This window comes from Mesorhizobium sp. M1004 (assembly GCF_040318795.1).
In the GTDB taxonomy this organism is placed as follows: Bacteria; Pseudomonadota; Alphaproteobacteria; order Rhizobiales; family Rhizobiaceae; genus Mesorhizobium.
In genome coordinates this window covers 506057-563727 of sequence record NZ_JAMYNB010000001.1, presented here as the reverse complement: position 1 = coordinate 563727, position 57671 = coordinate 506057, and the positions used below count along the sequence as shown (strand labels likewise).

Annotated in this window: 43 protein-coding genes (2 of these 43 running past the window's edge); 15 read left to right on the top strand and 28 right to left on the bottom strand. The window is 62.5% G+C overall.

Going from position 1 to position 57671, the window contains the following annotated elements; genetic code table 11:
* Both NKH54_RS02700 and asnB (NKH54_RS02695) read left to right on the top strand, forming a co-directional pair.
* Window positions 1–1224, top strand: partial view of a glycoside hydrolase family 5 protein gene (locus NKH54_RS02700; RefSeq protein WP_353027680.1) — the 3' portion only. It extends 18 nt beyond the left edge of the window; only the last 1224 of its 1242 coding nucleotides appear in the window; the start codon falls outside the window, past its left edge; the stop codon is at window positions 1222–1224.
* A gap of 223 nt (window positions 1225–1447) precedes the next feature.
* Window positions 1448–3337 carry an asparagine synthase (glutamine-hydrolyzing) gene (gene asnB, locus NKH54_RS02695; protein WP_353027679.1) on the top strand — a complete coding sequence of 630 codons (1890 nt, stop codon included), beginning with the start codon at window positions 1448–1450 and terminating at the stop codon, window positions 3335–3337.
* Between the two features lie 18 nt (window positions 3338–3355).
* Here asnB (NKH54_RS02695) and NKH54_RS02690 read toward each other — a convergent pair whose 3' ends face one another.
* The gene (locus NKH54_RS02690) at window positions 3356–4474 is read right to left on the bottom strand and encodes a glycosyltransferase family 4 protein (RefSeq protein WP_023833543.1); all 1119 of its coding nucleotides are present in this window, start codon (window positions 4472–4474) and stop codon (window positions 3356–3358) included.
* Between the two features lie 167 nt (window positions 4475–4641).
* Here NKH54_RS02690 and NKH54_RS02685 point away from each other — a divergent pair, with 167 nt between their 5' ends.
* A complete protein-coding gene (locus tag NKH54_RS02685; protein ID WP_353027678.1) occupies window positions 4642–6081 on the top strand; it encodes a lipopolysaccharide biosynthesis protein in 1440 nt (479 codons plus the stop codon).
* Between the two features lie 40 nt (window positions 6082–6121).
* Here NKH54_RS02685 and NKH54_RS02680 read toward each other — a convergent pair whose 3' ends face one another.
* From NKH54_RS02680 to wecB, 3 genes are read right to left on the bottom strand one after another with little or no spacing between them, the layout of a single operon-like run.
* Window positions 6122–6925 carry a WecB/TagA/CpsF family glycosyltransferase gene (locus NKH54_RS02680; protein ID WP_353027677.1) on the bottom strand — a complete coding sequence of 268 codons (804 nt, stop codon included), beginning with the start codon at window positions 6923–6925 and terminating at the stop codon, window positions 6122–6124.
* On the bottom strand, window positions 6922–8259 hold the full coding sequence (wecC, locus tag NKH54_RS02675) for a UDP-N-acetyl-D-mannosamine dehydrogenase (RefSeq protein WP_023686301.1): 1338 nt from the start codon (window positions 8257–8259) through the stop codon (window positions 6922–6924). Before wecC ends, NKH54_RS02680 begins: the two co-directional genes overlap by 4 nt.
* The gene (gene wecB / locus NKH54_RS02670; RefSeq protein WP_353027676.1) at window positions 8252–9406 is read right to left on the bottom strand and encodes a non-hydrolyzing UDP-N-acetylglucosamine 2-epimerase; all 1155 of its coding nucleotides are present in this window, start codon (window positions 9404–9406) and stop codon (window positions 8252–8254) included. Before wecB ends, wecC begins: the two co-directional genes overlap by 8 nt.
* 609 nt (window positions 9407–10015) lie before the next feature.
* On the opposite strand from wecB, the gene NKH54_RS02665 reads away from it, so the two are divergent.
* Window positions 10016–11056: a glucosamine inositolphosphorylceramide transferase family protein gene (locus NKH54_RS02665; protein WP_023686303.1), complete on the top strand. Its 1041-nt coding sequence runs from the start codon at window positions 10016–10018 to the stop codon at window positions 11054–11056.
* Window positions 11057–11097: 41 nt separating this feature from the next.
* Here NKH54_RS02665 and NKH54_RS02660 read toward each other — a convergent pair whose 3' ends face one another.
* Window positions 11098–12201, bottom strand: a complete 1104-nt coding sequence (locus NKH54_RS02660) for an acyltransferase family protein (RefSeq protein ID WP_353027675.1) — start codon at window positions 12199–12201, stop codon at window positions 11098–11100.
* A 378-nt stretch (window positions 12202–12579) separates the two neighbouring features.
* Between NKH54_RS02660 and NKH54_RS02655 the strand changes: the two genes are divergently transcribed.
* The 5 genes from NKH54_RS02655 (at window position 12580) to NKH54_RS02635 (ending at window position 18794) form a co-directional block, all read left to right on the top strand.
* A complete protein-coding gene (locus NKH54_RS02655) occupies window positions 12580–13842 on the top strand; it encodes a VpsF family polysaccharide biosynthesis protein (protein ID WP_023710997.1) in 1263 nt (420 codons plus the stop codon).
* Window positions 13843–14062: 220 nt separating this feature from the next.
* Complete coding sequence (locus tag NKH54_RS02650) at window positions 14063–15676, top strand: GumC family protein (protein WP_027049857.1); 1614 nt, start codon at window positions 14063–14065, stop codon at window positions 15674–15676.
* Window positions 15654–16784 carry a glycosyltransferase gene (locus tag NKH54_RS02645; protein WP_023686306.1) on the top strand — a complete coding sequence of 377 codons (1131 nt, stop codon included), beginning with the start codon at window positions 15654–15656 and terminating at the stop codon, window positions 16782–16784. The genes NKH54_RS02650 and NKH54_RS02645 overlap by 23 nt, the downstream gene beginning before the upstream one ends.
* Window positions 16785–16953: 169 nt before the next feature.
* On the top strand, window positions 16954–17682 hold the full coding sequence (locus tag NKH54_RS02640) for a N5-glutamine methyltransferase family protein (protein ID WP_023710994.1): 729 nt from the start codon (window positions 16954–16956) through the stop codon (window positions 17680–17682).
* A complete protein-coding gene (locus NKH54_RS02635; protein ID WP_023696870.1) occupies window positions 17679–18794 on the top strand; it encodes a hypothetical protein in 1116 nt (371 codons plus the stop codon). Before NKH54_RS02640 ends, NKH54_RS02635 begins: the two co-directional genes overlap by 4 nt.
* Before the next feature lie 134 nt (window positions 18795–18928).
* Here the strand turns inward: NKH54_RS02635 and nadE are convergent, their stop codons facing one another.
* From nadE to asnB (NKH54_RS02615), 4 genes are read right to left on the bottom strand one after another with little or no spacing between them, the layout of a single operon-like run.
* Complete coding sequence (nadE, locus tag NKH54_RS02630) at window positions 18929–19933, bottom strand: NAD(+) synthase (RefSeq protein WP_023710993.1); 1005 nt, start codon at window positions 19931–19933, stop codon at window positions 18929–18931.
* Window positions 19930–21477: a class I adenylate-forming enzyme family protein gene (locus NKH54_RS02625; protein ID WP_023686310.1), complete on the bottom strand. Its 1548-nt coding sequence runs from the start codon at window positions 21475–21477 to the stop codon at window positions 19930–19932. Before NKH54_RS02625 ends, nadE begins: the two co-directional genes overlap by 4 nt.
* A gap of 23 nt (window positions 21478–21500) precedes the next feature.
* Complete coding sequence (locus NKH54_RS02620; RefSeq protein WP_023686311.1) at window positions 21501–21761, bottom strand: acyl carrier protein; 261 nt, start codon at window positions 21759–21761, stop codon at window positions 21501–21503.
* A 25-nt stretch (window positions 21762–21786) separates the two neighbouring features.
* A complete protein-coding gene (gene asnB, locus NKH54_RS02615; protein WP_023710991.1) occupies window positions 21787–23724 on the bottom strand; it encodes an asparagine synthase (glutamine-hydrolyzing) in 1938 nt (645 codons plus the stop codon).
* A gap of 298 nt (window positions 23725–24022) precedes the next feature.
* On the opposite strand from asnB (NKH54_RS02615), the gene NKH54_RS02610 reads away from it, so the two are divergent.
* Window positions 24023–24892 carry a hypothetical protein gene (locus NKH54_RS02610; RefSeq protein ID WP_023671785.1) on the top strand — a complete coding sequence of 290 codons (870 nt, stop codon included), beginning with the start codon at window positions 24023–24025 and terminating at the stop codon, window positions 24890–24892.
* A gap of 207 nt (window positions 24893–25099) precedes the next feature.
* Here NKH54_RS02610 and amaB read toward each other — a convergent pair whose 3' ends face one another.
* From amaB to NKH54_RS02570, 8 genes are all read right to left on the bottom strand, one after another.
* Window positions 25100–26614 carry an L-piperidine-6-carboxylate dehydrogenase gene (gene amaB / locus NKH54_RS02605; protein WP_353027674.1) on the bottom strand — a complete coding sequence of 505 codons (1515 nt, stop codon included), beginning with the start codon at window positions 26612–26614 and terminating at the stop codon, window positions 25100–25102.
* 175 nt (window positions 26615–26789) lie between these two features.
* Complete coding sequence (locus NKH54_RS02600; protein ID WP_023707663.1) at window positions 26790–28064, bottom strand: RNA polymerase sigma factor; 1275 nt, start codon at window positions 28062–28064, stop codon at window positions 26790–26792.
* The gene (locus tag NKH54_RS02595; RefSeq protein WP_023725131.1) at window positions 28061–28435 is read right to left on the bottom strand and encodes a YciI family protein; all 375 of its coding nucleotides are present in this window, start codon (window positions 28433–28435) and stop codon (window positions 28061–28063) included. The genes NKH54_RS02600 and NKH54_RS02595 overlap by 4 nt, the downstream gene beginning before the upstream one ends.
* A gap of 81 nt (window positions 28436–28516) precedes the next feature.
* The gene (locus NKH54_RS02590; protein ID WP_353027673.1) at window positions 28517–29617 is read right to left on the bottom strand and encodes a DNA topoisomerase IB; all 1101 of its coding nucleotides are present in this window, start codon (window positions 29615–29617) and stop codon (window positions 28517–28519) included.
* Window positions 29618–29675: 58 nt separating this feature from the next.
* On the bottom strand, window positions 29676–30560 hold the full coding sequence (locus tag NKH54_RS02585; RefSeq protein WP_023683456.1) for a transglutaminase family protein: 885 nt from the start codon (window positions 30558–30560) through the stop codon (window positions 29676–29678).
* 1 nt (window position 30561) lies between these two features.
* Window positions 30562–32973 (bottom strand): circularly permuted type 2 ATP-grasp protein, encoded by a 2412-nt coding sequence (locus NKH54_RS02580; RefSeq protein WP_353027672.1) that lies wholly within the window; start codon window positions 32971–32973, stop codon window positions 30562–30564.
* Window positions 32974–32979: 6 nt separating this feature from the next.
* Window positions 32980–36339 (bottom strand): transglutaminase family protein, encoded by a 3360-nt coding sequence (locus NKH54_RS02575; RefSeq protein WP_353027671.1) that lies wholly within the window; start codon window positions 36337–36339, stop codon window positions 32980–32982.
* Between the two features lie 250 nt (window positions 36340–36589).
* Window positions 36590–37786, bottom strand: a complete 1197-nt coding sequence (locus NKH54_RS02570; RefSeq protein WP_353027670.1) for an acyl-CoA dehydrogenase — start codon at window positions 37784–37786, stop codon at window positions 36590–36592.
* 106 nt (window positions 37787–37892) lie between these two features.
* Between NKH54_RS02570 and NKH54_RS02565 the strand changes: the two genes are divergently transcribed.
* Window positions 37893–38804: a LysR family transcriptional regulator gene (locus tag NKH54_RS02565; protein ID WP_353027669.1), complete on the top strand. Its 912-nt coding sequence runs from the start codon at window positions 37893–37895 to the stop codon at window positions 38802–38804.
* An 11-nt stretch (window positions 38805–38815) separates the two neighbouring features.
* Here NKH54_RS02565 and NKH54_RS02560 read toward each other — a convergent pair whose 3' ends face one another.
* From NKH54_RS02560 to NKH54_RS02520, 9 genes are all read right to left on the bottom strand, one after another.
* Window positions 38816–38998 carry a hypothetical protein gene (locus NKH54_RS02560; RefSeq protein WP_353027668.1) on the bottom strand — a complete coding sequence of 61 codons (183 nt, stop codon included), beginning with the start codon at window positions 38996–38998 and terminating at the stop codon, window positions 38816–38818.
* Between the two features lie 65 nt (window positions 38999–39063).
* The gene (locus tag NKH54_RS02555) at window positions 39064–41385 is read right to left on the bottom strand and encodes a Tex family protein (RefSeq protein ID WP_353027667.1); all 2322 of its coding nucleotides are present in this window, start codon (window positions 41383–41385) and stop codon (window positions 39064–39066) included.
* 114 nt (window positions 41386–41499) lie between these two features.
* Entirely contained in the window at window positions 41500–42681 is a 1182-nt protein-coding gene (locus tag NKH54_RS02550) for a serine hydrolase domain-containing protein (RefSeq protein WP_353027666.1), read from the bottom strand.
* A 32-nt stretch (window positions 42682–42713) separates the two neighbouring features.
* A complete protein-coding gene (locus NKH54_RS02545; protein ID WP_353027665.1) occupies window positions 42714–43910 on the bottom strand; it encodes a serine hydrolase domain-containing protein in 1197 nt (398 codons plus the stop codon).
* Window positions 43911–43971: 61 nt separating this feature from the next.
* Complete coding sequence (locus NKH54_RS02540) at window positions 43972–45006, bottom strand: ABC transporter substrate-binding protein (protein WP_023671767.1); 1035 nt, start codon at window positions 45004–45006, stop codon at window positions 43972–43974.
* A 23-nt stretch (window positions 45007–45029) separates the two neighbouring features.
* The gene (locus NKH54_RS02535) at window positions 45030–45830 is read right to left on the bottom strand and encodes an ABC transporter permease (protein ID WP_023671766.1); all 801 of its coding nucleotides are present in this window, start codon (window positions 45828–45830) and stop codon (window positions 45030–45032) included.
* Window positions 45823–46743: an ABC transporter permease gene (locus tag NKH54_RS02530; protein WP_353027664.1), complete on the bottom strand. Its 921-nt coding sequence runs from the start codon at window positions 46741–46743 to the stop codon at window positions 45823–45825. The genes NKH54_RS02535 and NKH54_RS02530 overlap by 8 nt, the downstream gene beginning before the upstream one ends.
* 2 nt (window positions 46744–46745) lie before the next feature.
* Window positions 46746–47846, bottom strand: coding sequence for an ABC transporter ATP-binding protein (locus NKH54_RS02525; RefSeq protein WP_023683467.1), 1101 nt, complete (start codon window positions 47844–47846; stop codon window positions 46746–46748).
* A gap of 155 nt (window positions 47847–48001) precedes the next feature.
* The gene (locus NKH54_RS02520) at window positions 48002–49681 is read right to left on the bottom strand and encodes an amidohydrolase (RefSeq protein ID WP_352594701.1); all 1680 of its coding nucleotides are present in this window, start codon (window positions 49679–49681) and stop codon (window positions 48002–48004) included.
* Window positions 49682–49958: 277 nt separating this feature from the next.
* On the opposite strand from NKH54_RS02520, the gene NKH54_RS02515 reads away from it, so the two are divergent.
* On the top strand, window positions 49959–50612 hold the full coding sequence (locus NKH54_RS02515; protein WP_353027663.1) for a TetR/AcrR family transcriptional regulator: 654 nt from the start codon (window positions 49959–49961) through the stop codon (window positions 50610–50612).
* A gap of 24 nt (window positions 50613–50636) precedes the next feature.
* Window positions 50637–51668 (top strand): histone deacetylase family protein, encoded by a 1032-nt coding sequence (locus NKH54_RS02510; RefSeq protein WP_353027662.1) that lies wholly within the window; start codon window positions 50637–50639, stop codon window positions 51666–51668.
* An 87-nt stretch (window positions 51669–51755) separates the two neighbouring features.
* On the opposite strand, the gene NKH54_RS02505 is transcribed toward NKH54_RS02510, so the two are convergent.
* Window positions 51756–52949 carry a TMEM43 family protein gene (locus NKH54_RS02505; protein ID WP_353027661.1) on the bottom strand — a complete coding sequence of 398 codons (1194 nt, stop codon included), beginning with the start codon at window positions 52947–52949 and terminating at the stop codon, window positions 51756–51758.
* Between the two features lie 64 nt (window positions 52950–53013).
* Entirely contained in the window at window positions 53014–55917 is a 2904-nt protein-coding gene (locus tag NKH54_RS02500) for a M16 family metallopeptidase (protein ID WP_198026363.1), read from the bottom strand.
* Window positions 55918–56427: 510 nt separating this feature from the next.
* Here NKH54_RS02500 and NKH54_RS02495 point away from each other — a divergent pair.
* Together NKH54_RS02495 and NKH54_RS02490 are read left to right on the top strand one after the other, a co-directional pair.
* On the top strand, window positions 56428–57138 hold the full coding sequence (locus NKH54_RS02495) for a helix-turn-helix transcriptional regulator (RefSeq protein WP_023831533.1): 711 nt from the start codon (window positions 56428–56430) through the stop codon (window positions 57136–57138).
* Window positions 57135–57671, top strand: the 5' portion of a protein-coding gene (locus NKH54_RS02490) for a helix-turn-helix transcriptional regulator (RefSeq protein WP_023683474.1). The gene runs 234 nt beyond the window's last position; the window shows 537 of its 771 coding nt (coding positions 1–537); the start codon lies at window positions 57135–57137; its stop codon lies beyond the right edge, outside the window. Before NKH54_RS02495 ends, NKH54_RS02490 begins: the two co-directional genes overlap by 4 nt.

The following is a 57671-nucleotide window of genomic DNA, read 5'->3' as shown; positions in this document are numbered from 1 at the left end:
GTCATAGCGTGCGCGCTTGGCATGGCTTTGTCAGCCGAGGCGGCGCCGATCCCGCTTGAGCGCGGCGTTGGCGTCCATGAATGGCTCAACTGGTCGCCGGTGGAGAAAGATGGTTCCTACAAATGGCCGCCCTATCGCAGCGAGAAGGAATGGCTTGCGGGCGGCAGGCCGCTCACCGATTGGCCGGACGGCGACCAGTTTGATCGCATTCGATCCATGGGCTTCGACTTTGTCCGGCTGAGTGTCGACCCTGGCCCTCTGCTTGCCAGCGAGGGCGCCAAACGACAACAGGCGCTGGACATGCTTGCCGCTGCGGTGCAGCGGGTCGTTTCAAGCGGGCTCAAGGTGGTTTTCGATCTGCATGGCGTCAGCCAGGTTCCGGCTTACAGCATGGAAATGATCTATGGCGGGGCCGACAGCGAGGGTGTTGCCCGCTATCGCAAAATGGTAGTGGCGGTGGCTGCCATGCTGATCAAAATTGGCGCCGACAAGGTCGCCCTCGAGCCCTATAACGAGCCCGCCTACTACCCTTGCGATTCAAGCGGCAGCGATGACTGGCAGCGGATCATGGCAGGCACGGTTCGCGATATTCGCGCCGTCAGCAGCGAACTCACCATCGTCGCGACCGGCGCCTGCGGCGGGAGCATCGCCGGACTGGTCAACCTGGACCCCAACTTCGACGACCCCAACGTCTATTACAGCTTCCACATGTATGATCCGCACAGCTTCACGCACCAGCGGGCCGATGACAAGAACGCTTTCTCCTCCGGCCTTCCCTGGCCTGCCGACGCCAGCACGCCCGAAGTGGTCGCCGAAACCCTCAAGGCGCAGATGGACGCCGCCGGCTTGAGCCAGATCGAAGAGGTGATGAACATGGCCTCGGCGCGTGAAACGATCGCCCGATACTTTGAGCAGAATTGGGGGCAGAGCCAGCTCGAAGCGGGTTTCCGTCAGGCGGTCGACTGGGCTGAAGCCCATGGCATAGCGAGCAGACGCCTGTTCGTGGGCGAATTCGGCGTTATCCTGATGTCTGCGGATGGCCGCATGGGAGCTTTCGATGCTGATCGCCTGCGCTATCTTATGGCAGTGCGCAGAGAGGCGGAACGTTTCGCGATGCCGTGGTCGGCCTGGGAATTCTCCAATCCTTACGGAATGAGTGTTATCCAACCCAAGGGGCCTGCGATCCCGGACCGGGAGTTGTTGCGGGCACTAGGCCTGCCATAACTCGTCATCGGGTCAGGATCGGTTCGAGCGGTCTGCCTGGTTGCTGGCGATCAATCGCGTGGAAACCCAAGGACTGTCGTCTCCAGTTGCAGCCGAGAGGGCCTGATCGAACCAAATCAGGCTCAGTTTTAAAATCACTCCACCGAGCAGCTATTTAATATATTCGCTGTAGATTGGTGTCCTCAATCATACGCAAACAAGGGAAAGAGGGCCAAGGGAAAGAATGTGCGGAATTGCCGGCTGGATTGGGCGCAGGGTCGAGAAGCCACAAGATCGGGCCGTCGGGATGTCGAATGCCTTGCAGCATCGTGGTCCCGATGCCGAAGGCATCGAACTCTTGGACCTGAATACAGGCGAGGACCAGTTGGCATTGGTGCATCGCCGCCTGGCGATTATTGACTTAAACGCCGATTCAAATCAGCCGATGCAGACCGAGGACGGACGGCTCCGGATTGTTTTCAACGGCGAAATATACAACTACATCGAGCTGCGTGAGGAGTTGATCGGTCTCGGCCACCGTTTTCGCACACGCTCCGACACGGAAGTGCTGCTCAGGGCTTATGACCAGTGGCGCCTGACCATGTTCGACCGATTGAGCGGGATGTTCGCTTTTGCGCTGTGGGACGCTCAACGGCGCGAATTGATCCTCGCTCGCGACCCCTTTGGAAAAAAACCCCTTTACCTCATGCAAGGCAGAAATTTGCTGTCGTTTGCCTCGGAGATCAGCGCGTTGTTGTCTGCGCAGCCAGATGGCCAGCAGCTCGATCTGGATGGAGTGCGCGAGTATCTGACCTGGCGTTACGTGCCTGGACCGCGGACGCTTTTCAAACAGATCCGTAAGCTCAACCCGGGAAGCTACGCTGTGTGGTCGCAAGGGGAAGTAACGGAAACGCGGTATTATGCGCCCCCGGATCAGACCGATCTGACAGCGGATATCGATCCAGGAACCGCCAAGCGACGATTTCTGGAATTGCTCGACCGTTCTGTCGAGATCAGGATGCGCAGTGATGCGCCGTTTGGCGCCTTTCTATCCGGGGGGCTCGACTCGTCGGCAATCGTTGCCCTGATGACCAGGCACAGCGACAACCCGATTCGTACGTTTTCGGTCGGTTTCAGCGAACAGGCTTACAGCGAGCTTCCATTCGCCCGGCGCGTCGCCGATCATTTCAAGACCGATCATTGCGAAATCGTCATCCAGGCGGATGACCTGATGAATCATCTGCCTAAGATGGTCCGCCATCGGGGGGCACCTGTTTCACAAAGTACGGACATTCCAATTTACCTGATGTCGGTTCGAGCCTCGCGGGACGTCAAGATGGTGCTTACGGGCGAAGGGGCGGACGAGATTCTCGGCGGCTACCCCAAACATCGCGCAGAGTCTCTGGCGGGTGTCTACCGGTCACTTGTTCCAGCGTCGCTTCACAACAATCTCCTCGCCCCTTTGATGCGCGCATTGCCCGGCGCATCGGCCAAGTTCGACATATTTGCCCGAAGCGCGGGTGAACGGGACTTTGCAACCCGGATGATCTCCTGGTTTGGAGCCATGACGGCGCGGGAACGCGATTCGCTCCTCGGTGGGTTGGCCACTTGCGGCCATGACCGCAACGATTTCCCGTTCTCTTCGAGTGTGACGGAATCCCATCTGCGCCGTGTGTTGTTTTTTGATCAGACATCGTGGTTGCCCGACAACCTCTTGGAACGGGGCGACCGGATGATGATGGCCGGTTCAATCGAGGGGCGAATGCCATTCCTTGATCGCGATCTGGTTTCTTTCGTCAGCCAGCTGCCCGATCGTTACAGGCTCGGTCTCCTGGGCAGCAAACAGATCCTGCGCGACTGCATGGCCGGCATGGTTCCCGACGAGGCCCTCAACCGGCCAAAGATCGGCTTCAAGGTGCCCGTCGCCGAATGGTTCCGCGGGTCGATGAGCGATTATGTACGAGACCATCTGTGTTCGTCCCATTCGGTTATCCGTAGCTATTTGAGCGCCAAGAAGCTGGACCAGATTGTCACGGAGCACGCCGAGCGCGCCGCGGACCACGAAAAACTGATATGGGCGCTTTTGAACCTGGAGATATTCCACCGCGAATTCGCGCTTGGCCCGCCGCAGTGACGACAATGAAGGACAGCGTCAGCGCTTGACCGATCGCGCCTCGGACGCGACCGATCTCCAGACATCGCAGATCGCGTCGACAAACGGTGCAAGCTCAAGCCTTTCCCGGTGCACCGCCATGGCGGCGGCGCCAAGCCGCGCGCGCAGCGCCGTATCCTCGACCAGCCGAGTTAACGCCTCGGTCAACGCCGCCACATCGCCGGGCGGCACCAACAGACCGGATTGTTCGTGGGTGATGATGTCCTCGACCGCGCCAACCGGGGTGGCCACGACAGCCAGGCCGGCCGCCATGCCTTCGATCACCGACATTGGCAGATTTTCGGCGAACGAGGGGAGCACCAGAATATCGGCCGAAGCGATCAGTGATGCGACCTCGTCAGGTCCCACCCAGCCCGGAAAAGCAATACGGTCGGCAATCCCTAGAGCGACCGACCTCGCTCGTGCCGGCTCGACCTCACCATCGCCGGCGATCGTGGCACGCCAACCCCTGAGATGTTTCATCCGCTCCAGCGCCTCGCCCAACTGCGGCACGCCCTTTCGCTCGCCGATGCGGCCGAGGAACAGGATGTGCACGTGATCGCCTCCGCCGACATGCGCCAGGGAAGGAACTGCCGTGGCGTTGGGAACGATGACAATATTGCCGCCGTTCGCCGGTGCCCGGCTGGCGACGAAATCGCGCCAAAGCCCGCCCAGGACAATCACCCGGCCGGCATGCTCGAACAGAGCCCTGATACGGCGGCTCATGAAACTATGATCATCTTTCCAGAATGTCTGATACTGCGCCCCATGCAGATGAAGGACATATGGTATCGACAACAGCCTGGCGCAGGCGGCGATCATCATCTTGCGATAGGTGCTGCCGGAGACCGATATATTGATGTGAATGACGTCGGCGCGTCTGTCGAGGCGGGCCCCAAGCATCCGCGCGCAAAAACCAAGCATGTAGAAGATCGAAAGCCCGACATGTCCCGGGCCACGGCTGGAAAGAAAGCGCAGATCGATGTCGGCGATCTCTTGCCGTTCGAACTCCTGCTTCAGCGCCCCCATGATCCGGTCGATGCCGCCTTGTCCCGAAACGCCCGAGGGCGTTGCGACCAGGACATGTATTTTTCTATTGTGGGCGAGACGCTGCAACATGACACCATTTGGATTGCGGATGCCGGGTGACCGTAAAGCAAAGGTTCCAAAAAAGGTTTACGACAAATCTTTTGGTTCAAACTGTATCCGTTCACCCTTTGCCGTCATCATGCTGGAATACCCGTCGGTCAACGGTTAATCGACGGCAAATTTTCCGGGACAACCCTTTGCTGCTCCGTTCCACACTCATCTATGGCCCAGCTATTCTGCTGACGCGGGTTTCCGCTCTGCTCCTGCTGGTCGTCATGACGCGGTTGATCGACCAGACCGAGTATGGCCTGCTGACCCTGGTGGTCACCGTGGGCGAAATGACGGATGTTGCCGTTACCAACTGGCTGCGCATTGCCTTGCTGCGGCTTGGTGGAAAAGGCGACGTCAGCCGTGGCAGCCTGATGCTTGCCGGACAGGTATTGCTTGCCACCACGGTGCTGGCCCTGATCATATCCGTGATCGCCTCGGCGGTGATCGTGCCGGAGCGCTGGATCGAATTTGCAATCGCCGTCTGCAGCTATCTGATTGCCGGCTCCATCAGCCGGTTCGCGTTGACGGTGCTGCAAATGCAGCAGCGTCATTCCCTCTATTCGATGCTTGAATATCTGCGCGGCCTGCTGCAACTGGCCTTGCCGATCGCCGCCATCCTTATCTTCCAACGCTCGTTTCTGACGGTATCGCTCGGCTCGAGCCTCGCCGTGCTGATTGCCGGCATCGTGGCGTGCGTGGTGGCATCCGGGCGCGTTATTGGCGGCCCGCCGCGCTTCACCCACAAGGAGTTTTTTGCCCTCGGCGTGCCCCTCGTCATCATGGCGCTGGTCGGTTTCGGTCTCAACAGCGCTGAACGCGTCTTCCTCAAGTTCTACTACGATGCCGGCGCGGTGGCTGTCTTCGCAGCCGCCTACGCATTGGCTCGGCAGCCGATCGATATGGTCGCCAACGCAATCAACATGGGCGCATTTCCAGAAGTGGTCAGCCGCTTCGACGACGAGGGATCCGAGGCGTCCGGGCGGTTGTTGTCGCAACTCATGGCCTTGATGATACGCCTTTGCCTGCCGGTCGCAGCAATGCTTATCGCGCTCAGCGGCGACATCACGCGACTCCTGCTGCCCGCGGAATATCATGGTCGCTTCGGCCTGCTGTTCCCGATCATCGCCTTCAGCGTCCTTTGTGCCAATCTCACAAGCTTCGTTTATGGCGTCGTGGTGCACGCACATAAGCGGCCGTGGTTGCTGATCATCGCCAATTCCTTCGGCTCGGTGGCAACGATTTCACTGTCTTTTCTGTTGATCCCCACCATGGCGGAGGTTGGCGCGGCGTTGGCGTTGGCGGGCGGATCGCTGGCAGGTCTTGCAGCCTGCATCGTCATCGCCGAGAGGCTCACGCCGGTGCCGGTTCCCTGGCGCGACATCGCTGTCTCGGTCATCATTTCTATCTGCACCGGACTGGCCGCCAGCCTTGCCAGCACTGGGCTGGGCAATATGCCGGCGATCTTTCCGCTCGCGGCGGGCGGTGTCGCCGGCGCTGCGGCTTTCCTGGGACTGACCTGGTTGTTTCACCCCGCGGCCGTGACGCAGTTCATCGGCAAGCTAAGGGCACGGCTCCGGATCGCATAAATCCCGCGCTATGAGGCATGCTTGTCTGAAAGTCGCGAGCCTACGGATTGACGTTTCGGCGTCCCCGGCGAGACCAGAACTCACGCCACAGCAGCAGTGCATAGGCGGTGTTGGTATCGTAGTAGCGGCGCCACAATCGTCGCGGCTCCTGCGCCACGCGAAACAGCCACTCCAGGCCCGCCGCCTGAACCAGTCTCGGTGCCCGGGCGACCTTTCCACCATAGACGTCGAAGCTGCCGCCCACGCCCATGACGAAACTCGGAGCGAGTACGTCGCGATAGCGCTTGAGAAAGCGCTCCTTGCTCGGCGTCGGCATCGCCACAAACAGACAGTCGGCACCTGAAGCGTTGATGGCCTCGACGATCGCGGCCTCTTCCTCCGCCTTGAAATACCCATTGCGCCGGCCGGCAATGGCCAGTCTCGGATGATCTCTGGCAAGTCGGCTTTCAACTGCGTCGAGAATGTGCTGTTCAGCGCCCAGAAGGTAGGGGCGATAGCCACGCTTGGCGCACAGCGCAAGCAGGTTGATCATGACGTCGACGCCGGTCACACGCTCCGGCAACTCGACGCCGCAGAGCCGCGCGCCCCAAAGCACGCCTTTGCCGTCGACATTGACCATATCCGCCCCGACGACATCCTCGCGCAGTTCGGCATTCTTGCGCATGTTCACAAGCTTGGCGACGTTCACGACAACATGATGAAGCGGTCGCCGCGTCGCCATCGCCTCGTCTGCGATGGCCAGCGTCTCGGCCATGGTCAGCGCATGGATGGTCGCACCGAGAAACTCGCGGCGGCGCGATGCCAATAGAGAGTGTTGCGCCCATGCCGGGTCATGCGAGTTCATGCCGCTTCTCCGGTGCGAGCGAGAGACTGCGAGCGTTCCATTTCGGATTTCTTGCCTTCGATGCGGGCGTCGGGCTTGCGCGCCTTGCGCCAGGTCCACAGGCCCCGTGTGTCGACGAGCTTCTTGTCCTTGAGCGCTTCGGGATCGATCAGATTGAATTGTCGATGGTCGACCAGCAGGACGACGATATCGGATTGGTCAATAGCGGAAAGTGCATCGGTGAACATGACGCCGCTGCCCTCGAGCTCGTGTGGCAACTGACGCGCATTGGGCTCGGCAGCGACGATCTTGATATTGGGAATCTTGGACAGAAGCTTAACAACCTCGACAGCCGGGCTCTCGCGCATATCGTCGATGTTGGGTTTGAAGCTGAGGCCAAGACAGGCGATCGTCTGCTTGCGGGTCGGGTCGAGCAATGCCTCGATGTCCCTGACCACCGACAAGGGTCGCTCGGAATTGATGCGCCGTGCCGAACTGATCAGCCGCGTATTGTTCGGTGCGGCGTCGATGATAAAATACGGATCGATCGCAATGCAGTGGCCGCCCACGCCCGGGCTCGGCTGCAGGATGTTCACGCGAGGATGCCGGTTGGCGAGATCGATTACCTCCCAGACGTTGAGCGACAGATCCTGGCACACCGCCGCAAGCTCATTGGCGAAGGCGATATTGACATCGCGGAACGCATTTTCAGTCAGCTTAACCAGTTCCGCGCTTTCGGCCTGGGTTATGAACAGGTCGCCGGCGACGAAGCTTGAATAGAGTGCCGCTGTCCGCTCCGAAGACTTTCGGGACAGTCCGCCGATCGAGCGATCATTGTTGATCAGCTCGGTCAGCACCTTTCCCGGCAGCACGCGCTCGGGAGAGTAGGCGACCAGGACGTCAGCTTCCTCGCCATGCGCAACGGGAAATTTGAGATCGGGTCGCAGTTCCGCGAGCAGCGCTGTCATGACACGCGTCGTACCGACCGGCGATGTTGATTCCAGCACCACCAGGTCGTCCCGTTTTAGCACCGGAGCGATGCTTCGCGCTGCCGCAAGCACGTAGCTGACATCCGGCTTGCGGTCCGGGGTGATCGGAGTTGGAACGGCGATAATATAGGCATCGGCCGGCTGAGGCGTGCTGAATGCCTTGAGCTTGCCATTGGCGACAACTTTCTGGATCAAACCATCCAGGTCCGGTTCGATGATGTGGATTTCGCCGCGGTTGACCTTCGCGACCACCGCCTCGTTGATATCGACACCGATGACATCGAGTCCGCGGCTGGCAAAAATGGCACAGGTCGGCAGGCCGATATAGCCCATGCCGATAACGGAAACGGTTTTGATTTCAGCCATGATTCAGCAATTCCTCAACGATCCGGCTCGCAGCTTGGCCATTGCCGTATGGATTGTGCCTCTCCGCCATGCCGCGATAGACGCTCTCATCATCGAGCAGGCTATTGGCATTGGCCAGAATTTTTTCGATATCGGTGCCGACCAGCCGGGCAGTACCAGCGGCGATCCCTTCGGGTCGCTCCGTGTTTTCCCGCATCACCAGCACCGGCTTGCCGAGTGAAGGCGCCTCTTCCTGCACGCCGCCGCTGTCGGTCAACACCAGGTAGCTCTGTTTCTGCAGGTACAGGAACGGCAAATAGTCCTGCGGGTCGATCAGGTGGATGTTCGGCACCGTCCCGATTTCGGCCTCGACCACGGAGCGCACATTCGGGTTGGGATGGACCGGGTAGATGATCTGCACATCCCTGCGCGCCGACAATGCCTTCAGCGCGGTGCAGATTCTCTGGATGCCGCCATCGAAATTCTCACGGCGATGACCGGTGACGAGTATCATTTTCTTGGTCGGATCGATGAAGGGGAAACGAGCGGCGAGCTTGGCGTTCATCAGCTTGTCGGCATCGATCTCGCTGGAGAAATGCAGCAGCGTGTCGATCACGGTATTGCCGGTTACGAAGATGGTGTTCGCAGCCTTTCCTTCGGCGATGAGATTGTCGCGCGCCTCGGTGGTCGGCGCAAAATGCCAGGTGGCGATGTTGCCGGCAATCTTGCGGTTCAGTTCCTCCGGAAAGGGAGAGTTGATGTTGCGGCTGCGCAATCCCGCCTCGATATGGGCAACCGGAATCCGCTTGTAGAAGGCAGCTAGAGCCGCGGTCATCGCGGTGGTTGTGTCGCCCTGGACGACGACGATGTCCGGCTTCGCCTTCTCAAGCACCCCCGCCATTCCGAGGAGCACGCGCGAGGTCACGTCGAACAACGTCTGACCTGGCTGCATGATGTTGAGATCGTAGTGCACCGGCAGGCCCGTCAGTTCAATGACCTGATTGACCATCTCGCGATGCTGGCCCGTCACACATATTTCCGTGGTGAAGCCTGGATGGGCGAGCGCGGCCCGCGCCACCGGAAAACATTTGAGCGCCTCCGGCCTCGTGCCGAACACGATCAGCAGTTTTCGCCTTGAGGGCAAGTTCGGATGTGAAACGGCGTTCATGGTTGACCCTGGTCACCGAAAGCGTGGGCGCCCGGCTGACATGTGCTTTCAGCCTAACAATAGCGCCCTGAACCGCCTTCGTATTCAAAAAAATTAACGTATGATTAACGCTAGAGTCCGCAGCCCCCCTTGGGCAACCCTTGCCAGGAACTGTGGGGAAAGATACCAGAGCAAAGCCATTTTTTGCTTTAACGAGAATAACTTGGGTTGACTAATATTTTAATCATCAGCCACGCCGTCGCATCCCGGCGCTGGGAAAATGAGCTTTTCATGCGGTTGGGTGCGGCAGGTTATGGGGTCTCGAGTTGCCACGCGCCGGCGCCGGCGCCAACCGCTCGGGGGCTGGACACTGTCTTGGCGATCGAGAGCCGGCGTTTCGGTCCCTCGCTGGCGGGCCAGTCCGAGCCGTTGCCGCCCATCGATCGCGGCCCTCCGGACCTCGTCATAGATCTCACTGCCAGCGCAACGGGGCAAGACGCGCCAGTCCTGAGGCTCGAATTTTGCGGTCGCAACAGCTTTCCAGCCGGCGTTGCCGCAATGTTGGCGAGCGGACAATTGCCTGAACTTGGCGCTCGCCTCGATGGCGTTGTCGTGGCCCAGGCTAGACCGATGCTGGCAGACAGGCTCTGGCTATCTCGAAGCTGCAACGACCTGCTCGCCGGCGCCATGTCGCTGATCATGCAAACCGTCGCCCGCTTCTTTGCGGGCAAGCTTGTGCCGGTAAGCGACAACCCGGTGCCGATCCTGAAGAACGACAGTTTTGTTCGACACTATGTGCCCTTTTTTGGCAGGGCTTTGATCGATCGCGCCGTGCAAAAAATCAGGCGGGGACGACGCCCCTTCTATTGGCAGGTTGCCTATCGGGTGATCGACGGACCAGGCATCGCCGAAACCGGGCAACTCGACGGCAAACCGTTCACAGTCCTGCCGGACGATGGCCAACGCTTCTATGCCGACCCGTTCGTCTTCGAGGCCGACCGCCGCCATCATCTGTTTGTCGAGGAATTCCCCTACGCGACGAGTCGCGGCGTGATTTCCGTCGCCGAGCTCGGTGACGATGGCACTTTCGGTGTTCCAAGGGTTGTATTGGAGGAAGCGCACCACCTGTCGTATCCGCAGGTGTTCGCACACGATGGCGAGATTTTCATGATCCCCGAAAGTGGTTCGGCTCGCGAACTTGTGCTCTATCGCGCCGCGCAGTTTCCCGACCGCTGGGTCCGCGACACCGTGCTGATGGCGGACAGGGATTTCAACGACGCGACGCTGCTCGAATCCGACGGTCGCTTCTGGCTGGTTGGAACGGAGCGGTTCGGCTACGGCAGCGCGTCGGACACGATGGCGGTCTATTGCGCACCCTCGCTGCGCGGGCCATGGGTCGCCCATCCGCTCAATCCCATTGCCGTCGATCATTCGGCCACCCGGCCGGGCGGCGCCTTTATCCGCCACGACGATGCCCTGGTGCTGCCGGTGCAGAACGGATCGAGGGCCTATGGCGGTGGTCTGGGGCTGATGCGGCTTGAGCGACTCGACGCGTCCGATGTCCGTTTTGCCTCGCCCCGGCCGATCGGCGCGGGTCCGGCATGGGCACGCACGGGCATTCATACGCTTAACCGCGCCGGCAATGTCGAGGTCGTGGACAGCGCGGGCTGACTGAAGCGCTGAAAGCCGTGAGCGTCCCGTTGCGTGCCTGCTTATTTGTTCTCCGTGGCAATATGAGGAAGCGGTGTGTTTCTCGTCTTCCTTCTGCCGTTCAGGGTCTGAAGAATCGGCTTCTCGATCGTCTCGTAAATCACCAGACTGACGAGGCAGGCTGCCACGATGCTGACCACCGACACCAACAATACCGTTGTCGGATGCTCGTATCCGACGGTGCGGCTGGCCAGGTACGCCACAGCGCCGATCACGAAGATATGCGACAGATAAAGCGCGTAGGAAGCGTCGCCCAACTGCTCGAGAAGGCTCCAGTGCTTGAGTTTCGGCTCCAGAATGAGGCTGAGATGAAGCAGGCCCGCCGCCCACATTGCTTGTCCCGCGAAGCTGATCTGACCCAAGAGCGGCGTACCGTCATCGACGAATGAAAGCACCACGCCTGCAGCGGTCATTACGCCGAATATCCAGGCATGGCGTATGTCGGAAGTGAAATCACCGTCCAAATAGCGCCGCCCTATCCACATGCCGATTACGAATGCCACCGGAGAAGGGTTGAGATAGAACTGGATAACAGGGTTGGTGGGAGCCAACCACAGCCCGGCTATCCACATCGCAATGAAAAAGACCGTCAGCACAAATACGCGCGAGGTCACGGACAGGAATGCGAACACCGCAAAAGCGATATAGAAAAATACCTCGTAATTGAGCGTCCAGCCGAGTGAGAGGATTGGACTGGCGCTATCCCGTCCAGGCGCTTCGTGAACAATGAAGAGGAGCGACTGGAGATAGTGGGGCCATGTAAAGACGGTCTTCTGGAAGAGACTTGGCGCGAGCGCCGCCAGAACCGCGGCGAGGCTGGTGAAAAGCCAGTAAAGGGGGATGATCCGGATTGCTCGGCGTTTCAGGAAGGTGGCAGCGGAAAACGGACCATCTCCCGTAATATGGACCATTATGAAACCGCTGATGACAAAGAACAGAACGACGCCCAGGCGGCCCGCCGTCACAATAATCAGATTGTCCACGCCAATCTGGTAGGAAAAGGCGTGTGCGAACAGAACCAGCAAGGCGGCGCAGGCGCGAAGATACTGAATCGAATAGAATTTCTTCACCTTGATCTCCTGCGCTTTGCCGGCGCCTGATGCCATTGTGCCGTCCACAGGCAGCGCGTCGGGCGCCGTGCAAAGCATCGCCATCAATACGACCGGCCAATTAAGTGTGGGTTACCGAGTTCACGAAATAGCGTAAATCCGGCTGCCGATGCATGTCGCGCAAGTGCATTGCGTGCATTCGTTCCCACGCGGCGCACTTTGGTGAGATTTCAATGAGCGGTGTCCGGCTTTTCGGCAAAGCTGACATGTGGCGGCCCATGCCCGGCATCGCCACTGTTAAGATCGGGTTATCCATATTCCTTTACGTTCGTGCAGGAAAATGTACCCGGGGTGCGTTCGTCCCCTGCCATCTCAATCGCAAGCCGCAACGCTGGTCAGATAATCGTGAGTGTCACCCCCACAGAGCAACAGTTCGTGACCGCGCAGGCCAGCCGCCAAGACGCCCTCACACTCCTGTTCTTTCTCCTCGCGGCCTTCGCTTTCCTGCTCCGCTCGACCATCTCTCCGCAGTTGATGAATATGGTGATGTCCTATTCGACGGAGGGGGGGTCGTTTCCCGAAAAGCTGCATATCGGGACCTATGCGATCTTTCTGCTGCTTGTCGTCATCGCCACGACCCGGCCAATTCGGCTCGAAGGCGATGAAGTCAGGCTGTTCAAGGCGACATTGTTATATTCGGTGCTGCTGTTGTGGCTGGTGCCTTATCTCTTCGTGATAGGCCGTGCCGGCTCGGCCGGCTTCATAATCGATTCCTATCTGGTCTCTTGTGCCGCGGCGATGATCATGCTTGCCCTGGGTGACCATGTGCGCAGGGCGCTTGGCAATGTCATCGTCGGCATGATCGTCCTCAGCGCCATCATCGGAACGATCGAGGCCGTCACCCAGCATCGATTCCTGCCCTATCCCCTCGTTGAGCTGGACTTTCGGCCGATCGGACTGTCGGCCCATCCGCTGGCGCTGGGCGCGCTTTGCACCACCGCCATAGGTTTCGTTGCATTGACGCGGTGGCGTATCTGGGTGTGCGCGCTTTGCATCTTCATTCTCTTCATCGGCACGGCCGCTTCGGGCGCGCGCACCGCCCTGCTGCTCGCTTGCGGCGAGATCCTGTTCCTGCTCGTGTTCCTGCCTTGGCCGGACTTGTCACCCAGACATCAACGCCAGGCCAAACTCCTGGTGCTGATGCTGACGCTGGCCGGTGGCGCCATACTGATTGCGATACTCTTTTCGGCGGGGCTGCTGAACCGCTTCAGCAACACGCTCTTTGATCAAAATTACGACGCGCGCGTCAAGATCTACGATGTATTCAAGTTTGTTGAATGGAGGGACATCCTGCTTGGCATGAATCCCAACGAGTTGTTGAAGATCGTCAACGAAAAGCTCAACCTCCCCTTCATCGAAAGCACGCCGGTCGTTCTTACGCTTTTGTTCGGCCTGCCGATCGCCCTGCTCTTCGCGTTTGCTTTCTTCCGGTTCCTTTTCAAGCTCCTGCGCAATACGCCTCGGGCCGCCCATATCGCAGCGGCCGCGTCCATTCTCGCGGCATTGTCAAACAATGCTCTCTCTTCGAAGGCGCCGGATATCATGCTGCTCGTCATCTTGTTGCTCGCTTATCGAAAGCCGGATGGGCGCCAAACCGGCGCGCCCCTTCAAGGCCAACCAGCATCAACAGCGACATGACGCCAAAGCCCGCTCCTTGTGGATGCCCTCGCAACGACCTCTTGCATCTTCCATTTGAAACGCCTGCGCGCTTTGCCAGGCTACGACGGGCGTGGCAGAATACCGACCAAGGGTGGATAGATCGCTGTTCCAGAACGCGCCTGACACGCCTGGAAAATGAAATGTTAACGATGTTTCCGTAAAGCAGGCTGTGCGTATTGAATATTAAAGGGTTAGCATGATGTCCGCCGCTTCCGGTCCTCCTCCAGCCGCGGCCGCCGCCGGCATTAGCCCCTATGAACGGATCGAAAATGCGCGGCGCGCCAGCAGGCCAAAGCCGCAACAAACCGCGCCGATCATGGCACATGCGGCGGCACCCGCTGTAACGTCGGCCCCTGTAACGTCGGCCCCTGTAACGTCGGCCCCTGTGTCGCCTGCACCCGTGGCGCCGCCTGTAGCCGAGCCCGTCACGACGGTGACGCTCAACAAGATCGGAACCTTTCTCGAACTCGATTTCGGGCGTCTGTTTGTCTGGCTGCGCGCCGGCCTTGCTCTGGTATGCCTGCTGGCAATCGCCGGCGGGATCATCGGCGGTGCCTACGCTCTGCTGAGCAAGCAGCGCTACACCGTGACCACGGACATCCTCATCAATCCCGCCAATCTTCAGGTTGTTCCGAACGATCTTTACCCGCAATCGGCCCAGGTCGATGGACAGCTGCTCAGCGCGCGCAGCAAAGAGCGCATCTTGACCTCGGGCAGCGTGCTTTCACGTGTTGTAGACGATCTTGACCTGGCCAGTGACCCGGAGTTCTTCGACGCGGACCGAAGCCGCACAGGGACGGACGGCGCCAAACCCGACCCAAAGCTTACCGCCCTGAAGAACCTGGCGGAACGGGTTAGCAGCATCGCGGATGAAAAGTCGTTTGTCACGACCTTGATGGTATCGGCGGAAACCCCCGCTAAGGCGATCCTGATTTCGCAGGATATCGTCAAGACTTTCCAGGAAGAGCTGGCCAGCGCCGAGGCTTCCGGCGCCAGCCGTGCCGCGGCCGCGCTGGACGGGCGGCTGGGCCAGCTCAAGAGCGATGTGCAGGCGGCCGAAGAGAAGGTCGAGGCCTATAGGCGCAGCCACAATCTGGCCACCAGCAATGGGCAGCTTGTTTCCTCGCAAACCATGACCCAGCTCAACGGCCAGATCGTGGAGACGCAATCGCGCGTCATCGCCGCGCAGGCAAGTTACGACGCCCTGCTTGCCGCCGGCGCAAACGGCACCAATTCCGGTCCCGCCACGTCGGAGGCGCTTGTGGCGCTGCGCGCAACGGCCAACGGCCTGCGCCAGCAGATCGATTCGCAGTCGATGACCTTTGGCCCCCGTCATCCGTCGATCGTCAGGCTTAAGACGGAGTACAACACGGTCAGCGCGCAACTCAGCGCCGAATACGCGCGCACCCTGCGCTTGGCGAAGGTCAATCTCGATGCCGCCAAAACCTCGTCGGCCTCCCTCAATGCCAAGATGAATGACTTGAAGGGCAACGTGTTCTCGGATAGCGATTCCGAGGTCGCCTTGCGTGAGCTTGAACGTGACGCCGCGTCGAAGACGGCTATCTATGAGAGCTTCCTGTCGCGGGCACGCCAGATAACCGAGCGCGAACAGATCGACAGCACCAATGTGCAGGTGATTTCCACCGCAGTGCCGCCAAAGGGCCGTTCATGGCCCCCGCGCACCGTCCTGATGATCGGCCTGGGGGCCATTGGCGGCATGATCCTCGGCATGTTGCTCGCCATTACCCTGGGTATCGTGCGCGACATGCGGCTTCCGCCGAACCGCCCGGATGTCATTGCCAGCCGCGCCTGAAATGGCGAAGCGGATTGTCTTTCACATTGCCAGCCTCAGGGGCGGCGGCGCCGAGCGTGTGTTCGTCCTGATAGCCAACGAGCTGGCATCGCGCGGCCACAACGTCACGCTTTTTACCTGGAACGCGCAGGGGCCCAATGCCGCCCTGCTTTCGCCTGCCGTGCATCTGGTCGATTTCGGCCTCCCCATTCGCGGCGAGGGTTATGGCAAGTGGGCGACATTGAAAGGCATCGTGCGAAGCGCGGGCCTGCTTGGCCGCCTTTCTCCCGACGCGATCTACAGCGCCCCGGAATTCGCCAATCTGGTCGTGGCGCTGGCGCTTTCCCTCGCGCGAAGCAGGGCGCGGTTCTTCCCGAGTTTCCACGCCGCCGCCTCATTGCCTTCCGGCAGCCTTGGCGCGAAAATGGCGGTCTGGCTTTCGGCCCTGGTTGCGGCCCGCGCCACCAGGGCCATCGCGGTTTCTGAGGGTGTCGGCGGCGATCTTGTGGCCCGAGGCTTCCCGAAATCCAAGGTCGTGGTCATCAACAACCCGCTGCCGCCGGCTGCGGCATCCCAGCAACGCTCCTACGCCTGGCAGGCAGAGCTCGCGGCGATGGGCGACGGCCCCGTCATCATCACCGCCGGACGCCTGGTGCCGGTTAAGGATCATTGGACGTTGCTGCGGGCCTTCGCTGTGCTGCGCGCCGGCCGCCGGGCCCGGCTTGTCATCTTCGGCGAGGGTCCGCTGGCCGACGAGCTGCGCGCCTATGCCGAAGAATCCGGTATCGGCGCAGACGTTCTGTTTGCGGGCTATGTCAATGATCCGGCGGCCTGCTACGCAGTAGCTGACTTGTTCGTCCTATCATCGACCAGCGAGGGCTTCGGCAATGTTCTGGTCGAGGCCATGGCAGCGGGGATTCCGGTGGTCTCCACGGACGCGCCGCACGGCCCGCGCGAAATACTTGATGACGGCCGCTTCGGCGCCCTGGTGCCGGTCGGCGATGCCGCGGCTCTGGCAGTGGCGATGGCCAGAATGCTCGACCAGCCGACAACCGCCGCGATCCTGAAAAGCAGGGCGGCGGATTTCGAAATTGAAAAGATCGGAGACCGGTACGAGGCGTTGCTCTGAATTAGCGCATGGATCGGCTTGCGGCGGCACAGGAATTCGCCATTGATGGGACAGGACGCCGCCAACATAGGCCGGTTACTCCCAATCCAATCATGATCTTTAACATCAATTTACCCGGAGTTGGTAACAACAGGGAACCCGCGTTTTATCCTCAGGATAGGGATTTTCCTTGCCGCAGCATCACAGCCTTCCTGCCGGCCGTGCAAACGATCTCAATTGGCCGCGATTGCACCGCTTCATGCGGGTTGAGCTGGAACTCGCGCCTGACGTCCTGGTGCCGCGAGCCGAAACGGAACTGCTTGGCCGGACGGCCGCGGCCATTCTTGGCGAACAGGCGCACGAAACGATCCTGATCGACATGTGCTGCGGCAGCGGCAATCTTGCCGTGGGCATCGTCAGCGGATGTCCTCGGGCTCGGGCATGGGCGGCGGACCTGACCGACAGCACGGTTTCGCTTGCCCGCCGCAATGTTGTGCGCCTCGCCCGGCAGGACAGGATCAAGGTCCGGCAAGGCGACCTATTTGCCGCGATCGAGGGTGACGGCCTCCGCGGCGCTGCCGACATGGTTGTGTGCAACCCGCCCTATATTTCCTCATCCCGTCTCGATAGCGAAAGCGCGCATCTGTTGGAGAACGAACCTCGGGAAGCTTTCGACGGCGGCCCTTACGGTATTTCGATCCTCCAAAGGCTGGTCCGGGATGCCGCAGCTTTCCTCAAGCCAGGCGGATGGCTGCTATTTGAGTTCGGCGAAGGTCAAGATCGGCAGATAGCAACCCTTTTATCGAGAACGAAATCCTACGAAACCCCAACCTTTGCCGTGACGGCCGACGGCCAGCCCCGTGTCGCCATGGCGCGCAAACATGGTGGCCGGGTTCCGGGAACCGGGAGCCCGGCGTGAGCGTCGTCCGCGCCCTCGATCAGGCCGACCTTGCGGCCGTCGCGGGCATGTTTCAACGCATGCTGCGCAAGAAGCGGGGGCCAGCGCCGGCCTCCCTCGTCGATTACATGAGGCGGTTTTATCTGGACGCACCCGACTGGGGCAGCGGGCTCCGTTCGCTTGTCCATGTCAATGACGCCGGCCAGGTTTCCGGGTTCGTCGGCGTTCATGCGCTGCCAATGAAATTCAACGGCCGGCAGCTCTACGCTGCCATCTGCAGCTCGCTGATGGTCGAGGATCACGAGACCGATCCGATGGCCGGTGCCCGCCTGTTGAAGGCCTTCCTCGATGGTCCGCAGGACATCTCCTTCAGCGAAACCGCCAATGATACGTCCGTGAAACTGTGGACGCGGCTTCGCGGCGTTGTGCTGCCGCAATACAGCCTTGACTGGGTTCGCGTGATGCGGCCGGCGACCTTCATGCTCAGCCTTTTTGCCAATCACATGAAGCTTGCCTGGATGTTCAACCCGCTCGCCCGGATCGTCGACCGGCTCTACCTTCGCAAAATGAAGGGCAGTCAACGACGCTGGACCGGCGTCGTCGCCAACGCATCGAGCCGGGGGGCATTTCGGACCTCCGAGATCGACAGCGGCAGCTTTGCGGGGCTGCTGGAGCCGCTTTGCGCCCAATTTCCGCTACGTCCGCAGTGGGCGGAAGGTCAGCTCAACCATATTCTGGGCGATGCGGCGCAAAAGCCGGATTTCGGAGAGCTTGTCTACGTGTCGGTGGCATCGCCGAACGGCGCCAATGTCGGCGCTTTCGCCTATTACGCGCGACCGGACGGGATCGGCCGCGTGCTGCAGGTCCTCGCTCTTCCCGGCCAGGCCGGGCCGGTGATCGATTGCCTGGTCGAGCATGCCGCCCGGCGCGGTGTCTCCGGCTTGCGCGGCCGCGTCCAGCCCGCGCTTCTGGACGCCATGCTTGTAAGACGCATAGCCTTCATACCGGTCGCCTCGACCGTCGTGCATTCACGCGATCCCGAGCTTCTCGATGCCATGAAGAACGCGCAGGTCTTTCTGAACGGGCTTGCGGGCGAGCAGTGGAGCCAGTTGATCGGCGGCCGCTTCACCTGAAGCGTTCCGCCTACAGCAATTCCAGGAAAGGGTGCGCGGCTTTCCGTCCGGAATTGCGTAAAGACAAGAGCTTAGTATTTCTTTCATGCATGTCGTATCGCAAGACCGGATCACTTTTGCTCGATATGCATAGGTCAGGAGCCGACTTCGTCCACGCCGTCAACGAGCTGCGGGCGCAGGTGCAGATAGCGCGTTGCCTTTCGCTTGGCGGCGATGTCGGCCCAGACGCGTTCGATCTGTGAGGCGGTCAATCCCGCCGCTTGCCCTACCACCTCGGCGGACACGCCGTTGTTGAGGCCGTAGAGACACAGATCCATCCGATCGTAAGGCAGGGAGAAGTAGAATTCTTCCTGCGTCTGCGCCAGCGAGTAGGTGTCGGTGGTCGGCGGCCGGTTGCGGACCTCTTCCGGAATGCCGAGATAGGCGGCTAGCGCATAGACCTGCGTCTTGTAGAGATGCGCGATCGGCTTGACGTCGGCGGCGCCGTCGCCGTTCTTGACGAAGAACCCCTGATCGTATTCCAGCCGGTTCGGTGTGCCGAGCACGGCGAAGTTCAGCCGGTCGGCATGATAATATTCGATCTGCTTGCGGGTGCGCTGCTTCATGTTGGTGGCGGCAACGATGCCGAGATAGACCGCCACCGGCATCCGCAGTTTCGTCTGCTTGCCTTGCGGGTCCTGCACCACCAGCGAGGAGATGTTGTAGCCCTCGCCTTCGAGCACGTTCGCGATCACGATCTTTGAGGCCCAGCCCTTGCCATAGTCCGGGACCATTTCGCGGATGAAGGCGTCGCGGCGTTCATAGCAGCCCATTGCCCGCAGGGTCGGCCCGATATCCTCCACAACGGCCTCGACGCCGAAAGTGTCGGCGACCAGATGGCCGAGTCGCAGGCTTTCGGGGTCGGAATCGCTTTCCGGCATGAGCACGCACAGCACATTCTGGTGGCCGACGGCACGCGCGGCCAATGCAGCCGAAACGCTGGAATCTATACCGCCCGAAAGACCGAGCACGAGGCCGCGCTTGCGAATGCCGCGCAACTGCTCGCGCAGGGCCGCCACGATCCTGTCCGTTTCGGCGGCGGGATCGATGACCAGGGCTTGCGTGAAGGCCGGCGCATCCTGGGTTGAGCCGATGTTCATTGCTCGGCCTCCATCATCTCAGCCGCGAGCCGGCGGCTGACCTTGCCCGACTCCGTCTTCGGTAATTCGCTGCGGAACTCTATGATTTTGGGGACCATGAAATCCTCCAGGTGCCGCGCGCAGTGACGAATGATGTCCTTTCCGCCAAGCGCCGGATCGGACCGCACGACGAGCGCGCCAATCGCATGCCCCAGCACCGGATCCGGCACGCCGACGACCACCGCTTCCGCGATACCTGGATGGGCGTGGAGCACTGCCTCCACTTCCTTGGGGGCGACCTTCTCGCCACGCGTCTTGATGATATCGTCCTTACGCCCGACAAAATAGAGAAAGCCGTCCTCGTCGGTCTGGAACAGGTCGCCCGTATAGAGCACCTTTTCCCAAGGGTTAGGCCCCGGCCGGAGCGCTCGTTCCGTCGCGGCCTGGTTGCGCCAATAGCCCTGCATGACGTGCGGACCGCGGATAACGAGCTCACCTGCCACGCCCGCCGGCACGCGTTGTCCAAGGTCGTCGACGACAAAGGCTTCCGTGTTGGGGATGGCTATGCCGACCGACCCTGGCCGGCGGTCAAGTTCCTCGGGTGGCAAATAGGTGCAGCGCTTGCATTCGGTCAGCCCATACATCGAATAGATCCGGACGCCGGGCAGCAGCGAGCGCAGGCGTTCTATGTGGGCTGGCGGCAAGGCGGCCGCGGTGTTGGAAATATAGCGGAGGCTGGGCAGGAAACCCGGCGCCAGATCACGCATCTGCAGGATCATCGCCGCCATGGTAGGCACCAGCGGAAGGCCGGTGACGCCCTCTTTGCGGATGCGTTCGAAGATCTCGTGCGGGAAGGCGAAGGACTTCTCGAGCACCAGCGTGGCCCCGAGCCTGACTGCCATCAGCAACTGATAGAGGCCATAGTCGAAGGCAAGCGGGAGGACGTTCAGGATGATGTCGTCCGGCGCGTTGCGCAGATAGGTGGCGATCGACCCCGCGGCAGCGTCGCAATTGCGATGCGTCATCATCACACCCTTGGGCCGGCCGGTCGAACCTGACGTGTAGATCAGCATCGCAAGGTCGACGTCGATGCCGCGATGGTTCACCTCCGCGCCATCGAACGTCAGGCAGTCAGTCAGGGACGCGGCCCCTGCCGGGCATTGCCCATCGGCCCCAGGAGTGGAAGCCACGAAGATGCCGGTCTTGCCTTGCGATGCGCAGGCTTCGGTGACCACGGGCACCAGCTTCGCCTGCGTCAGGACCGCCCTGGCGTCGCAATCGGCGATGACGTAACCGAGCTTGTCGGCCTTTGTGGAGGGGTTGATCGGACTGAAGGTCGCACCTGCCTTGAGTGCGGCAAAGATCGATACGGCGGCCTCCCAGCAATTGTCCATGAAGATCAGAACGCGGTCGTCGCGCCTGATCCCATTCATGAAGAGAGCGGTGGCCAGCCGGCTCGAAAGGTCGTCGAGTTCTTCGTAGCTCAGCCTTTTGCCCCTGGTGACCAATGCCGTCTTGGCCGGGTGGGCAGCAGCCTTCGCCACCAGAAAATGCTCGATCCGCACGGGACGTTCCTCGCCGTTGGCGCTTACGCTGCCAGCGTTTGTGCTCTCGCCTCGATGAAGGACGAGATGCGGTCAAGCGAGTCCAGGTTGGTCGGAACGATGTCGGCATCCACCATCGCGATGCCGAAATTGTCCTCGATGAAGGCCACCAGCTCAAGCACCGCAGTCGAGTCGATAATGTCGTTCTCGATCAGCGAGGCTGAATCCGACAGTTTGTAGGAGGTGTCGCCGAACAGGAAGTTGTCGACGATAAAGCTTCTGACCCTGTCCTTGATTGCCGTCATCGTGTCTTTCCTTTTCCTCGCCGTCTCAGGCCGCTCTTGCCGCGCCGACCGCTTGGCCGGCGAAATTCTTCTGCCACAGCTGCGTCGACAGAATGCCGACGAAGGCGGCGTTGTCGCGAAATCCGGTCGCGGTCTCCATGCGGCATTTCTCGTGGAGCTTGGCCACCGCCTTGGCGTTGAACAGGCCGCCGGCGGTAATGCTCGCCTCGCCCAGGCAGTCACGAACATAGTCTAGTTCCTCCGCCCCGACGAAGGAGCGGGCCTCCGGGGCGCGGTAAGGTTGCTTGGTGCGTTTACCGATCGCCGCCGGAAGGTGGTGCCTGGCCACCTTGCGCAATATGTGCTTCTCCATCAAGCCTTTCAGTTTCATCTCCGGCGGAAGTCTTGCCGCGAACTCTACCACGCGATGATCCAGGAAAGGAAACCGCCCTTCGATGCCGTGCGCCATGGCCATCCGATCGCCTTGGCTGGAGAGGATGTAGCCGGGCAGGAGGAAGCGGGTTTCGAGATATTGCGCCTGATGCAGCGGATGCCATAGGGAAAACGCCTCGGGTAGGCGGCTGGTCAGCTCTTCAGCTGCGTCATAACCCTTCAACGTCGCGCGCAGGTCGCCGGAAAAGAAGATTTTCGCCGCCGCCGTGGTCTTGAAGCGTGGCCGATGCGAGAACAGCGGATCGTCGAGGGCAGCGTTGCTGGTGCCGAAGAAGGCAGCCAGATACTCCACCGATTGCTGTTGCAGGCCCGGCAGATACGGGTAAAGCCGGCGGAACAGCTGCGGCCTCATGCGCGATGTGGGCTGCCGCCCGCAGAACCGGCGGACACGCGCCTCCTTGAAGACGTCGTAGCCGGCGAAGACCTCGTCGGCGCCTTCACCCGTCAGCACCACCTTCAGGCCGGCCTGGCGAACCAGGGCGGATAATTTGTAGAGTGGCGCTGGCGCCGTGCGGATGATCGGCCGCTCGGCAAAGCGGACGACCTCAGGAAAGACGCTGGCGATATCGCGGGCGCCGCATTCTATGGCGTGGTGGCGCGTGCCGAGCGCCGAGGCCATTTCGATCTGAAAGGCGCTTTCGTCATGCTCGGCGCTGTCGAAGGTTACGGAAAATGTCTCCAGTCTCCGAGGAGTCATGCCGGCGGCAAGCGCCGAAACAAGCGAGGAATCGAGCCCTCCGGAAAGATAGGAGCCGACCGGCACGTCGGCCCGCATGCGAAGCCTCACCGCATCGGTCAGAAGGGCTTGCAATTCCTCTGCCGCGTGGTCCTCGTTCGTGATCTTCGACGGCTCATCACGATGCGGATAGTCCAGGTGCCAGTACCGTTTGACCGTGACCTGCCCCTGCGTCGCGATCATCACACTTGCCGGTTCCAACTCGTGGATATTGCGGAACGCCGTGCGCGGAGCGATCGGCGCCCACAGCGTAAAGATCTGATCCAGCGCAATCGGATCAATTTCAGCGGAGACCCCCGGGACCTTCAACAGGGCTTTGATCTCCGAGGCAAAGTAAAGCACCCCGTCCTTACTTGTGTAGAAGAGCGGCCGGACACCCATCCGGTCTCGTGCAAGCACCATTCGTCGCTGCCGATTGTCCCATATCGCCAAGGCGAAATCACCGTTCAGGAGAGACAAGCAGTCTTCGCCCATCTCCTCATAGAGCTGAAGGATGACCTCTGTGTCGCTCGACGTCCGAAAGTGCCGGCCCTTGGCGATCAGCCCTTCGCGCAGTTCTATGTAGTTGAAAATCTCGCCGTTGAACGCAATCGTCAAATTGCCGGCCTCGTCGGACATCGGTTGCTGGCCATCGCCGATGCCGATCACCGACAGCCGCGCATGCCCGAGCCCGGCATCGGGTGCTACGAATTTCCCTTGCTCATCCGGCCCACGATGGGCAATTGCGGCTACCATGTGCGTGAGCAAAGCTTCCGCATCCCGGATTGACCCGAAATAACCCCCGAATCCACACATCCCTTGAACTCATATTGAACGCTAAGGTACGGAACATAACCTCGATAGTGGCATCTGAGGTTAATCCGATATTTTCACCGAGCATGTGGTTAACAAGAAGTTTGCCACGATGTGGTGTTCGTGGCTAGGACGCGATGGCTCTCCATCACCTCGCGGTTGCGGCCGTAATAGCCGGAACGATAGCCCAGGCTCGCTCTAGGCCTTTTGTCCGGGTTGGCATGGCTGGACACGGGCGGCTAAGGCTGGAAATGTGATTGCACGTCTTCGCTGCCGGGGGGCTGGCCGGAGGACGAGGAGGATGGCGCTGAATTTCGAATATATTGCCGGCCATCCGGCGCTGCACCGTCATGTCGAGGCGCAGTCGAAGGCGCTGCTGCATATCTATGAAACGAGCCCACGCCTGGCCGCCGTGTTCGCCACGCAACAGCGCTGGTTGCTGGCTCACACCGGCCTAGCCCTGCATTTCGCCCGCGACCCGCGCGATCCCCGCACGGAACTGACACTGGCCCGCTTCATCGATGCCGTGCTTCACTATTCCGTCGCTAGCCGCAACACGGCCGAAGCCTTCATCAAGGAGATGCTGCACTATCACATCATCGAATACCTGCCGCACACCGGTGACGGACGAGCCCACCCGTTTCAGGTGACGGCAGCGACGCTGAAGGAATTCGACGGCTGGGTGGTTGCGCATCTGCGCACGCTCGACGGTCTCGACAGCGGCAGCCGCCTCGCCGCCTTTCTCGAGCAGCACGGCATGATTTCCAGGCTGCAGCCGCTGGTGGCGGAAGGCCTGCTCTCCTCCAACCCTGTGCGTGAGCCCAAGCAGACGTTTTCGCTGTTCATCTGGCTCAACAATGGCGGCATCGTCATGGATTGGCTGATGTCCGGCATCGATCCCGACAATGCCGCCCTCGACCGGATCCCGACCAGCGTGGTTTCGATCGGCGAATTCGCCAGTTGGCTAAAACTCTCGCGCACCCATCTTGCGCGCAAATTGCGCGACGCCGAAAAGCTCGGCAGCGTCGGCTGGCTGGGCCGGCGCGGGCATTCCGTAATGTGGGTCTCGAACAGCTTCTACCAGGAATACATGACCGTCCAGGCCGCCAAGCTTGCCGTTATCGATGCCGCGTTCGAGGCCTGCCGACCGGCGTCGCCGCACGCTGGCTGAACGTTCGGCGCAGACGCTGTTGCGCAGCCGGTCGTGCCGACCGCGAGGACCCGTCCGGGCGCATGGCCGAGGTGGCCTTTCCGCCGTCGGGATACGGACATCTGGACAGCGGGGGCGAAGCCTGAAAGCGGAACGATCCGCGCGAGCGGCAGCGATCCGCCCGACGGGTTCGGGTGGATCAACTGGTCAAAAGCCGGGCGCAGCATCTCAATCGATGTCGAATGACACGCCCTGCGCCAGCGGCAGCGCCTTGGAATAGTTCACCGTGTTGGTGGCGCGGCGCATATAGGCCTTCCAGGCATCGGAGCCGCTCTCGCGGCCGCCGCCGGTTTCCTTCTCGCCGCCGAACGCGCCGCCGATCTCGGCGCCCGACGTGCCGATGTTGACGTTGGCGATGCCGCAATCCGAACCATCGACGCCGAGGAAGCGCTCGGATTCCTGCAGGTCGCGGGTGAATATCGACGACGACAGTCCGGCGCCGACCGCATTGTGCTCGTCGAGCACGGCATCGAAATCGGAGTACTTCATCACATAGAGGATCGGCGCGAAGGTTTCTTCGGTGACGGGAGCCACCTGCTTCGGCATTTCGACCAGCGCCGGATGCACGTAATAGGCATCGGGATGGCCATTCTCGACCCGCGAACCGCCGGTCAGCTTGCCGCCGTGAGCGGTGGCTTCCTTGAGCGCCTTCTGCATGGCGTCGAACGCCCCCTTGTCGATCAGCGGCCCGACGAGCGAAGACGTCTCCAGCGGGTTGCCGACCGAGACGCTCTCATAGGCCTTCTTCAGCCGCGGCAGCAGCGTGTCATAGACGCTGTCATGCACGAACAGGCGCCGCAGCGTCGTGCAGCGCTGGCCCGCGGTGCCCATGGCGCCAAAGGCGATGGCGCGCAGCGCCATCTCGAGATCGGCGGTCGGGCAGACGATGCCGGCATTGTTGCCGCCGAGCTCGAGCACGGCGCGGGCAAAGCGCTTGGCCAGCCGCGGGCCGACATCCCGGCCCATGCGGGTCGAGCCGGTGGCAGAAACCAGCGCCACCTTCGGGTGGTCGACCAGGATCTCGCCGACGGAGCGGTCGCCAATCAGCACCGGTGCCAGGCCCTGCGGCGCATCCGCGCCGAAGCGCTTGACCGCGCCGGCAAAAATCGCCTCGCAGGCGAGCGCCGTCAGCGGCGTCTTTTCCGAGGGCTTCCACACCACGGCGTCGCCGCAGACCAGCGCGAGCGCCGCGTTCCACGACCACACCGCGACCGGGAAGTTGAAGGCCGAAATGACGCCGACGACGCCGAGCGGATGCCAGGTCTCCATCATGCGATGTCCCGGACGCTCGGTGGCGATGGTTAGACCGTAGAGTTGGCGGGAAAGGCCGACGGCGAAATCGCAGATGTCGATCATTTCCTGAACTTCGCCGAGGCCTTCCGACGGGATCTTGCCGACCTCGATCGACACCAGCCGGCCAAGCTCGGTTTTGTGCGCGCGCAACTCCTCGCCGAGCAGCCGCACCAGTTCGCCGCGCCGGGGACCCGGCACCATCCGCCAGGCCTGGAACGCCGTGTGCGCGGCATCGATGGTCTTGGCCGCATCGGCCGGCGAAATCGTCTTCAGCGCCGCGATCTGTTCACCCGTCACCGGGCTGCGCACGACGAGGTCGCCGCCGGTCAGCGCGTCCTTGGCCACACCCAGTTTCGCCAGAAGTTCGGCCGTTTCCTTCGCTATCGTCATTTTCATCCCTTTCAGATCCGCTCGCCATCATAGGGCGGCGGTCGAGCCTTGGCGCCATTATCGCCCGCATGCCGCAGGCGGTGTCATGGCGTGCCATTACTCGTTTCAGGGGAAAATCGCCACCCCGGCATGGTCCAAGCCGGGATTGCACGATTGAGCCACAGGAGGAACAGGTTTAGTGCGCTGTCTTCGCCGGCGCCTTCACGGCTCCGTCTCGCATCAGCCGGTCGATATGCATGCGGATATGGGCGGCTTCCGCTGCCGTGTTGGCCAACGCAATGGCGCGATCGAAGGCGACACGCGCCTCTTCGCCACGGCCGAGCTGCATCAACAGACCGCCCTTGAGGCCGAAGAAGTGGAAATAGCCGGACAGCCTCTCGCCAAGCGGCTCGATCATGGCAAGGGCAGCTTCCGGCCCGCGCACCTTGGCGACCGCAACCGCACGGTTCAGCGTCACCACCGGCGAAGGTTGCATCGCCTCCAGCAGGCTGTAGAGCAGGTCGATCTCTGTCCAGTCGGTCTCCTCGGGGGTTGCCGCCCGCGCATGAAGGGCGGCGATCGCCGCCTGCACCTGGTAGGGTCCGGGCTTCTGGTGGCGCAGGGCCTTGTCGACCAGCGCCAGGCCTTCGTCGATCATCTTGCGGCTCCACAGCGAGCGGTCCTGGTCGTCGAGCAGCACGATCTCGCCATTCTCGTCGAAGCGGGCCGGCGCGCGCGCATGCTGCAGCAAAAGCAATGCCGTCAGGCCCATGATCTCCGGCTCGGTCTGGAACAGCCGCAGCAACAGGCGAGCCAGCCGGATCGCTTCCTCGCAAAGCGGCGCACGCGCCGGCGCCTCGCCGCTGTTGGTGGAATAACCTTCGTTGAAGATCAGATAGACCATGGCGGCGACGGCGGCGAGCCGCTCCGAGCGTTCGACCGCGCCGGGCGTCTCGAACGGCACGCCGGCATCTGCAATGCGCGCCTTGGCGCGCGTGATGCGCTGTTCCATGGCGCTTTCGCCGACCAGGAACGCACGCGCGATCTGTTTGACGGTGAGACCGGAGACGATGCGCAACGCCACCGCGATCTGCTGCGTAGGCGGCAGATCCGGATGGCAGCAGATGAACAAGAGCCGCAATATGTCGTCGCGGTAGTGGGCGCCGTCCAGCCGTTCGGCGATATCGCTCTCGGCATCTTCGAGGTCCGAGATCTGGTCCTCTTCCGGCATCGGCGCCTGCTTGGCGCGCTTGCGCACCGCGTCGATGCCGGTATTGCGGCCGACAAAGATCAGCCAGGCCGCAGGATCGCGCGGCGGCCCGTTCTGCGGCCAGTTCTTGAGTGCCCTCAGGCACGCGTCCTGGAAAGCTTCCTCCGCCGTATCGAGATTGCGGAAATAGCGCAGCAGCGCACCCATAGCCTGCGGGCGGGCAGCGCTGATCGCCGAGCTTATCCAGGCGAGGTCTGTCATGTGGCTACTCTGGTTGGGTTGAAGACGGAAACCGGTCGGATCTCATAGGATCCGCCGCTGGGATTAACCTCGGAAAGCTCGCGCGCGAACTCGACGGCCTCGTCGAGATCGGCGCATTCCAGCGTGTAGAAGCCGAGGAACTGTTCCTTGGTCTCGGCAAACGGGCCGTCGATGACGACCGATTCGCCCTTGACCTTGCGCAGCGTCGTCGCGGCGGTGGTGGGCAAAAGCCGCGCCACCGGCCCAAGCCGGCCGGCTTGAGCGTATTTTTCCTGCACATGCATGAGCTTTGCCATGACCTCGTCATCCTGTGCCTTGCTCCAGGAGGAGACGACATCTTCGGAGGCATAGCAGAGGATAGCGTAGAGCATGGGAGGTCCTTTTCTGTCTCAAAGGACGAAACAGTAGGGCCTATGCCGACATGGCGTCGACAAAAAAGTTACGCCATTTTGTCAGCCTTCGCTTGCCTTCAACCATCTCAGCACAAGAGCCTCTTCATCATCGAGACCGTCTATCGATCGCTTGCGCTTGTTGGCCTCGGTCATTTCGCTAAGCAGCCGCCCTTCCACCCAGGCTTCGAAAACCTGTGGATGGATGTAGCATTTGCGGCAGACGGCGCGTGTGTTGCCGAGCCGCTCGGCCACCTTGTCGATGACCGCGTTCATCACACGCTTGGTCTGCGCCTGGCTTTGGGGAAGCTCCGTCCGCGCAAACAGCGACGCGGCATGGATGGTGCCGCCCCAGGTGCGGAAATGCTTGGAGCTGAAATTGGCGCCGATCGCGTCGCGGATATAGCGGTTGACATCGTCGGAGCGCACTCCATGCCTCTCGCCGTCCTCGTCGAGATATTGGAACAGTTGCTGCCCCGGAATATCCTGCGCGCCGCGCACGACCCGGGCGATGCGGCGGTCGACCAGCTTCAACTTCCATTCCTTGCCGGACTTGCCCTTGAAGGCAAAGCGCAGGCTGGATCCCTTGATGTCGACGTGGCGGTCGCGTAGCGTCGTCAGCCCAAAGCTCTTGTTGTCGCGGGCATAGGCGGCATTGCCGACCCGGATCATCGTGTTGTCGAGCAGCCAGACAATTGCCGCCACGACGCGCTCGGCCGGCAGGCCACGGCGGCGCAGATCGGCATCGATCCGGCGGCGCAGTTCCGGCAGGCTTTCGGCAAAGGCGACAAGGCTGGAGTATTTGGCGCCGTCGCGCTCGGCGGCCCACAGCGGATGGTAGCGGTACTGTTTGCGCCCGCGCTGGTCGCGGCCGGTCGCCTGGATGTGGCCGGCGGGATCGGGCGAGATCCACACATCCGTCCATGCCGGCGGAATGGCCAGCGCCTTGATGCGGGCAATGGCTGCCGCGCCGAGGGCCTGTCCTTTCGCGCCCTTGTAGGAAAAGCCTTCGCCCGCCTTCAGGCGCCGGATCCCCGGCTCGCTGTCGCTGATATAGGTGAGCGAGGCCTGTTCGGCAGCGGTCTGCGCGCCGTTCTTCGGCGCCCCATCGTCCCCCTGTCCGGCCGCCGACCGGCCGGATGGCGTCCCAGATTTGTCCAGCATGCCCGCTCCACGAGATTTTTCTCGTAGATAAGCGCCAAGCCGACTGCTGGTTCCGCGCTCAAGCTTTTTCCAGCGCGACCGGGATGACGTCGACGGCCTGGTCGCCGACCTGACCGCCGGTGGTTTTCAGCACGCCGACGATCGGAGCCACGTCGGAATAGTCGCGGCCATAGCCAACGGTGATGTGGTCGTTGCTGGCCCGCATGCCATTGGTCGGGTCGAATTCCTGCCAGCCGGCATCGCGCCCACACCACACCTTGACCCAGGCATGCATGGCATCGGCGCCTTCGAGCCGCGGCTTCCCTTTCGGTGGAATGGTGCGCAGGAAGCCGCTGACATAACCCGCAGGAATACCTAGCCCGCGCAGGCCGGCGATCATGATGTGGGAGAAGTCCTGGCAGACGCCCCGCTTCAAACGGAAGGCATCGCTGGCCCCGGTACGCACCGTGGTCGCTTCCCCGTCATAGGTGAAGTCGCGGTGGATGCGGTTGCACAGATCGATGGCCATGCCGACCGTCGAGCCGCCGGCGCTGTCGCGGGCATAGGCGGTGATCGCCGCATCGATGCCGGCATGATCGCTGGCGGCGAGAAAGTGATGCGGTGCATCCGGCGCCAGTGACCGTACGGCGCCGAGTTCTTCCCGCAGGCGCTGCAGATCGGGCGACACGTCGAGCCCAGGCTCCGGCCGTGACACCGACACGCGCGCGCTCATTCTGATGTCGAGCCCGTCATGGACGTCGCGAAAGGCGATCGCGGTGACATTGTTGCCGAAGAAATCGGCAAAATCCGTGCGCTCCGATGGGGTCGGCACAAACGAAAGCGAGGCCGCGATCACGCGCTGCACGCCGGCAATGGTCGGCGGCAATACACGCACCTGATGCCGGCTGCCACCGGCCGCGGCGTCATAATCGTAGCTGAGATGAAGCCTGATATCGTACAGCATGTTAACCGAAATACGCTTTAGCCAGGCTGCTATAGAGGTTGCCGATCTCAGTTGCGAGATCGTCCAGCACCTCCGCCGACATCTCCGATGGCTCCATGACGGCAATTGCCGTGTTGAGCTGCAGGATTTCCTTGGCCGCGACCGACATATGCCCCTCCGGCCCAACCGATGGCAACAGGCCGATCTCCGCCTTCAGCCGTTCGAGCTGGAACAGGATCGAGCGCGGGTTGAGTGGGTCGAGCGCCAAGAGGTCGATCACCGTGCGCCGTCCGGCCCGCACCGGATATTGCCGGCGGTGGGTCATGACGCTGTCGCCGATCTCCAGCATCATGTCGAGCGAGCCGTCCGGCGCACCGGACCTTGTCAGTCGGGCTAGCGTACGGGCGATCTGGATGCCGCGCTCGATCCGCCGGCCGATCTCGAGGAAACGCCAGCCGGTGAAACGGTACATATTCTCGTGCAACAGGCCGGAGAAACCGGCGAGCTTGCGCAGCATGACCGTCATCGCCCGTGTCGCGTCGTCACCCGGCGCCACCGTGGTGGCGAACTGATGAATGGTCTTCGACAGGTCCTTCAGCGCCAGCCAGCCATCGGGCGAAAAGCGGTCGCGGATCTGTCCGGCGCTGTAGACGGCGCTGTCCAGCGTGCCGATCAATCCGGGCGGAATGGCCACTTCGAGATCGACGCCGAACGGTTCGAGATAGTCCCTGATATCGGCGAGCAGCAGCATGTCAGGATCGGACGTCTCGGCCAGCCGCACATGATAGGCGCGCAGGATGCGAACCGTATCCTCCGAGCGCTCGATATAGCGGCCGAGCCAGGTCAGGTTTTCCGCCGCGCGGCTGGGCAGGCTCCCCGGCATGGTGCGGACGAAGCTGTCATGCTCCTGCGGCAGCAGCGTCTCGCGCTCGACCGACCGGTCGCTGACCACCCAGACGTCGGCCGCCTGGCCGCCGCGCTGCATGGCGATGGCCGTCGGGTCGAGCGAAAGGCCGACACGGGCGAAACCGCCCGGCATTACCGTCCAGCCATCGGGCGTGCGCGCGAGATAAACGCGCAGGCTTGCCGGCCGTGGCTCCAGCCAGCCTCCGACATAGACCGGCGTCGTCGACAGCGTCACCGCTTCCTGGCCGACGAAACCGCTGCCATCGCTCTCGATGCGCGCAATCAGCGCGATGCGTTCCTCCGGCGTCAGTGCCGAACCGAGCCTGGTCTGGCCGTCATCCTCGAAGGCCAGCCGCGTCGACAGCGCCGGACCGATCACCATGCGATCGATATTGGCAAGCACATGGGCCCGTTCGGTTGCTTGCCCGCACCACCAGGTGGCCACGCTTGGCAACAGAAGTTCTTCGCCGCGCAATGCGCGCGAAATCTTCGGCAGGAAGGCGAGCAGCGCCCGGGTTTCCATCAAGCCCGACCCCAGCGCATTGACCGTAGACACGGTGCCGCGGCGGATCGCCTCGACCAGCCCCGGCGTGCCGATATGCGAGTCCGACCTCAGTTCCAGCGGATCGGCAAAGGCGGCGTCGAGCCGCCGCCACAGCACGCTGATCGGCATCAGCCCGGAAACCGTGCGCACCATCAGCTTGCCGCCGGACACGGTCAGATCCTCGCCCTCGAGCAGCATGATGCCGAGATAGCGGGCGATATAGGCGTGCTCATAATAAGTCTCGTTGAGCGGCCCCGGCGTCAGAATGGCGACGCGGCCGTCATTCTCCTTCGCCATGCCGATCAGCGCATCGCGAAAGCGGCGGAAGAAACCGGCCAGGCGATGCACATGCATCTCGCCATAGACGTCGGACAAAGCCCGCGTCGTGGCGACGCGGTTTTCCAGCGCAAAGCCGGCGCCCGACGGCGCCTGCGTGCGGTCGCCCAGCACCCACCAGCTTCCATCCGGCCCACGGCCGAGCTCGAAGGCGCAAAAATGCAGGAAATGACCGCTGGCCGGCATGGTGCCGACGACGGGGCGCAAAAATTCGGGGCTCGCCGCAATCAGGCCTGCCGGCAGGATTCCCTTCTCGATCAGCCGGTTCGGGCCATAGATATCAGCGACTATCTCCTCGAAAAGCTCGGCGCGCTGGACGAGACCGGCGCTGATCCCGGCCCATTCCTTGTCTTCGATCAGCAGCGGGATATGCGCCAGCGGCCATTCGCGCTCATTGGCGCCGGCCTTGTCATAGACGCGGTAATAAACCCCGGCGTCGCGCAGATACTGGTCGGCGCGGGCAAAGCGCTGGCCGAGCTTTTCCGGGCCCAGCTCCTCCAGCGCATCGATGAAGGGCGCCCAGGCCGGACGCGGACGGCCCGAAGCATCGACCATCTCGTCGACGACGCCGTCAATCGGCTGGTAGTGCTCCAGCAGACTGTGCCTCAGCGGCTTGCCGCGGACCTTTTTCTGATTCCCCTTTGCCATCGCTGATCAGAGTCTTGCTGGCCGCCTGAGGTCAAGGGTCATGGGGAAGTCTTCAGAGGCTTCTTCATTGCGCACCACATAGACCGACGGCGTATGGCCGCGCGGCTCGAAGCGGGCGAGACGCCGCGCCTCAGCCTCATTGCCGTTGACCGGGAAGGTGTCGTAGCTGCGCCCACCTGGATGCGCGACATGGTAGACGCAGCCGCCCACCGCCCGCCCCGACCAACGGTCGTAGATATCGAAGACGAGCGGCGTGTTGACCGGCAGCGCCGGGTGCAGGCCCGACGAAGGCTGCCAGGCCTTGAAGCGCACACCGGCCACCGCGACCTCGCGATTGTCGGTGACCTTCATCGGCACGATTCGGCCATTGCAGACAATGGCATGACGGTCCGGGTTGAGGCCTTCGGTCCTGACCTGCAGCCGTTCGACCGAGGAGTCGACGAAACGCACAGTGCCGCCGATGGCGCCTTGCTCACCCATCACATGCCACGGCTCCAGCGCCTGCCGCAGTTCCAGCTTGATGCCGGCATGCTGGACTTCGCCGCAGAACGGAAAGCGGAACTCCAGCTGGGCATCGAACCATTCCGGCCGGAATTCAAAACCGTTGAGCTTGAGGTCGTCGAGCATGTCGAGGAAATCCGCCCAGACATAATGCGGCAGCATGAAACGGTCATGGAGCGAGGTGCCCCAGCGCACGAAGCGGCCATCAAGCGGGTTCTTCCACGCACGGGCGATGATGGCGCGCACCAGCAATTGCTGCGCCAGCGACATGCGCGCATTGGGCGGCATCTCGAAACCGCGGAACTCGACAAGCCCAAGCCGGCCGGTCGGGCCATCGGGCGAAAACAGCTTGTCGATGCAGATTTCCGAGCGGTGCGTATTGCCGGTGACATCGGTCAACAGGTTGCGAAACAGTCGGTCGACCAGCCAAGGCAGCGGTGTGTTGCCCTGGCCCGGATGCGGCACCTGCGCCATCGCGATCTCGAGTTCGTAAAGCGAGTCGTGCCGCGCCTCGTCGAAGCGCGGCGCCTGGCTGGTCGGGCCGATGAACAGGCCGGAAAATAGATAGGACAGCGACGGGCGCCGCTGCCATTGCAGCACCAGGCTCTTCAACAGATCGGGCCGGCGCAGGAACGGGCTGTCATTGGGCGTCGCGCCGCCGACGACGACATGGTTGCCCCCGCCGGTACCGGTGTGGCGGCCGTCGATCATGAACTTGTCGGCGCCAAGCCGCGTCTGCCGTGCTTCCTCGTAGATCGCCGTCGTCGTCGCCACGCAGTCCTGCCAGTTGGCAGCCGGATGGATGTTGACCTCGATGACGCCGGGATCGGGTGCCACCCTGATGACGTTGAGGCGCGGATCGTGCGGCGGTCCATAGCCTTCGATATGCACGGGAAGGCCGATCGCCTTGGCCGCGTTTTCTGCGGCTGCGACGAGCTCGAGATAGTCTTCCAGCGCCTCGACCGGCGGCATGAACACGCAAAGCCGCCCGTCGCGCGGCTCGACCGAAAGTGCTGTACGCACCGCGCCGCCGATCTCGGTGATCTCCTGCTCCACCCGGTCTTGCTGGCCGGTCGCCGCAGTGAACGATACCGCCTGCTGGCGCCGCGCCATCTCGTCGGCGCCTTCCAGTTCGGCCGGAGCCGGTTCTGGCAGTATGGCTTCCCGCGCCGGCAGCGGTCCACGCGGCAGCGACGGATCGACCGGCACGATATAGGGGAACTGTGCCGGCGGCACATAGGGCAGCGTGCCCAGCGGCAGGCGGTAGCCGACCGGGGAATCGCCCGGCACCAGGAACAGCCGCCCGCGCCGCGTCTTCCACTTCTCCGAGCGCCAGCGCGGGTCCGATGCCTGGCTGTTCCAGCGCTGGACCGGCAGCACATAGCCGGACGGCCTGGTCAGCCCGCGCTCGAACACTTTCGCCATGCGGCTGCGCTCTTCGGGGTCTTCCAGTTTGGAGTTGGACGGATCGACATTGTCGGGCAGCTTACCTTCCTTCAGCAGCCATTCGGCCGGGTCCTCATAGGCCTCGCTGACCATCGCCTTGTCGATGCCGAGTTCGCCGGCGATTGCCGTCAGCAGGCTTTTCGCCTGCTGCGGCCCGACCTTCGCATCGCTCTTTTCGTGTGCGATCAGCGATGGATCGCTCCACACCGGCTGGCCGTCGGTGCGCCAATACAGCGAGAAGGTCCAACGCGGCAGGCTCTCGCCCGGATACCATTTGCCCTGGCCGTAATGGAGGAAACCGCCCGGCGCGAAGCGCTCGCGCAGTTTCCGGATCAACGCATCGGCCTTTTCGCGCTTGGTCGGGCCGACGGCGGCGGTGTTCCACTCGGCGGACTCGAAATCGTCGATCGACACAAAGGTCGGCTCGCCGCCCATTGTCAGCCTGACATCACCCGCTTGAAGTGCGGCGTCGACCTTGTTGCCCAGCGCATCCAGCGCCTGCCAACTCTCATCCGAAAACGGCTTGGTGATGCGCGGATGTTCGGCAATGCGGTCGACACGCATGTCGAAGCCGAACTCGACATTGGCAAAGCTCGCCATGCCGGAAATGGGCGCGGCGTTGCGGAAATGCGGCGTGGCCGCCAGCGGCACATGGCTTTCGCCGGTGAGCAGGCCGGACGTCGGATCGAAGCCGATCCAGCCGGCGCCCGGCAGATAGACCTCGCACCAGGCGTGCAGGTCGGTGAAGTCGACGGCGGTTCCGGCTGGGCCATCGAGCGCGACCAGATCGGGCTTCAGCTGGATCAGATAGCCTGAGACGAAACGCGCGGCGAGGCCGAGATTCCTGAGGATTTGCACCAGCAGCCAGCTCGAATCCCGGCACGATCCCTTTTTCGCGGCCAGCGTTTCCTCCGGCGAGAACACGCCGGTTTCCATCCGCACGATATAAGCGATCTCCCGCTGCAGCCGCGCATTGAGGTCGACGATGAAATTGACGGTGTTGGTGGCGCTACGGTCGATGGTTGCGAGGAAAGCAGACAGCAGCGGCCCCGCCGGCTCCGGCGTGCGGTAGATGGCGAGATCGTCCCTGATGTCTTCGGGGTACTCGAACGGGAGGGTCTCGGCCGATGGCTCGACGAAGAAATCGAACGGATTGTAGACCGTCATGTCGGCGACGAGGTCGACCTCGATCTTCAATTCCGTCACCGGCTCCGGGAAGACGAAGCGGGCCAGGAAATTGCCGTAGGGGTCCTGCTGCAGATTGACGAAGTGGTTCGCCGGCCCGACCTTCAGCGAATGGCTGAGCACCTTGGTGCGGGAATGCGGTGCCGGCTGCAGCCTGATGACCTGGGGCCCGAGAACCACCGGCCGGTCATATTTGTAATGGGTCAGGTGGTAGACGGCTGCCAGTATTGCCATGGGGCCCCGGAGATCGGCGTTTCTTCAGCCGAACCCTGACACATCTATTGGCCATTCTCCAAGCAGAGATGTTGCGCTGCACCTAAATTAAGCAGCCGAAGCCGGCTACTCTGTGTCGAGATTCAGGTCAGGCCGAGTCGAAAATGGCTGATACCGAGAACCGGAGCAGAGCGTACTTTTCGTACGCGAGCACCGGAAGCGCAGGCATCGGCCATTTGCAGGCCGGCCTCACCTGAACATCGGCACAGCTTTAGAAAAACGCCTGTATCCCCGTCTGAGCCCTGCCAAGGATCAGCGCATGCACGTCATGCGTACCTTCATAGGTGTTGACCGTCTCCAGGTTCTGCGCGTGGCGCATGACGTGGTAGCCGATCTGGATGCCGTTGCCGCCATGCATGTCGCGGGCCTGGCGGGCGATGTCGAGCGCCTTGCCGCAATTGTTGCGCTTGACGATCGAGATCATCTCCGGTGCCATCTTGCCTTCATCCATCAGCCGCCCGACGCGCAGCGAGCCCTGCAAGCCGAGCGCAATCTCGGTCTGCATGTCGGCGAGCTTTTTCTGGAACAACTGCGTGCCGGCGAGCGGCTTGCCGAACTGCTTGCGGTCGAGTCCATACTGCCGGGCTCGGTGCCAGCAATCCTCGGCGGCGCCCATCGCGCCCCAGGAAATGCCGTAGCGGGCCCGGTTGAGGCAGCCGAATGGGCCGCCGAGGCCCTTGGCGTTGGGCAGCAGCGCGTCTTCGCCGACTTCGACGCCTTCCATCACCACCTCGCCGGTGATCGAGGCCCTAAGGCTGAGCTTGCCGCCGATCTTCGGCGCCGACAGCCCCTTCATGCCCTTCTCCAGCACGAAACCGCGGATTTCGTCCTTGCCGTTGTCGCCCTTCAGCTTCGTCCAGACCACGAACACGTCGGCGATCGGCGCGTTGGATATCCACATTTTCGAGCCGGAAATCTTGTAGCCGTTCGCCGTCTTCTCGGCCCGCGTCTTCATGCCGCCCGGATCGGAACCGGCATCCGGCTCGGTCAGGCCGAAACAGCCGATCCATTCGCCCGAAGCCAGCTTCGGCAGGTATCTCTTGCGCTGCTCTTCCGTGCCATAGGCATGGATGGGGTACATCACCAGCGACGATTGCACCGACATCATCGAGCGGTAGCCGGAATCGACCCGCTCGACCTCGCGCGCCACCAACCCGTAGGTGACGTAATTGGCGCCGAGCCCGCCATATTCCTCAGGGATGGTGATGCCGAGCAGGCCGGCCTCGCCCATCTCGCGAAAGATGCCGGCATCGGTCTTTTCCTCGAGATAGGCCTCCTCGATGCGCGGCGCGAGCTTGTCGGCGGCAAAGGCGGCCGCGCCATCGCGCACCATGCGCTCATCCTCGGAAAGCTGGTTCTCGATCAGGAAGGGGTCTTCCCAGACGAACGCGTTCTTGTCGGCGGCCATGGCTTCGCTCTCTCCCAAAATCTTGAAGTGCTCGGGCTTATCCACCTCCGCTTCGGAAAAATCAAACAAAATTGCATCACAGATCAATGAGGTTTAGTAATGGATCATGAACGTCCAACGCCGGCTTTTACCCAGCACCAGCGCCCTTGCCGCCTTCGAGGCCGTGGCCCGCCTTGGCTCCTTCACCGCTGCCGCCCAGGAACTCGATTTGACCCAAGGGGCCGTCAGCCGCCAGATAGCACTTCTGGAGGAACAGTTCGGCCGCCGGCTGTTCGAGCGCGACAGCCGCAATGTTCGGCTGTCCACGGCGGGCGAAATCTATGCCGAAGCCGTGCGGGCGGCACTCGGGCAATTGCGCGACGCCGCGCTCGGATTGATGAGCAATCGGCATAGCGGCATGCTGAACCTCGCCATACTGCCGACCTTCGGCACGCGCTGGCTGATGCCGCTGATCCCGGATTTCGTCGCAGAAAACCCTGACATCACCATCAACTTCGTGACCCGCATCGGCCGCTTCGACTTCGCCCGCGAACGCCTCGACGCCGCTATCCATCATGGCCAGCCGGACTGGCCGGACGCCGATTCCACATTGTTGATGCGCGAAACCGTGATGCCGGTGGTTTCGCCCGACTTCCTTGCCAGCCGCGATATCACCAAGGCGGCCGACATCAGCCGCCTGCCGCTGCTGCACATGGCGACGCGTCCCGGGGCCTGGGGCGAATGGTTCGAGGAACAGGGCTTGAGCGCACCGATCGGACCCGGCATGCAGTTCGAGCAATTCGGCACCGTTGCCCAAGCCTGCATGGCGGGCCTTGGCGTCGCGCTCCTGCCGCAAGTTCTTATCGCCGGCGAATTGCAGCGCGGTCAGCTCGTGCCGGCGCCGGGACAGCCGATGCAAAGCCGCAGCGCCTACTACCTCGTCGTCCCGAACGACAAGCGCGGCCACCCGCCCGTCGTCAGCTTTCGCGACTGGCTGCTGGGCCAGGTTGAGAAGGAACCGGCCGTTCTGGCCTGGTAGCTACTTCCGCTTCATCGGCTCGGTTTCCGGCTGGAAGCGCAGCGTTCTTGCGACTTGCGTTCGGCAACTTTCGCATCGAGCTTGCTTTTGATCCGGGCGAAAGCCTGGTCTCCATCAACCGAACTGCCACTCGCCATGCCCTCGTCCCAAAGACGCCCCAACTCTTGGACACTCACTTTCTCGAAACTTGCCATATCGCGCGTATCTCCACACAAGGATGGTAGATAACGCTCTAGCGATTGCAAGGAACCATTCGGGGCTACTTCCGCTTCAAGGCATCGGCCAGTGCTGCGCCAAACGCGCCTTGCTGTGCCGGTCGTTCCGGCTGACGCTGCGGCATCGGCGAAGGTTGCGCCGGCTTGCCGCCGCCATTGTCGCGCGGCCCCTTCGGCGTCCCGCCCTCGCCGCCGTCCTTGCGCATGGACAGCGCGATGCGCTTGCGCTTGATGTCGACATCGACGACCCGCACCTTCACCACGTCGCCGGCCTTCACCACCTCATGCGCGTCCTTGATGAAACGATCGGCCAGTTGCGAGACATGCACCAGCCCGTCCTGGTGCACGCCGATATCGACGAAGGCGCCGAAGGCAGCGACATTGGTAACGGTGCCTTCCAGAAGCATGCCGGGCTTCAGATCCTTGATGTCGTCGATGCCATCGGCAAAGGTTGCGGTCTTGAAGCCGGGGCGCGGGTCGCGGCCGGGCTTTTCCAGCTCGGCAATGATGTCGCGCACCGTCGGCAGGCCGAAGCGTTCGTCGACGAAGACTCGCGGATCGAGCGCCTTGAGCGCTGCGCTGTCGCCCATCAGCGAGCGCACATCGCGGCCGCAGGCAGCGACGATCTTCTTGGCCACGCCATAGGCTTCCGGATGGACCGACGAGGCGTCGAGCGGCTCGCTGCCATTGGCAATGCGCAGGAAGCCTGCGGATTGTTCGAACGCGCGCGGTCCAAGCCGCGCCACCTTGAGCAGTTCCTTGCGGCTGGCGAACGGCCCGGTCGCATCGCGATGCGCGACAATGGCATCGGCAAGCGACGCGCCCAGGCCTGACACGCGGGCCAAAAGCGGCGCCGAGGCGGTGTTGAGATCGACGCCGACAGCATTCACCGCGTCCTCCACCACCGCTTCCAGCGAACGGCCGAGCCGATACTGGTCGACGTCGTGCTGGTACTGGCCGACGCCGATCGATTTCGGTTCGATCTTGACCAGTTCGGCGAGTGGATCCTGCAGCCGCCTGGCTATGGACACCGCACCGCGCAGCGACACGTCGAGCCCGGGAAACTCAGCCGCCGCTGTCGCCGAGGCCGAATAGACCGAGGCGCCGGCCTCGCTGACGATCACCTTGAGCGGCTTTGGCCCACCATCCGAAGGCATGTCGGACAGCATGTCGGCGACCAGCTTTTCAGTCTCGCGGCTGCCGGTGCCGTTGCCAATCGAGATCAGCTCGACCTTGTGCAGGCGGATGAGCTTGGCGAGTTCCGCCTGTGTGCCGCGCACATCGTTCCGCGGCGGAAATGGATAGACCGTCGTCGTCGCCAGCACCTTGCCGGTGCCATCTACCACCGCGACCTTGACGCCGGTGCGGATGCCGGGATCGAGTCCCATGGTCGGCCGCGAGCCGGCGGGTGCCGCCAGAAGCAAATCCTTGAGGTTGCGTGCAAAGACATGGATCGCCTCTTCCTCCGCCCGCTCGCGCAGATCGCGCATCAAATCGAGCGTCAGGTGCAGCGAAAGCTTGATCCGCCAGGTCCAACCGGCGACTTCCATCAGCCAGCGGTCGCCCGGCAGGCTGCCGCCGATGGCGTAGGCATTGGCGATCATCCGCTCGACCGGCTTCACCGGCGAGGCATGGTCGGCATCGACCTCGATGTCGAGCGACAACACCTCTTCGTTGCGGCCGCGCAGCATGGCCAGCGCACGGTGGCTCGGAACATTTGCCCAACGCTCGACATGGTCGAAATAGTCGGAGAATTTCGCCCCGGCCTCCTGCTTACCGTCGACGACACGGGCACGCATGAAAGCGCGCTCCTTCATGTAGGTGCGAAGCTTGCCGACCAGATCTGCATTTTCCGCGAACTGTTCCGACAGGATGTCGCGTGCGCCTTCCAGTGCGGCCTTGGCGTCGGTCACATCCTCGGTCACATAAGCCAGCGCCGCCTCGGCGGGCACCAACGACCGGTTGGCCAAAATAGCCTCCGCCAATGGCCCCAGCCCGCGCTCCCGGGCGATCTCGGCCTTGGTGCGCCGCTTGGGCTTGTAGGGCAGGTAGATGTCTTCCAGTTCAGCCTTGGTGGCGGCAGCCACAATTTTGGCCTCAAGTTCTTCGGTCAGCTTGCCCTGCTCGCGGATCGAACCGAGAATGGTATCGCGGCGCGCATCGAGTTCGCGCAGATAGGCCAATCGCTCGGCAAGGTCGCGCAATTGCGTGTCGTCGAGCCCGCCGGTGACCTCCTTGCGGTAGCGCGCCACGAACGGCACCGTCGCGCCCTCATCGAGCAGCCCTATAGCTGCTGATGCCTGCTCCGACCGCGCCCCGATCTCTGCCGCGATGATGGATGCGATGCGTTTGCTGTCTGCTGCCATGCTGGTCCCTGTCGCAAAGAGCGGCGACCATAGGCGCTGATGTCCGTCACGCCAACCGCAGTGTTCTCAAGCGTCAAAGAGGTCCACAGGAAAGCGCCTTGCTTTGGCTCGTCCTCAGACCATCCCGCTCAGCGCCTCGAAAAAGGCAACGATCTCGCGTTCGAGCGGATAATCTTCAGGCACCGGCTGCGACCCCATTTTTGCAATCACCACTTCCGTCTTCGGGTTGACGTAGAGCCATTGGCCGTGGATGCCGATGCCGCAGAAGGCGCCGTTTGCCGCCCCCGTCTGGTACCATTTGTTACGGTAACGGCCCTTCGGGAACAGATGCACCATTGTGCCGCGCTGCCAGGCCTCCGCGCTGCCGCCGGCAACGGTCGTATCGCGCACCCAGCCTTCCGGCACGATGCCGCGGCCATTGGCCGTGCCGCCCTGCCGCATCATCTCGCCGATACGCGCCAGGTCGCGCGGCGTCACCGAAATGCCGCCGGCGGTGCGCGCCGTACCTTCCATGTCGACGCCGATCGAAGCCTCGATGACTGCACCCAGCGGTAGCCACAGTTTCTCGCGCATCAGGTCCGGGAAGCGCTGGCCGGAAGCTCGTTCGAGCAGCAGGCCGAGCAGATCGGAATTGGGCGAACGGTAGCGGAAGGTTTTGCCGTGCGGTTCTTCGAGCCGCTGCAAGGTCAGAATGAATTCGCGCAAGCTTTCAGTGCCGCCGCCCGGATTCCACAGCGTCGCGCGGCGGTAACGGGCAAAGGCGCTTTCGGGATCGAGATAGGCCTCCTCGAAATCGAGGCTGACGCTCATATCGAGCACATGCCGGCAGCTTGCATCGGCATAGGCCGAGCCGGCGGCTTCCGGAATGTACTGGGTCACCGGCGCTTCCGGGTCGAACACGCCCTCGCCTTCCAGTATTCCGGCGATGATCGCGGTGACCGATTTGCTGATCGAAAAGATGATGTGACGGGCACCGAAATCCATATTGGGCGCGAACCAGTCGCCGATGACCTTGCCAGCCTTCATCACCGTCAGCGCGTCGCTGCTCGAACGTGTGAGGAATTCGGCCACCGTCTCCGGCGCGCCGGCGACGGAGACGTTTTCGCCGAGCAGGCCGCTCAGGTCCCGCACCGGTACCTCGACGCTTCCCGGCGTCGCCGCCACGGGGGCGGTAGGCACCAGCTCGCCAAGGTTCTGGAACGACCAGCGGTTGAACGGGCTTTCGCGCCAGTTGGAGAGCAGCACCTCATTGCGGGCGAAGCCGTAGCGGGTCTCGAACGCGGTCTTGCCGGTCATGAACGTTTCCTCAGAGGGTGATTTGTTGTGGGTCAACCAAGCGCCATGGCGATGGTGTGCACCGCCTTCAGCGTTGCCACCGAATAGGCGACATTGCTGAAATCCGGATAGGTCGAAAGCTTGACCACGACCATGCCGGTGTCCCAGTCGATATGGATCATCTGCCCGAACACGCCCCGGCACATCAGCGCGCGTGAGCGCGGGTTCTCGATCCAGAACTGGTTGCGATAGCTGCCTTCGGGCAGGCTCGGATTGAAGTCCGGCCCATGCCTGCCGTTGCGCGTCGCCTCGATCCAGTCGGCCGGCACGATGCCGCGGCCCTTGTCGAGGATCAGCTGGCCGAAGCGGGCGTAATCGCGCAGCGTCGCGTTGAAGCCGCCATCGGCCAGCGCATAGCCGGCGCTGTCGACCGTGAAGCAAGCGCTTTCGTCGGCGCCGAGCTTTTGCCACAGCTCCTCGGACACCAGCTGCGCCAGCCGTTTACCGGTGACCCGCTCCATGATGAAGGCAAGCACGTCGGTCTCGATCGAGCGGTACTCGAACGCGGCGCCATGCGGCCGCACCTTGTCCTTCAGCTGCAAGATCAACTCGAACAGATGCGGCGGCCATTGGAAATCCGGATCGCTGTCCGGCGGCACCGGCTTCCAGCCCGTGGCGACATCAACCTGGCCGATGTCGGAATAGCGATCGGTGTATTCCTCGGAAAAGCGTACACCGGTGGTCATATCCAGCACATGCTGCACGCTGGCGCCGGCCCAGCCGGTCGCGCCGAGCTCCGGCAGATAGGCGGTCACCGGTTTGGCCGGGTCGATCAAGCCGCGCCCAACCAGAATACCGAACACGGTGCCTGTTACCGACTTCGCCATCGACTGCGACAGATGCAGCGTGCGCTCGGCCATGCCGTTGAAATAGCGCTCATAGGCGACCTTGCCGTCTTTGAGCACCAGGAAGCCGTCCGTGTAGGTCTCGTCGAGCAGGCCAACGAGCGTCGTCGGACGGCCCTTGCTGTCTTCCACCGGCAGCGCGTCGAGATCGGTCTCTGCGCGCTCAAGACGATGGCGATGGCCATTACCGCGCCAGACCTCGATGGTCGGCAGGAATTCGCGGATGTGTTGGAAGGCCCAGCGATTCCATGGCGGCCGGTCCCAGTCGAGCTTCGGCGGCACCATTTGAGGCGGCGAGCCCTGCATGATCGACGGCCGCGGATCGCTGTTGCGATAGGAGTCCATGAAAGCCATTCCGGAAAGAAAAGACCCGGCGGCGCATGCCGCCGGGTCTGTCAGACTGCGGTTATTTCTGCAGTTCGGTCCAGATCTTGGTGTAGATGTCCTGGATCTCAGGCGCGCACATCTTCTGGAATTCGCCTTGTGCCTTCGCAGCCTCCGGAATGACGACTTCCGGGGCATCCTTCATATCGGCCGGCATGTACTTGTCCGAGCCGGTAATGGCGTTTGCGTAGCGATGGAAGGCCGAGAGGCCGGCCGCGTTTTCCGGATCCATGATGAAGTTCTGGAACAGCTTGGCGTTCTCGACATTTTTGGCTTCCTTGAGAACGACGACGTTATCGCTCCACAGGCCGTAGCCTTCCTTCGGATAATTGTAATGGATGGCCGGATTGGCCAGCCGCTGACGCAGCGCCGAACCGTTCCAGTCGCTGGTCGCCTTGAAGTCGCCGGCGCCCATCTTTTCGATGGTGTTGTATTCCATGGCGATCCAGTTCGGCTTGGCCGCGACAAGCGTGTCGCGCACCTTCTTCAGCACCGTCTTGTCGTCGGTGCACTGCTGGCCGCCGACATATTTGATCGCCGCGAAGATAACGTCATTCATCTCGGGAACGACATTGGTCTTGCCCTTCAGCTCGTCCGGCGTGTTGAAGATGATGCCCCAGCTGTCGGCTGGTCCCTTGTAGGCATCGGTGTTGACGACGACGCCGACGGTGCCCAGCGCCCACGGCACGGAATATTTGCGGCCGGGGTCGAAGTCTGGATTGGCCCATTCCGGCGCCACGTTCTTGAAGTTTTCCATCTTGCCCGGATCGGTCTCCTGCACGAGGCCCTCCTTGATCCAGATCGGCACGTAGGTTTGCGACGGAACGGCGATGTCGAAGCCGGTGCCGCCCTGGCGTACCTTGGCGAGCGCCGTATCGTTGGAATCGTAATCGGTGATGGTCACCTTGACGTTGTATTTGGCTTCGAACTTTTTGATCACATCGGGGCTGGTATAGTTGCCCCAATTGTAAATGTTCAGCTCGCCATCGGCGCGGGCCAGGCTCGTCGTTGCGAGCAGCGCCAACCCGATGGCGGCTGTCGTTGTTTTCCAGTTCATGGTTTTAGCTCCCATTTGTCGGTTCAGTCTCTTTTCCTGCTGACGAAGAAAAACAACGTGACGATCGCGACCGAAAGCAGCAGGAAGGCGGTCGATATCGCGTTGATCTCAGGCGTGATGCCGCGGCGGATCTGGCCGAGCATGTAGGTGGGCAGCGTATCCTGGCCGCCCGATTTGACAAACTCGGTGATGACGACGTCATCGAGCGAGATGACGAAGGCCAGCATCAGTCCGGCCAGTATGCCGGGCCACAAAAGCGGCAGCGTGATGCGGCGGAAGGTCTTCCAAGGCGTCGCGTACAGATCGGCGGCCGCGCGCTCCAGCGTCAGGTCCATGTTTTCCAGCCGCGCCCGGATCGGCAGATAGGCGAACGGGATGCAGAACGCCGTGTGCGCGGCGATCAGATAGCCAATGCCGGAATAGCCGGTGAAGATCTTGATGCGCGAGAAGAAGATCAGCAGCGCCACGCCGGTGACGATCTCGGGCACCATCAGCGGCTGGTTGATCGCCGCATATTTGAAGGTGAGGCCCGGATAGGACGCGGTGCGCGTGGTGGCGAGCGCGGCCATGGTGGCAAAGATTGTCGACAGCACCGCAGCGACGGCGCCGATCTGGAACGAGCGTAGCGTTGCGTCGATAACTTGCACGTTCTGCCAAGCCGACTGGAACCAGCGCATCGAAAAGCCGCCCCATTCGGACGTCGAGTTCGCCGCGTTGAAGGCATAGGCGACCAGCACGATGATCGGCAGATAGAGCACGATAAAACAGGTCGCAGCGATCACCGTGAAGCCGGTCTGGTGCTTGATGGAAAAGTTCTTAGCCATGCCGCACCCCCGACTTGCCGGCATTGCGCACATAGGCAAGCAGCGCCACCATGACGATGATCATCACCGTGATCGACAGCGCCGAGCCGAGCGGCCAGTTGCGGCCTTGGCCGAACTGCAATTCGATCAGGTTGGACAGCATCATATTCTTGCCGCCGCCAAGCACGCTCGGCGTCACATAGGCGCCAAGGGCTGGAATGAAGACCAGGATGGAGCCGGCAATGACGCCGGGTTTGACCAGCGGGAAAATGATCTTCCGCAATACATTGAAACGGGTCGCGTAGAGGTCGTAGCCCGCCTCGACGAGGCGAAAATCAAGCTTCTCCATGCTGGCATAGATCGGCAGCACCATCAGCGGCAGATAGACATAGGCCATGCCGATCAGAATCGCCGTGTCGGTGAAGAGGATCTGCACCGGCGCTGAGACGATACCAAGCTTGATAAGGATGGTGTTGATGATGCCTTCGTTGCGGATGATCTGCAGCACGGCGAAGGTGCGGATCAGAAGGTTGGTCCAGAACGGAATGGTGATCAGGAACAGCCAGAGATCCCTGGTTTTCTCGCTCCGCGTCGCCATGAAATAGGCGGTTGGAAACCCCAATGCCAAAGTGGCGATCGTCGTTATCACCGCCAGCTTGATCGAGCGCCAGAAGATGGTGACATGCGCTGCCGCAAGCGAAAGCGTATCGTCGAAAATGTCGCGTTCCATGAACACCGACAGCCAGGCATCGGGCGAAAACTGCCACTTCACATCGCCATAGGGGCCAGGCGTCAGGAACGAGTAGATCAGCACGATCAGCAAGGGGCCGGTCGCGGCGAGGAAGATCACCAGCAAGGCTGGCGCTGACAGCAGCCAGCGGTCGCGCACATCGCGCCGCTCCGCTGCCTTGGCGACTTGTTCCGCGGTCGCCATGATCAGTCCTTCAGCACTTGCGCGGCGTCGTTGCCGATCATGATGCCGATCTGGCCGCCCTGCACGAAGCCGTCACCGGCGCCGCGGCTGTTCTGACGCCGCACGATGAACGGCTCGCCACCGGCAAGGCGCAGATGGAAGTGCGTGTCGGTGCCGAGATAGACGATGTTTTCGACGGTGCCGGACAGCGAAGCGATCGGGCTGGCCGTGCCCAACTGCGCATGCTCTGGACGCACGACGATGGTGACCTTGCCGCTGGGGCTGAAGCCTTCCGGCAGCGAGGCTGGGATTTCCACACCAGACGGCAGCTTCACCGTCGCCCGGCCACCAGTCGCGCTAACCACATCCGCCTTGAGGAAGTTCGACTCGCCGATGAAGTCGGCGACGAAACGCTCGGCCGGCCGGTCGTAGATGTCGCGCGGCGAGCCGACCTGCAGGATTTTGCCCGACGACATCACCGCGATGCGGTCCGACATGGTCAGCGCTTCCTCCTGGTCGTGGGTGACGAAGATGAAGGTAATGCCCGTCTCGTGCTGCAGCCGCTTCAATTCGATCTGCATTTCCTTGCGCAGCTTGTAGTCGAGCGCCGAGAGCGGTTCGTCGAGCAGGAGCACCTTGGGCTGCGGCGCCAGCGCCCGGGCGAGCGCCACGCGCTGCTGCTGGCCGCCGGAGATCTGGCTGGTTCGGCGACCCGCCAGCGCCTCCATCTTCACCAGTTTCAGCATCTCGGCGACGCGCGCCTTGATCTCGGCCTTCGGCTTGCCCAGCATTTCCAGGCCAAAGCCGATATTGTCGGCGACCGTCATATGCGGGAACAGCGCGTAGGATTGGAAGACGGTGTTGACCGGCCGCTTGAAGGGCGGCAACGGCGCGATGTCCTGACCGTAGAGGAGGATTTCGCCGGCGGTTGGAAAGTCGAAGCCGGCAATCAGCCGCAGCAACGTGGTCTTGCCGCAGCCGGATGGTCCCAGCAGGGTGAAGAACTCATTCTCGCGGATGGATACCGAGACCGTATCGAGGGCAGCAACCTGCCCCTCACCCGATCCGAAAATTTTACTGACGTTTACGACTTCAATTGCATTCCGATCCGGTTTTTCCGGCACGATACGCCTCACTGTTGACCCCGCTCTTGCTGGCGGAGTTTTTCCCCTGTTCGATGTGACCACACGGCCGGTAGGTTGGCAAGTCCGGCATTGAATCACAGTTCAGTCGGTCATTTCGTCTGCAAGCGGCAAGCTGTGCAAGCCGCATGCCATTGTCAGGCCTGGTAGGTGACCTTGCCACCGCAGACCGTCGTCACCGGCCGCAGCTTGTGTAGATCGGCCGGCGCCGTCTTCTCGATATCGGCCGACAAAACCACCAGATCCGCCATATAGCGGGGTTTCAGAACGCCTTTGCGATGCTCGGCGAACTCGGCATAGGCGCCCTCGACCGTGTAGGCGGCAATCGCTTCCTGCAGCGAGAAACTCTGGTCAGGATCGCCTTCTGCCCATGGTTTGCGCTGCACTGCCGCCTGAATGCTCAGGATCGGGTCGATCGCCGCCACCGGCCAGTCCGAGGCGAACACGACATGGGCGCCGGCGCTTTTCAGGGTGCGCCAGGCATAGCTCAGCGGCCAGCGGGCCGGTCCGATGCGTGACACCGTCGGCTCCAGTGGAAAATCCATGGCGCCGGGCGGATGCGACGGCTGCATCGAGGCGATGACGCCGAGTTCGGCAAAACGCGGCACGTCGGCTGCTGTAGTGACCTCGATGTGCTCAACCCTGTGCCGGCTGTCGCGCTTGCCATTGAGCTTCTGCGCTGCCTCGTAACCGTCGAGCACTGCGCGCACCGCGCCGTCACCGATCGAGTGCACCGCGATCTGCAGCCCGCGTTTGTCGATAGCCACGGCGAGATCGATAAATTGCTGCGGCGTGAACAGCGGCTCGCCGACCCAGTCGGGACGATCCGCATAGGGTTCGACCATAACAGCGGTCCAGGAATCGAGCACGCCGTCATAGAACACCTTGACCATGCCCGATGACAGCCACTCACTGTGGTAGCGCTCGGCCATGACGGACGCCTTCTCGAGCATGTCGAGCGTCATGAAATTCTTGTAGTGGAACGGGATCTTGACGCGGCAGGGCAATCCCTCCTCGGCCTCGATCTCGGAAAGCAGTTCGAGCTGGTAGAGATTGCCGTCCATGTTCTGGATCGAGGTGATGCCGTGGCGCGCGCACCATGCAAGCCCGCGCCGCATGATGTCACGGTCAGCGGCCCGCTCGGCGGCCGACGGCATTGGGTCGGGCTCACCGCCGGTCGACAGCCCCAGCCGCACCCGGCTTTCGCCGGCAAGGTCGAGCACCGGACCGAAGGCCTCGCCCTCGCGCAATTCGCCCGCGGCCAGGCCGTCGCCACCCATCACGATCTCGTTGCCCGGACCGAGCGTGCGTCCCTTCAGGATGCCGGCTATCTCCAACGCCTTGGTGTTGGCCCACATCGTATGGTGGTCGGGCGCTGCCATGCAGAAGGGGCGGTCGGGCAGGATGGCGTCGAGATGATGGCGTGTCACCCGCTCGTCGCCGAGCACGGTGTAGTCGACGCCCTGGCCCACAAGCATTTTCGCCTCGGGCCGCGTCGTTGCGTAGTCGCGGATGGCGCTTTGAAGCGCCTCGAAGCCATGGATACCGCCGAGTTGAAGATGCGCGAGCTCGGCCCCTCCCGAGAACAGATGCATGTGGGCTTCGATGAAACCGGGCAGGACCGAACCGCCCTTGGCGTCGATCACCTCTGTGGTCGTTCCCTTGAGTTTTTCGATGGCGGCGTGGTTGCCTATGGCGATGATGGCGCCGTCCTTGACGGCAATCGCCTCGGCGGCGGGATTGTCATCGTCCATGGTCCGCACGCGACCATTGATGACGATCAGATCAGCATTTTGACCCGCACCCGTGACAGACATCGCGACTCCGCGCTTTTGACGACTGGCTGAGACCGACAACCCTCTTGTCCGACAAGCTGCCACTCCGCTGGAGCGGCGTTATCGGACGAAAACTGATGCCAGTGCGCTGTTTCGAAATTCCCCTTGTGATCTCTCAAAACAGCGTGGATAAAAGAATGCGACTAATTATTCGCGTTTGTCAACGTGCCGAATTTCGAATGTATTGTGGACAACACACCACGCCAATGTTGAGACCGGGACCTGTGTTGAAACCGGCAGGGAACGAAGGCATCAATCCGTGAAGCGCAGTCTCAGCCGCGAAACCAGGATGGCGCTCGAACCGCGCAAGCAGCCGCGGCAGGAACGGTCGAGCAAGGTGGTCGACAGGATACTCGACGCTGCGCTGATCCTGACGCGGGAGCAAGGAACCAAGACGCCGACGACGCTCGCCATTGCCCGGCGCGCGGGCCTGTCGGTCGGTTCGGTCTACCAGTACTTTCCCAACAAGGAAGCCATTCTCCTCGACCTCGCCCGGCGCTGGCTGTCGTCGTTTCCCGAGGTGATCGCCAGGCGCATCGAGGTCACCCCACCCACCAACCGCGACGAGTTTCGGCAGGAGGTGCGCAAGCTCTTCATCGATACCTCCAGAATATATCTCGAAAACGCCACCCTGATGCCGGTGATCGAGGCGATATCCGGCAATGCCGACCTCAGGCCGATCCAAGACAAATATGACGAGCAGATCATCGCGCTTTACGCCGCGTGGCTGCAGCATGTGAACCCGGCCCTTGAAGACAAGATCGCCAGCCGGCTCGGCGTGCTGATGATGGATGTCGGGCACGCCTGCCGGCTTGTGGGGTTGAAGCGGGATCGCAAGACATACGACCTCATCGAGGACGATGTGGAAAGAATGTGGCTCGCTTTGGTCACCCCCTATCTCAACCTTGACTGATTTCGCTATTTCGAGAGGAAATTCATGAAGACTGTCTATTCGCCGCTTCATGCCGGCCATGCCGGCCAGATGGAACTGGTCACGTCGGCAATCGTGCCGGGTTTCGAAAAGCCGTCGCGGGCCGAGTTCATCAAGGCGCGGGTCGAGAGCGAGAAGCTGGGGCCGATCATCGGACCTGTCGAGCACGATCTCACAGCCGCCAAGCGCATCCACAAGGCCGACTATATCGACTTCCTGCCGACCGTCTGGCCGGCGTGGAAGGCCGCCGGCTTCGAGGGCACGGCGATGCCCTTCACCTGGCCGACGCGCGGCCTGCGCGGCGACGTGCCACCCAAGCGCGTCGACGCCTTGCTCGGCTACTATTCCTTCGACGCCGGCGCCACCTTCGTCGAAGGCACATGGACCGCGATCAAATCGTCCTATGACGTGGCGCTGACGGCGGCGGCCTTGGTCAAGGGTGGCGAGCGGTCGGCCTTCGCGCTCTGCCGCCCGCCCGGCCATCACGCCGGTGCCGGGTTCATGGGCGGCTACTGCTACATCAACAATGCCGCGGTCACCGCGCAGTGGTTCCTCGATCAGGGCGCAAAACGCGTCTCGATCCTCGACGTCGACTATCACCACGGCAATGGCACGCAGGAGATCTTCTATGAACGCGCCGACGTGCAGGTTCTCAACCTGCATGGCGATCCCATGGTGGAGTATCCGTTCTTCCTCGGCCATGCCGATGAACGCGGCGCCAGCGCCGGCGAAGGTTTCAACGTCAATTATCCCATGCCCTTCGGCACCAATTGGGACGCCTGGAACGCCTCGCTGGAGGACGCTTGCGCCAAGCTCGCCGCCTACGCCCCCGATATCGTCATCGTGTCGCTCGGCGTCGACACCTTCGAGAAGGACCCGATCAGCCAGTTCAAGCTGAAAAGCCCGGACTATCCGAAGATCGGCCATCGCATCGCCAAGCTCGGCCTGCCGACGCTGTTCGTGATGGAAGGCGGCTACGCCGTCGAGGAGATCGGCATCAACGCCGTCGGCGTGCTCACCGGCTTCGAGGACAAATAGGAAAGCAATTCCAGGATAAGTGTGAGGCGGTTTTCCGGCCGGAATTGCGCCAAGGAGATATGGGGCGGCTCCGGCCGCCCCGACCATCTAGGCGGCCGCAGCCGGGTTGGGTGCAACCACCGGAACGGCTGGCCTTCGCGACCGGCCGATGCGGTAGACAATCACCGCCGCAATCACGCCTGTCGCCAGGATGGCCACCGCCAGCAACGGCCGGTACCAGAACCAGGCAATCGCAATCGTCACCGTGCCGACCAGGATCGCCAGGACGAAGGCGATAATGCCGGTGCCCATCCGCGCCATGCTGCCGAGGAAGGGTATGACGTCGAGGATCACCCCGATCGGGCTGAGGAACAGCGCAAAGCCTATGGTCAGCAACAGCAAGCCGGCGCCGCGCAGCAGCCAGGTGATCAGCGTGTTGGCGCTGACGGCGTCGGCGAACATCTTTTCGGCCGGGACGTTGCCGGTATCGACCATCAGCAGCGCATCGCCGGCTTGCGTCTGGTAGGGCTCGAAGCGGCTGCCGGCCTGGCGCGCGATGATACTGATCACGCCCAGCGGCGCCAGTTCGTAGCCGATGCGATAGTCACCCAAAGCGGGCGTCGTGTTGTCATTGCCGAGAAAAATCTTGCCATCGACGATGCTGAGCGGTTTGGTTCCGGTATAGGCAGCCTTTATCGCCGCCGACTGGTCGGCTGAGAGCGAATAGTCCTTGTCACCCTCGATACGGTCCAGCACCGGCGTATCGAGATCGAAGGCGACAAGCTTGCCCTCAGGAATCTGGAAGGTCCGGCCGTGGATTTCCATCGGCGGATTCTGGTGGCCGTCCGGCTTCTTGAAATCGGAGGAGTCGATCTGGCTGTCGTCCCACACCTTGGAATAGCTGTAGGTGGTCACCGTCTCTTCGCCACCGCCGAGCTTCTTGGTCGTCTCCGACTTGGACTCTTCCTTCCACTGATACATCTCGACACTGCGCGACAGCCGCAGCCCTTGCGCCGCAATGCCGAAATCCGGATCCGCCAGGCCGCTGTCCGCCGTCACCAGTCCGCTGACATGAACCAGCTTGCCGTCATTGGCGGTATCGACGCTGTCGGCGCCGACCGAAACCACCGCTCCAGAACCTTCGGCCAGCGAGCGCGCCGTCTGCACGGCGCGGCCTTCGTTCCAGAACAGCCCGATCACCATCAGCACGATCAGGATAAGGCCGAAGATGACCCCGCCGACCGCGCGCTTGATCCGCCCGAACCACGAGACGGACGTTACTTCCCGAAATGAATCGCTCATCGTTTCCCCCGAAACAAAGTTATCCCAAAATTACAACGCGGCCGGCGGCTGCGCGTTTAGCCCGTCAATCGGCGTGGATCTGCGCGCCGCAATCCCTGTCGCCGGCGCAGGCGTGCACCGCGCGTGTCGTGCCGCCATCGCCAACCCGCCACGGCGAGGCAGACAGCGGCGCCCGGCGATTGCCCCCGAGAAGATCGAGCGCCCGCATCGCCGTGTCTTCGCCAGCCTCGTCACGCTTGACGATCTCGACGTCCTTGAGGCCGATCGCGGCAAGCTGCGGCATCACCACATCGGGGTCGCCCGCTACCACGATCAGCGACGGATCGAGCGACGCCAGGGCCAGCGCCTGTTTCTGAACCGCATCGAGCGTCAGCTTTGTGCGCGCCGCCATGCGGGTTTGCTGGTCCTCCAGCGTCGATCCGCTGCCAACCGCGCCAATCAGCGAGGAGAACAGACCAGCCGACGTCTCGGCCGATCCAGCCAGCGCCCGGCGATAGACGGTCACCGTGCGGTCGACCTCGTCCTGCGCTACCGGCAAGGTTGTCAGGCCGGCAAATCCTTTCAGGATTTCGGTAATCGCCGGACCGGTGTTGGCGCGCTCGACGGTGGTTGCCACGACCAATCCCGAGCCGGCCTTCATCGGGCTCATCAGATAGCTCGACACGCCATAGGAATAGCCCTTCTCCTCGCGGATCACCGAATTCAGCCGGCTGGAGAAATCGGCGCCAAGCAGGTTGGAGACCGCGGTCGATTCGGCGCGCTCGCTCTCGTCGGTGCCGGGCGCCGGCCGCGCCACGAACAGTGCCGACTGGCTGGCGCCGGGTTCGGGCACCAGCAGCACTTTCTGTCCCCCGTTGAAATGCGCTGCCGGCGACGGCTCGACGGCATAGCCGGCGGTGTCGCTTGTCCACGCGCCGAATGCTTTTTCAAGGCTGGCGGCGACGGTCGCGACCGGCATCGGGCCGACGCTATAGAAGGTCACCGCCTTCGGCGTGAACTCCGCCTTGAATGCGTCCCTCGCCTCGTCGAGCGAGATCGAGGCCAGCGCCTTTGCCGACCAGTCCACCGCTGCCTTGCCCGGCACCTGCGGGATTAGCGTCGCCTTTGCCATGCGGCCGGCAACGCCGGGCAGATCCGCCTCGCGGCCGTTTAGCCAGTCGACCGTCTGCGCCATCAGCACCGTCCATTCGGTCTTGTCGAAACGAGGCTTCAGCACCGCGTCGGCGAGCAGGCCAATACCCTGGTCGAGCTTTTCCGGCGGTACGCCAAGCGTCATCATCGTGGTCAGCGTTCCGGCCTGGTGGCCGACGCCGGCGCCGATGTCGCTGGCCGCCTTGGCGAAATCAGCCGAGCCGCGATCGGCGGCCCCGCGTGTCGCCATGCTTGCTGCAAGCTCCAGCAATCCCTCCTTGCCTTCCGGCACGCTGTTCCAGCCGCCGGCGGCACTGGCCGCGACATAGACCATCGGCGCTTCCGGCATTGTGTAGTGGACGAGTTTGATGCCATTCGAGAGCGTCGCCGTTTCCATGGCGGGCAGTGTTGCCGAAGGCGCTTGCCCGGCCGCATGCTTCGGAATGTCGATCGCCGCTCGCTCCGGCGCGGTGAACGGCTGCGGTGTGCCGGACGACCCGATCAGTGCATCGGGATAGCCGCCGCGCGGGCCGGGCTTCAGCACCAGTATGCTGGCGTCTTCCGGTTTCAACAGCCGCTTCATCGTTGCCTCGACGCCCGCCACGCTGGCGTCCTTCACCCGCGGGTCGTCCACCAGCGCGCTCTGCGCATCGCCGAGCACGTCGGCATTGTAGGAGACGACGCCGGCGCGATCCTTCAGTGCTTCGCTGCCGAGCCGCGCTGCCTGCAAGATGCCGGTGCGCGCACGCTCGACATCGACCGGATCGAGCGGGGTCTTCAGGAAATCCGCAAACGCCGTTTTCATCGCGCTTTCCAGCGCTTCCGGCGCCACACCTTCGGCGGCACCCGCCTCGAAGGTAAAGCGGCCACCGAGCAGACCGCCGGTCCAGCTCGCGCTGGCATAGGTGGCAATGCCCAACTGCGAAACCAGCCGGTTGCGCAAAAACCCATATTCGCCGTTGCCGAGCAGTTCGGCGGCAATGCTGAGCGCACCATTGTCGGGCGACTGCGCCACCGGGCCACTGAAGCCGACCACGACGATGGAGCTTGGCACACGATCCTCGAGCACCAGCTTGAGCCGGGCCTGCGTCGGTGCCGGCACGGCGGGCCGCGCCACATCGGCGCCGCGCGCCACGCGGCCGAACGTGTCGGCAATCAGCGCCTTGGTGTCGTCGATCTCCAAGTCGCCGACCAGCACCAGCACCGCATTGTTGGGCAGATAGTAGCTGTTGAAGAAACCCCTGACATCGTCGAGCGTCGCCGCATCGAGATCGGCGACCGAGCCGATAACCATGCGGCTATAGGGATGCGGCTTCGGGAACAGCCCGGACCAGAAAGCTTCCCAGCCGGATGCGCCGGCCTTGTCGAGCACGTTCTGGCGCATCTCGTTCTTGACCACCGAGCGCTGCAGATCGAGCTTGGCCTGAGTCACCGAGCGGCCGAGATTGGCCATGCGGTCGGCCTCCAGCGACAGGATCATCGGCAGTGACGACGACAGCCCGTCGACGTAATAGACCGTGCCGTCTTCGGTGGTCCAGGCATTGATCTCGTTGCCGAGCGCGGCATGCGCACCGAACACGTTCGGCCAGGCCGGCGTGCCGGAAAACATCAGATGTTCGAACAGATGCGCAAAGCCCGAGCGTCCCGCGGGTTCATTCATCGACCCGACGCGGTAGCGCAGGTTCATCACCACCTTCGGCACGCGATGGTCGGGCACCAGCACCACCTGCAGCCCGTTTTCGAGCGCATAGGTAACGGTCGGCTCAGCCTTGGCGGGCGCTGCCATGCCGGCAAGAACCGCAAGCACCACCTTGAACGCCAGGAAAACCTGCTTCATCATGACCCCCGATGCTGATGGCCGCGAGCAAGCGCCGCCAAATCCGCCGTATGACCGAAGGGATGCCCACCCCTCACGGCTGCCGAGACCCTATCGGAATCGATCGGCCCTCGATACGGCAGTATCGCAACACCCTCTGGCTTTTTCGTGTCGGCGTTTCAGGCCTTTTGCGGCGGAAAAGGCCGCGAAAGCCGCCCCTGAGTCGCTTGAGTCCAATAATATTGATTTTGTCAAATCGCGTTTGATGTCGGATTCATCTGCGGGTAGATTAGACCCGAATCAGCCGGTCCTTGGGGGGCGCGGCGACCACCCAAAGTCTCAAGTTCCGGCCAATGACCGGCACCAGACGCGGACGGCTTCGCGTTCCCTGAATGGATTCGGCGATCAGCGCGACCGCCGCGCCGTGTGAGTGCTTCGTAAACGTGATGCGTCTTCAAGTTCGGCCGCTGCTAACCCCAGCGTCCGGGCTCAAGAAAAGACTCCGGCCATGACATACAACCAAAGCATCCAATGAGCAGTTCCGCCGCGCCTCTCCAATCCGATACGTTAGGCTCGCGCCTCGAATCGCGCGGCGATCTCACCTCCTTTTTCATGCAGCTTGCCGCCGAGATCGGCGCCGACAGCTACATGCTCGTCGCCATCGTCCACGACCAGGACCGCAACGACGCCCGCATCGTCTCATCCAACTGGATCTTCGACGCCATTGAACTGATCGGCAAGCGGCTGATCGCCGGCCTTGCCCAGGGACCGCTGACCGTTGCACCTGGCATCCGCCCGAGGCCCCTGGTCGCCGCCGCGGCACCCGACGCCGGCGGACTGCTCACAGGCGAAGAGGCGCGCCTGCTCGACGTGCTTGGACATGCCGAAGTCTATTCACTGCGGCTCAATGTCGGCCGCCAGCGGCTGTTTGCGCTTTTCTCGGCGGCCGAGGCCGGCAGTATCGACCAGCCGGCGCTGATGAAGGCTCAGTTGAAGTGCTGTTACGCGCTGTCCGCCATCCCGCAATTGATCGCCGCCGTCGCCATGCAGGACCCGCTGTCCGACCGCGAGCGCGAATGCCTGTTCTGGGTGTCTGAAGGCAAAACCACCGATGAGGTCGCAGTGATCCTCGGGGTCTCGTCCAACACCGTCAACAGCTACATCACCCACGCCATCCAGAAATTCGCGGCGTCGAACCGCGCGATGGCCATCGCCACGGCGATCAGGAGCGGCATCATTTGAAACATGCTGACATCAAGGCGGCGGCCGAAGCCCTTTTCAACGAGCAGCGCAATCCGTTCGGCGCCTTCTCCATCGGTTCCGAGACGCACCATGCCGTTACCATCCCGGACGCGGTGCGCCGCTGCCGCTGGATCGCAGTCGACATCAACGCGTCGGCGTTTGGCCTCTACTTCGTCAGCCCCTCGCCGGAACGGGCGCGCCTGGTGCCGAGCTTCGATTCCGACTATCCCGCCACCGCGGTGACAACCAAATTCATTGCCGGCGCCAACGGTGAGGAGATGGTTCGCCACAGCGGCGCCTCGACAGCGCCGCGCTGGTGGGCCGATGACGGCATCGCCGGCTCGGACGCCGTCTTCAAGAACCTCGCCTGGGCGGAGCGGACGGAGCCGCTGGCGCCGGGCACCAACGGCATTGGCTTTCCCGTCCATGCCGATCGCGGCCATTGCGGGCTGGTGGTGTTCCTCGGCTCGACGATCGCTTTGCCGGAAGACACGCTCTACGAAATCCACGCCCGCTGTTTTTCGCTGTTCGCC

What these genes read in the sequence shown, in the direction of transcription:
- asnB (WP_353027679.1), top strand. Translation starts at nt 1,448, where the DNA reads ATGTGCGGAATTGCCGGCTGGATTGGGCGCAGGGTCGAGAAGCCACAA.
- NKH54_RS02690 (WP_023833543.1), bottom strand. Translation starts at nt 4,474, where the DNA reads ATGTTGCAGCGTCTCGCCCACAATAGAAAAATACATGTCCTGGTCGCA.
- NKH54_RS02680 (WP_353027677.1), bottom strand. Translation starts at nt 6,925, where the DNA reads ATGAACTCGCATGACCCGGCATGGGCGCAACACTCTCTATTGGCATCG.
- wecC (WP_023686301.1), bottom strand. Translation starts at nt 8,259, where the DNA reads ATGGCTGAAATCAAAACCGTTTCCGTTATCGGCATGGGCTATATCGGC.
- wecB (WP_353027676.1), bottom strand. Translation starts at nt 9,406, where the DNA reads ATGAACGCCGTTTCACATCCGAACTTGCCCTCAAGGCGAAAACTGCTG.
- NKH54_RS02665 (WP_023686303.1), top strand. Translation starts at nt 10,016, where the DNA reads ATGCTGGCAGACAGGCTCTGGCTATCTCGAAGCTGCAACGACCTGCTC.
- NKH54_RS02660 (WP_353027675.1), bottom strand. Translation starts at nt 12,201, where the DNA reads ATGGCATCAGGCGCCGGCAAAGCGCAGGAGATCAAGGTGAAGAAATTC.
- NKH54_RS02650 (WP_027049857.1), top strand. Translation starts at nt 14,063, where the DNA reads ATGTCCGCCGCTTCCGGTCCTCCTCCAGCCGCGGCCGCCGCCGGCATT.
- NKH54_RS02645 (WP_023686306.1), top strand. Translation starts at nt 15,654, where the DNA reads ATGTCATTGCCAGCCGCGCCTGAAATGGCGAAGCGGATTGTCTTTCAC.
- nadE (WP_023710993.1), bottom strand. Translation starts at nt 19,933, where the DNA reads ATGAACATCGGCTCAACCCAGGATGCGCCGGCCTTCACGCAAGCCCTG.
- NKH54_RS02620 (WP_023686311.1), bottom strand. Translation starts at nt 21,761, where the DNA reads ATGACGGCAATCAAGGACAGGGTCAGAAGCTTTATCGTCGACAACTTC.
- asnB (WP_023710991.1), bottom strand. Translation starts at nt 23,724, where the DNA reads ATGTGTGGATTCGGGGGTTATTTCGGGTCAATCCGGGATGCGGAAGCT.
- NKH54_RS02610 (WP_023671785.1), top strand. Translation starts at nt 24,023, where the DNA reads ATGGCGCTGAATTTCGAATATATTGCCGGCCATCCGGCGCTGCACCGT.
- amaB (WP_353027674.1), bottom strand. Translation starts at nt 26,614, where the DNA reads ATGACGATAGCGAAGGAAACGGCCGAACTTCTGGCGAAACTGGGTGTG.
- NKH54_RS02600 (WP_023707663.1), bottom strand. Translation starts at nt 28,064, where the DNA reads ATGACAGACCTCGCCTGGATAAGCTCGGCGATCAGCGCTGCCCGCCCG.
- NKH54_RS02595 (WP_023725131.1), bottom strand. Translation starts at nt 28,435, where the DNA reads ATGCTCTACGCTATCCTCTGCTATGCCTCCGAAGATGTCGTCTCCTCC.
- NKH54_RS02590 (WP_353027673.1), bottom strand. Translation starts at nt 29,617, where the DNA reads ATGCTGGACAAATCTGGGACGCCATCCGGCCGGTCGGCGGCCGGACAG.
- NKH54_RS02585 (WP_023683456.1), bottom strand. Translation starts at nt 30,560, where the DNA reads ATGCTGTACGATATCAGGCTTCATCTCAGCTACGATTATGACGCCGCG.
- NKH54_RS02580 (WP_353027672.1), bottom strand. Translation starts at nt 32,973, where the DNA reads ATGGCAAAGGGGAATCAGAAAAAGGTCCGCGGCAAGCCGCTGAGGCAC.
- NKH54_RS02575 (WP_353027671.1), bottom strand. Translation starts at nt 36,339, where the DNA reads ATGGCAATACTGGCAGCCGTCTACCACCTGACCCATTACAAATATGAC.
- NKH54_RS02570 (WP_353027670.1), bottom strand. Translation starts at nt 37,786, where the DNA reads ATGGCCGCCGACAAGAACGCGTTCGTCTGGGAAGACCCCTTCCTGATC.
- NKH54_RS02565 (WP_353027669.1), top strand. Translation starts at nt 37,893, where the DNA reads ATGAACGTCCAACGCCGGCTTTTACCCAGCACCAGCGCCCTTGCCGCC.
- NKH54_RS02560 (WP_353027668.1), bottom strand. Translation starts at nt 38,998, where the DNA reads ATGGCAAGTTTCGAGAAAGTGAGTGTCCAAGAGTTGGGGCGTCTTTGG.
- NKH54_RS02555 (WP_353027667.1), bottom strand. Translation starts at nt 41,385, where the DNA reads ATGGCAGCAGACAGCAAACGCATCGCATCCATCATCGCGGCAGAGATC.
- NKH54_RS02550 (WP_353027666.1), bottom strand. Translation starts at nt 42,681, where the DNA reads ATGACCGGCAAGACCGCGTTCGAGACCCGCTACGGCTTCGCCCGCAAT.
- NKH54_RS02545 (WP_353027665.1), bottom strand. Translation starts at nt 43,910, where the DNA reads ATGGACTCCTATCGCAACAGCGATCCGCGGCCGTCGATCATGCAGGGC.
- NKH54_RS02540 (WP_023671767.1), bottom strand. Translation starts at nt 45,006, where the DNA reads ATGAACTGGAAAACAACGACAGCCGCCATCGGGTTGGCGCTGCTCGCA.
- NKH54_RS02535 (WP_023671766.1), bottom strand. Translation starts at nt 45,830, where the DNA reads ATGGCTAAGAACTTTTCCATCAAGCACCAGACCGGCTTCACGGTGATC.
- NKH54_RS02530 (WP_353027664.1), bottom strand. Translation starts at nt 46,743, where the DNA reads ATGGCGACCGCGGAACAAGTCGCCAAGGCAGCGGAGCGGCGCGATGTG.
- NKH54_RS02520 (WP_352594701.1), bottom strand. Translation starts at nt 49,681, where the DNA reads ATGTCTGTCACGGGTGCGGGTCAAAATGCTGATCTGATCGTCATCAAT.
- NKH54_RS02510 (WP_353027662.1), top strand. Translation starts at nt 50,637, where the DNA reads ATGAAGACTGTCTATTCGCCGCTTCATGCCGGCCATGCCGGCCAGATG.
- NKH54_RS02505 (WP_353027661.1), bottom strand. Translation starts at nt 52,949, where the DNA reads ATGAGCGATTCATTTCGGGAAGTAACGTCCGTCTCGTGGTTCGGGCGG.
- NKH54_RS02500 (WP_198026363.1), bottom strand. Translation starts at nt 55,917, where the DNA reads ATGAAGCAGGTTTTCCTGGCGTTCAAGGTGGTGCTTGCGGTTCTTGCC.
- NKH54_RS02495 (WP_023831533.1), top strand. Translation starts at nt 56,428, where the DNA reads ATGAGCAGTTCCGCCGCGCCTCTCCAATCCGATACGTTAGGCTCGCGC.